49 protein-coding genes and 3 tRNA genes (2 of these 52 running past the window's edge) are annotated in these 56,597 nt (G+C 68.5%); 22 read left to right on the top strand and 30 right to left on the bottom strand.

Going from position 1 to position 56,597, the window contains the following annotated elements; genetic code table 11:
• On the top strand, positions 1-304 hold the final stretch of the coding sequence (locus BKK79_RS19630; RefSeq protein WP_071013292.1) for a sulfatase family protein. 1,040 nt of this gene lie to the left of the window's left edge; only the last 304 of its 1,344 coding nucleotides appear in the window; the start codon falls outside the window, past its left edge; its stop codon occupies positions 302-304.
• A 106-nt stretch (positions 305-410) separates the two neighbouring features.
• Here the strand turns inward: BKK79_RS19630 and BKK79_RS19625 are convergent, their stop codons facing one another.
• Entirely contained in the window at positions 411-1,289 is an 879-nt protein-coding gene (locus tag BKK79_RS19625) for a PhzF family phenazine biosynthesis protein (RefSeq protein ID WP_071013294.1), read from the bottom strand.
• 489 nt (positions 1,290-1,778) lie between these two features.
• On the opposite strand from BKK79_RS19625, the gene katG reads away from it, so the two are divergent.
• The gene (gene katG / locus BKK79_RS19620; protein ID WP_071038290.1) at positions 1,779-3,959 is read left to right on the top strand and encodes a catalase/peroxidase HPI; all 2,181 of its coding nucleotides are present in this window, start codon (positions 1,779-1,781) and stop codon (positions 3,957-3,959) included.
• 247 nt (positions 3,960-4,206) lie between these two features.
• Here katG and BKK79_RS19615 read toward each other — a convergent pair whose 3' ends face one another.
• Together BKK79_RS19615 and BKK79_RS19610 are read right to left on the bottom strand one after the other, a co-directional pair.
• Entirely contained in the window at positions 4,207-5,388 is a 1,182-nt protein-coding gene (locus BKK79_RS19615; RefSeq protein WP_071013299.1) for an FIST signal transduction protein, read from the bottom strand.
• 202 nt (positions 5,389-5,590) lie between these two features.
• The gene (locus BKK79_RS19610; RefSeq protein WP_071013302.1) at positions 5,591-6,334 is read right to left on the bottom strand and encodes a DNA/RNA non-specific endonuclease; all 744 of its coding nucleotides are present in this window, start codon (positions 6,332-6,334) and stop codon (positions 5,591-5,593) included.
• Positions 6,335-6,686: 352 nt separating this feature from the next.
• Between BKK79_RS19610 and BKK79_RS19605 the strand changes: the two genes are divergently transcribed.
• Both BKK79_RS19605 and BKK79_RS19600 read left to right on the top strand, forming a co-directional pair.
• Entirely contained in the window at positions 6,687-6,983 is a 297-nt protein-coding gene (locus tag BKK79_RS19605; RefSeq protein ID WP_071016412.1) for an ArsR/SmtB family transcription factor, read from the top strand.
• A gap of 79 nt (positions 6,984-7,062) precedes the next feature.
• Positions 7,063-8,118 (top strand): alkene reductase, encoded by a 1,056-nt coding sequence (locus tag BKK79_RS19600; protein WP_071013304.1) that lies wholly within the window; start codon positions 7,063-7,065, stop codon positions 8,116-8,118.
• A 145-nt stretch (positions 8,119-8,263) separates the two neighbouring features.
• Here BKK79_RS19600 and BKK79_RS40425 read toward each other — a convergent pair whose 3' ends face one another.
• Positions 8,264-8,404 carry a hypothetical protein gene (locus tag BKK79_RS40425; RefSeq protein ID WP_156811272.1) on the bottom strand — a complete coding sequence of 47 codons (141 nt, stop codon included), beginning with the start codon at positions 8,402-8,404 and terminating at the stop codon, positions 8,264-8,266.
• Positions 8,405-8,565: 161 nt separating this feature from the next.
• Positions 8,566-9,492: a DMT family transporter gene (locus BKK79_RS19595; protein WP_071038289.1), complete on the bottom strand. Its 927-nt coding sequence runs from the start codon at positions 9,490-9,492 to the stop codon at positions 8,566-8,568.
• A 170-nt stretch (positions 9,493-9,662) separates the two neighbouring features.
• Here BKK79_RS19595 and BKK79_RS19585 point away from each other — a divergent pair, with 170 nt between their 5' ends.
• Positions 9,663-10,580 carry a helix-turn-helix domain-containing protein gene (locus BKK79_RS19585; RefSeq protein WP_071038287.1) on the top strand — a complete coding sequence of 306 codons (918 nt, stop codon included), beginning with the start codon at positions 9,663-9,665 and terminating at the stop codon, positions 10,578-10,580.
• A 27-nt stretch (positions 10,581-10,607) separates the two neighbouring features.
• On the opposite strand, the gene BKK79_RS19580 is transcribed toward BKK79_RS19585, so the two are convergent.
• Positions 10,608-11,189: a hypothetical protein gene (locus BKK79_RS19580; RefSeq protein ID WP_071038286.1), complete on the bottom strand. Its 582-nt coding sequence runs from the start codon at positions 11,187-11,189 to the stop codon at positions 10,608-10,610.
• Positions 11,190-11,314: 125 nt separating this feature from the next.
• The gene (locus BKK79_RS19575) at positions 11,315-12,175 is read right to left on the bottom strand and encodes a DMT family transporter (RefSeq protein ID WP_071013316.1); all 861 of its coding nucleotides are present in this window, start codon (positions 12,173-12,175) and stop codon (positions 11,315-11,317) included.
• A gap of 186 nt (positions 12,176-12,361) precedes the next feature.
• Here BKK79_RS19575 and BKK79_RS19570 point away from each other — a divergent pair, with 186 nt between their 5' ends.
• The gene (locus BKK79_RS19570; RefSeq protein WP_071038285.1) at positions 12,362-13,798 is read left to right on the top strand and encodes an aminotransferase-like domain-containing protein; all 1,437 of its coding nucleotides are present in this window, start codon (positions 12,362-12,364) and stop codon (positions 13,796-13,798) included.
• Between the two features lie 15 nt (positions 13,799-13,813).
• Here BKK79_RS19570 and BKK79_RS19565 read toward each other — a convergent pair whose 3' ends face one another.
• Together BKK79_RS19565 and BKK79_RS19560 are read right to left on the bottom strand one after the other, a co-directional pair.
• Positions 13,814-14,191: a RidA family protein gene (locus BKK79_RS19565; RefSeq protein WP_071013322.1), complete on the bottom strand. Its 378-nt coding sequence runs from the start codon at positions 14,189-14,191 to the stop codon at positions 13,814-13,816.
• Positions 14,192-14,393: 202 nt separating this feature from the next.
• Entirely contained in the window at positions 14,394-15,323 is a 930-nt protein-coding gene (locus tag BKK79_RS19560; RefSeq protein WP_071038284.1) for a sterol desaturase family protein, read from the bottom strand.
• Positions 15,324-15,777: 454 nt separating this feature from the next.
• Here BKK79_RS19560 and BKK79_RS19555 point away from each other — a divergent pair, with 454 nt between their 5' ends.
• The 3 genes from BKK79_RS19555 to BKK79_RS19545 are packed head-to-tail and all read left to right on the top strand — an operon-like array spanning position 15,778 to position 18,183.
• Positions 15,778-16,071, top strand: a complete 294-nt coding sequence (locus BKK79_RS19555) for a hypothetical protein (RefSeq protein ID WP_071038283.1) — start codon at positions 15,778-15,780, stop codon at positions 16,069-16,071.
• A 49-nt stretch (positions 16,072-16,120) separates the two neighbouring features.
• Positions 16,121-16,834 carry a response regulator gene (locus BKK79_RS19550; RefSeq protein ID WP_071038282.1) on the top strand — a complete coding sequence of 238 codons (714 nt, stop codon included), beginning with the start codon at positions 16,121-16,123 and terminating at the stop codon, positions 16,832-16,834.
• 11 nt (positions 16,835-16,845) lie between these two features.
• Positions 16,846-18,183, top strand: coding sequence for an ATP-binding protein (locus BKK79_RS19545; RefSeq protein ID WP_084084798.1), 1,338 nt, complete (start codon positions 16,846-16,848; stop codon positions 18,181-18,183).
• A 100-nt stretch (positions 18,184-18,283) separates the two neighbouring features.
• Here BKK79_RS19545 and ilvD read toward each other — a convergent pair whose 3' ends face one another.
• Positions 18,284-20,146 carry a dihydroxy-acid dehydratase gene (ilvD, locus tag BKK79_RS19540; protein ID WP_071038281.1) on the bottom strand — a complete coding sequence of 621 codons (1,863 nt, stop codon included), beginning with the start codon at positions 20,144-20,146 and terminating at the stop codon, positions 18,284-18,286.
• A 162-nt stretch (positions 20,147-20,308) separates the two neighbouring features.
• Here ilvD and BKK79_RS19535 point away from each other — a divergent pair.
• From BKK79_RS19535 to BKK79_RS19525, 3 genes are all read left to right on the top strand, one after another.
• Positions 20,309-20,395 (top strand) — tRNA-Leu (locus BKK79_RS19535).
• Between the two features lie 634 nt (positions 20,396-21,029).
• Positions 21,030-21,116 (top strand) — tRNA-Leu (locus tag BKK79_RS19530).
• A gap of 478 nt (positions 21,117-21,594) precedes the next feature.
• Positions 21,595-21,681, top strand: a tRNA-Leu gene (locus tag BKK79_RS19525).
• 160 nt (positions 21,682-21,841) lie between these two features.
• Here the strand turns inward: BKK79_RS19525 and BKK79_RS19520 are convergent.
• On the bottom strand, positions 21,842-22,861 hold the full coding sequence (locus tag BKK79_RS19520) for a sensor domain-containing diguanylate cyclase (protein ID WP_157903217.1): 1,020 nt from the start codon (positions 22,859-22,861) through the stop codon (positions 21,842-21,844).
• A 226-nt stretch (positions 22,862-23,087) separates the two neighbouring features.
• Here BKK79_RS19520 and BKK79_RS19515 point away from each other — a divergent pair, with 226 nt between their 5' ends.
• The gene (locus BKK79_RS19515) at positions 23,088-23,345 is read left to right on the top strand and encodes a hypothetical protein (protein WP_442873257.1); all 258 of its coding nucleotides are present in this window, start codon (positions 23,088-23,090) and stop codon (positions 23,343-23,345) included.
• 338 nt (positions 23,346-23,683) lie between these two features.
• Here BKK79_RS19515 and BKK79_RS19510 read toward each other — a convergent pair whose 3' ends face one another.
• Positions 23,684-25,276: a histidine kinase N-terminal 7TM domain-containing protein gene (locus tag BKK79_RS19510; protein WP_071013327.1), complete on the bottom strand. Its 1,593-nt coding sequence runs from the start codon at positions 25,274-25,276 to the stop codon at positions 23,684-23,686.
• A gap of 199 nt (positions 25,277-25,475) precedes the next feature.
• On the opposite strand from BKK79_RS19510, the gene serB reads away from it, so the two are divergent.
• The 4 genes from serB to BKK79_RS19490 all read left to right on the top strand — a co-directional run bounded on the left by serB (position 25,476) and on the right by BKK79_RS19490 (position 28,835).
• Positions 25,476-26,330, top strand: a complete 855-nt coding sequence (gene serB / locus BKK79_RS19505; protein WP_071013330.1) for a phosphoserine phosphatase SerB — start codon at positions 25,476-25,478, stop codon at positions 26,328-26,330.
• Positions 26,331-26,551: 221 nt separating this feature from the next.
• The gene (locus tag BKK79_RS19500; protein ID WP_071038280.1) at positions 26,552-26,875 is read left to right on the top strand and encodes a hypothetical protein; all 324 of its coding nucleotides are present in this window, start codon (positions 26,552-26,554) and stop codon (positions 26,873-26,875) included.
• A complete protein-coding gene (locus BKK79_RS19495) occupies positions 26,872-27,159 on the top strand; it encodes a hypothetical protein (RefSeq protein ID WP_071038279.1) in 288 nt (95 codons plus the stop codon). The genes BKK79_RS19500 and BKK79_RS19495 overlap by 4 nt, the downstream gene beginning before the upstream one ends.
• Entirely contained in the window at positions 27,156-28,835 is a 1,680-nt protein-coding gene (locus BKK79_RS19490; protein ID WP_071038278.1) for a PepSY-associated TM helix domain-containing protein, read from the top strand. The genes BKK79_RS19495 and BKK79_RS19490 overlap by 4 nt, the downstream gene beginning before the upstream one ends.
• 60 nt (positions 28,836-28,895) lie before the next feature.
• Here BKK79_RS19490 and BKK79_RS19485 read toward each other — a convergent pair whose 3' ends face one another.
• The 5 genes from BKK79_RS19485 to BKK79_RS19465 all read right to left on the bottom strand — a co-directional run bounded on the left by BKK79_RS19485 (position 28,896) and on the right by BKK79_RS19465 (position 34,825).
• Complete coding sequence (locus tag BKK79_RS19485) at positions 28,896-30,101, bottom strand: cystathionine beta-lyase (protein WP_071016423.1); 1,206 nt, start codon at positions 30,099-30,101, stop codon at positions 28,896-28,898.
• A gap of 294 nt (positions 30,102-30,395) precedes the next feature.
• Complete coding sequence (locus BKK79_RS19480) at positions 30,396-31,094, bottom strand: hypothetical protein (RefSeq protein WP_231907919.1); 699 nt, start codon at positions 31,092-31,094, stop codon at positions 30,396-30,398.
• A gap of 2 nt (positions 31,095-31,096) precedes the next feature.
• Entirely contained in the window at positions 31,097-32,281 is a 1,185-nt protein-coding gene (gene bktB, locus BKK79_RS19475; protein ID WP_071038277.1) for a beta-ketothiolase BktB, read from the bottom strand.
• A 140-nt stretch (positions 32,282-32,421) separates the two neighbouring features.
• Positions 32,422-33,801 carry a 30S ribosomal protein S12 methylthiotransferase RimO gene (gene rimO / locus BKK79_RS19470; protein ID WP_071016427.1) on the bottom strand — a complete coding sequence of 460 codons (1,380 nt, stop codon included), beginning with the start codon at positions 33,799-33,801 and terminating at the stop codon, positions 32,422-32,424.
• A gap of 130 nt (positions 33,802-33,931) precedes the next feature.
• Entirely contained in the window at positions 33,932-34,825 is an 894-nt protein-coding gene (locus BKK79_RS19465) for a LysR family transcriptional regulator (protein WP_071038276.1), read from the bottom strand.
• Positions 34,826-34,941: 116 nt separating this feature from the next.
• On the opposite strand from BKK79_RS19465, the gene BKK79_RS19460 reads away from it, so the two are divergent.
• Positions 34,942-35,760, top strand: coding sequence for a cysteine hydrolase (locus tag BKK79_RS19460; protein ID WP_198173293.1), 819 nt, complete (start codon positions 34,942-34,944; stop codon positions 35,758-35,760).
• 486 nt (positions 35,761-36,246) lie between these two features.
• On the opposite strand, the gene BKK79_RS39130 is transcribed toward BKK79_RS19460, so the two are convergent.
• Positions 36,247-36,630: an RcnB family protein gene (locus BKK79_RS39130; RefSeq protein WP_084084796.1), complete on the bottom strand. Its 384-nt coding sequence runs from the start codon at positions 36,628-36,630 to the stop codon at positions 36,247-36,249.
• A 341-nt stretch (positions 36,631-36,971) separates the two neighbouring features.
• Here BKK79_RS39130 and BKK79_RS19450 point away from each other — a divergent pair, with 341 nt between their 5' ends.
• A complete protein-coding gene (locus tag BKK79_RS19450) occupies positions 36,972-38,000 on the top strand; it encodes a hypothetical protein (protein WP_157128444.1) in 1,029 nt (342 codons plus the stop codon).
• A 115-nt stretch (positions 38,001-38,115) separates the two neighbouring features.
• On the opposite strand, the gene phaR is transcribed toward BKK79_RS19450, so the two are convergent.
• From phaR to phaC, 4 genes are all read right to left on the bottom strand, one after another.
• Entirely contained in the window at positions 38,116-38,673 is a 558-nt protein-coding gene (phaR, locus tag BKK79_RS19445; protein WP_071013398.1) for a polyhydroxyalkanoate synthesis repressor PhaR, read from the bottom strand.
• Positions 38,674-38,994: 321 nt separating this feature from the next.
• Positions 38,995-39,735, bottom strand: coding sequence for a 3-ketoacyl-ACP reductase (locus BKK79_RS19440; protein ID WP_071013401.1), 741 nt, complete (start codon positions 39,733-39,735; stop codon positions 38,995-38,997).
• 70 nt (positions 39,736-39,805) lie between these two features.
• Entirely contained in the window at positions 39,806-40,987 is a 1,182-nt protein-coding gene (locus tag BKK79_RS19435) for an acetyl-CoA C-acetyltransferase (protein WP_071013403.1), read from the bottom strand.
• 97 nt (positions 40,988-41,084) lie between these two features.
• Positions 41,085-42,863, bottom strand: coding sequence for a class I poly(R)-hydroxyalkanoic acid synthase (gene phaC / locus BKK79_RS19430; RefSeq protein ID WP_071038272.1), 1,779 nt, complete (start codon positions 42,861-42,863; stop codon positions 41,085-41,087).
• A gap of 315 nt (positions 42,864-43,178) precedes the next feature.
• Between phaC and BKK79_RS19425 the strand changes: the two genes are divergently transcribed.
• Positions 43,179-43,397: a hypothetical protein gene (locus BKK79_RS19425; protein WP_071038271.1), complete on the top strand. Its 219-nt coding sequence runs from the start codon at positions 43,179-43,181 to the stop codon at positions 43,395-43,397.
• 48 nt (positions 43,398-43,445) lie between these two features.
• Here BKK79_RS19425 and pgeF read toward each other — a convergent pair whose 3' ends face one another.
• Positions 43,446-44,264: a peptidoglycan editing factor PgeF gene (gene pgeF / locus BKK79_RS19420; RefSeq protein WP_071038270.1), complete on the bottom strand. Its 819-nt coding sequence runs from the start codon at positions 44,262-44,264 to the stop codon at positions 43,446-43,448.
• Positions 44,248-45,468, bottom strand: coding sequence for an RluA family pseudouridine synthase (locus tag BKK79_RS19415; protein WP_071038269.1), 1,221 nt, complete (start codon positions 45,466-45,468; stop codon positions 44,248-44,250). The genes pgeF and BKK79_RS19415 overlap by 17 nt, the downstream gene beginning before the upstream one ends.
• A 16-nt stretch (positions 45,469-45,484) precedes the next feature.
• On the opposite strand from BKK79_RS19415, the gene BKK79_RS19410 reads away from it, so the two are divergent.
• Positions 45,485-46,315, top strand: coding sequence for an outer membrane protein assembly factor BamD (locus BKK79_RS19410; RefSeq protein ID WP_083384100.1), 831 nt, complete (start codon positions 45,485-45,487; stop codon positions 46,313-46,315).
• A gap of 131 nt (positions 46,316-46,446) precedes the next feature.
• Here the strand turns inward: BKK79_RS19410 and BKK79_RS19405 are convergent, their stop codons facing one another.
• From BKK79_RS19405 to BKK79_RS19395, 3 genes are read right to left on the bottom strand one after another with little or no spacing between them, the layout of a single operon-like run.
• The gene (locus tag BKK79_RS19405) at positions 46,447-48,624 is read right to left on the bottom strand and encodes an ATP-dependent DNA helicase (RefSeq protein WP_071038268.1); all 2,178 of its coding nucleotides are present in this window, start codon (positions 48,622-48,624) and stop codon (positions 46,447-46,449) included.
• A gap of 46 nt (positions 48,625-48,670) precedes the next feature.
• Positions 48,671-48,874, bottom strand: coding sequence for a YdcH family protein (locus BKK79_RS19400; RefSeq protein WP_071013421.1), 204 nt, complete (start codon positions 48,872-48,874; stop codon positions 48,671-48,673).
• 47 nt (positions 48,875-48,921) lie between these two features.
• Positions 48,922-49,734, bottom strand: coding sequence for a hypothetical protein (locus tag BKK79_RS19395; RefSeq protein ID WP_071013424.1), 813 nt, complete (start codon positions 49,732-49,734; stop codon positions 48,922-48,924).
• Positions 49,735-49,939: 205 nt separating this feature from the next.
• Between BKK79_RS19395 and BKK79_RS19390 the strand changes: the two genes are divergently transcribed.
• Positions 49,940-52,297 carry a Tex family protein gene (locus BKK79_RS19390; RefSeq protein WP_071038267.1) on the top strand — a complete coding sequence of 786 codons (2,358 nt, stop codon included), beginning with the start codon at positions 49,940-49,942 and terminating at the stop codon, positions 52,295-52,297.
• 157 nt (positions 52,298-52,454) lie between these two features.
• Here the strand turns inward: BKK79_RS19390 and BKK79_RS19385 are convergent, their stop codons facing one another.
• The 3 genes from BKK79_RS19385 to BKK79_RS19375 form a co-directional block, all read right to left on the bottom strand.
• A complete protein-coding gene (locus BKK79_RS19385) occupies positions 52,455-54,353 on the bottom strand; it encodes a potassium transporter Kup (RefSeq protein WP_071013429.1) in 1,899 nt (632 codons plus the stop codon).
• A gap of 304 nt (positions 54,354-54,657) precedes the next feature.
• Positions 54,658-55,728: a tripartite tricarboxylate transporter substrate binding protein gene (locus tag BKK79_RS19380; RefSeq protein WP_083384227.1), complete on the bottom strand. Its 1,071-nt coding sequence runs from the start codon at positions 55,726-55,728 to the stop codon at positions 54,658-54,660.
• A gap of 266 nt (positions 55,729-55,994) precedes the next feature.
• Positions 55,995-56,597, bottom strand: the 3' portion of a protein-coding gene (locus tag BKK79_RS19375; RefSeq protein WP_071016436.1) for an NUDIX hydrolase. 348 nt of this gene lie beyond the right edge of the window; only the last 603 of its 951 coding nucleotides appear in the window; its start codon lies off the right edge, out of view — the gene reads right to left on this strand; the stop codon is at positions 55,995-55,997.

Genomic DNA, 56,597 nt, shown 5'->3' with positions numbered 1-56,597 from the left:
CACGCTCTACTGGCGCTACAAGGCCCAGGCCCAGCGCGCCGTGCGCGACGGCGACTGGAAGTACCTGAAGATCAACGACAACGCCTTCCTGTTCGATGTCGCCGCGGACGAGCGCGAGCGCGCCAACCTGCGCGACAAGCATCCTGAAGTGTTCGCGCGGCTGCAACGCCAATGGGAAGACTGGAACGCCGGCTTCCTGCCGATCACCGACGCGGTCTTCACCCACGGGCTCACGCCTGATATCCAGGCTGACCGCTATGTGCCGGAGCGCGCCAGCCGGGTGCACCCAGGCCGATCGAACTAGCCAACAGGTGTTTTCCCTCTTCCCTCACGGAGAGGGGAGCGAACCGGCGCGATGCGAACCCCGTCGAGCCGGCCGTAGCCGCCGCGACGCACCCGGGTCGATCGGACTAGGCTTGGACTTCGATGACCCGGTCCAGCCGCGCCGCGCCGCCTGCCATCAGGCCGGCGATGCGTCCGTCTTGCGTCTCCAGTTCCACCTCGATCACGCTCGGCGACGGCGGCCGCATCAGCCAGCCCTGCTCGATGCGGATCGCCGTCTGCGCCACGCCCAGGCGATCATGCAACAGGCAGGCCAGCGGCCCCGCGGCCGTGCCCGTGGCCGACTCCTCGTCGATGCCGTAGCGCGGCGCGAACATGCGCGTGCCCGCGTGGCGCCCCGCCTGGCGCGTCTCGCGCGAGAACAGGTAGTAGCCCACCAGGCCGAGTTCCTCGCTGACGGCGGCAACCAGGGGCAGCACCGGCTGGACCGACGCCACCGTTGCGGCGTCGGGCAGCGCCACCATCAGGAAGGCATTGCCGGTATCGACGACCACCGGCGCCAGCGTGGCGCCGGGCTGGCCGGCGGCCAGCCCCAGCGACGCTGCCACGCGCCGGCCCAGCGCGGATTCCGGCGCCACCTCGGTATAGACCGGAGCACGCTGCTCCATCAACACCCTGCCGGTGTCGACCTGGATGCGGCGCGTGCCGTCGATGGTCTCCTTGGTGGCGGGCCCGCTGCCGATCCGGCCGAGGTCGCGCAGCAGCGAGAACGCGGCGATGGTGGCATGGCCGCAGTGAGCGATCTGGCGCGTCGGCGTAAAGAACTCCAGCTTGACGGTGGCGCACGCCGAGCGCGAAACGAAGGCCGTCTCGGACAGGCCGACGCGTGCGGCGATGGCGAGCTTCTGCGCGGTGCCGAGGGTATCGGCGGCGATCACGACGCCGGCTGGATTGCCGCCGGCGGCGCCGTCGATGAGCGAATGGACGAGATGGACTGGAATGGGCATGGGAGGCTTCCTGCTGGCGCGGCCCCACGCCCCCGTGACGGGCGGCGGCCTTGCGCCTGGGACAAGCAATGTACCAGAGCCGTCGCGGCGCGCCTTGTCCTCGCCGGGGCCTTGCCCAATGCTACGCAGCGCCGCCGCCTTCCCTCTCGTCGCCGCACACGAGCGCGGACCACGGTAGCTGTCACTGCCAAGGAGTTCAAACGGATGTCCGAACCGGAATGCGCTGGCCAACCACCACGCGTTCCTGATCTACCGCAAGTTGCCGTGGTGCAGCGCCAGCGGCTAGTCCGAAGGTATGGGTCGGCCGCTGCAAGGTATGGTTCCCGCACCGCGGCAATTCGATGACTATAGTCAATGCCTTACACGGTCATCAAATAATCCAATTTCCGTGCTGCGATGAGAGGCCCTACCATTTGCGGGCAATGCTCGGCCCCCACACCCCTCACCGAAACCGAGCGGTGAAGTGCTAACGATCCAAGGAACCTGTCCATGACGACTGAAGCAAAATGTCCGTTCCACCATACCGCCGGCGGCGGCACGTCGAACCAGGATTGGTGGCCCGACCAACTGAACCTGAGGATCCTGCACCAGCATCCCGCCATGTCCAGCCCTCAGGGCGAGGCGTTCGACTACGCCGAGGCCTTCAAGAGCCTGGACCTGGCCGCGGTCAAGGAAGACCTGCGCGCGCTGATGACCGATTCGCAGGACTGGTGGCCCGCCGATTTCGGTCACTACGGCGGACTCTTCATCCGCATGGCATGGCATAGCGCCGGCACCTACCGCACCGCCGACGGCCGCGGTGGCGCCGGCTCCGGCCAGCAGCGCTTCGCGCCGCTCAACAGCTGGCCCGACAACGTCAGCCTGGACAAGGCGCGCCGCCTGATCTGGCCGATCAAGCAGAAGTACGGCAACAAGATCTCCTGGGCCGACCTGATCATCCTGACCGGCAACGTCGCGCTCGAATCGATGGGCTTCAAGACCTTCGGTTTCGCCGGCGGCCGCGTCGACGCCTGGGAGGCGGACGAAGACGTCTACTGGGGCGCCGAGACCAAGTGGCTCGACGACAAGCGCTACAGCGGCGATCGCGAGCTGGAAAACCCGCTGGCAGCGGTGCAGATGGGCCTGATCTACGTCAACCCGGAAGGCCCGAACGGCAACCCCGACCCGGTCGCCGCCGCGCGCGACATCCGCGAGACCTTCGCGCGCATGGCAATGGACGATGAAGAAACCGTGGCACTGATCGCCGGCGGCCATACCTTCGGCAAGACCCACGGCGCCGGCCCGGCATCCCACGTGGGCCCCGAGCCGGAAGCGGCCGGCCTCGAAGAACAGGGCCTGGGCTGGAAGAGCAGCTTCGGCACCGGCAAGGGCCGCGACGCCATCACCAGCGGGCTCGAAGTCACCTGGACCACCACGCCGACGCAGTGGAACCACGACTTCTTCAAGCACCTGTTCGAGTACGAGTGGGAACTGACCAAGAGCCCTGCCGGCGCGCACCAGTGGAAACCCAAGGGCGATGCCGGCGCCGGCACCGTGCCCGACCCGCAGGATCCCGCCAAGCGCCGTGGGCCGACCATGCTGACCACCGACCTGTCGCTGCGCTTCGACCCGGCCTACGAGAAGATCTCGCGGCGTTTCTACGAGAACCCCGAGCAGTTCGCCGATGCCTTCGCACGCGCCTGGTTCAAGCTGACCCACCGCGATATGGGCCCGCGTGCACGCTATCTCGGCCCGGAAGTGCCGGCGGAAGAGCTGCTGTGGCAGGATCCGGTGCCGGCCGTCGACCACAAGCTGATCGACGCCCAGGACATCGCCACGCTCAAGGCCAAGGTACTGGCCTCGGGACTGTCGGTGCCGCAGCTGGTATCGACCGCCTGGGCCTCGGCCTCGACCTTCCGCGGCTCGGACAAGCGCGGCGGCGCCAACGGTGCGCGCATCCGCCTGGCGCCGCAGAAGGACTGGGAGGCCAACCAGCCGGAGCAGCTCGCCAACGTGCTGGAGACGCTGGAGGCCATCCGGGCCGAGTTCAACGGCGCGCAGCGCGACGGCAAGAAGGTATCGCTGGCCGACCTGATCGTGCTGGCCGGCGCCGCCGCTGTCGAGCAGGCCGCGAAGAATGCCGGCCACGTGGTGACGGTGCCGTTCGCAGCGGGCCGCACGGACGCTACGCAGGAGCAGACCGACGTCGCCTCGATGGCGGTGCTCGAGCCCATCGCGGACGGCTTCCGTAACTACCTGAAGGGCAGGTACACCATCCCGGCGGAAAAACTGCTGATCGACAAGGCCCAGCTGCTGACGCTGACGGCGCCGGAGATGACGGTCCTGCTGGGCGGCCTGCGCGTGCTCGAAGCCAATGTGGGGCAGACCCGCCACGGTGTCTTCACGCAACGGCCGGGCGCGCTGAGCAACGACTTCTTCGTCAACCTGCTCGACATGCGCACGGAATGGAAGCCGGTGTCCGACGCCAAGGACGTGTTCGAAGGGCGCGACCGCACCTCCGGCCAGATCAGGTGGACCGGCACGCGCGTCGACCTGGTGTTCGGCTCGAACGCGCAGCTGCGCGCGCTGGCCGAGTTCTATGGCAGCGCCGATGCCGAGGAGAAGTTCGTGCATGACTTCGTCGCGGCCTGGAGCAAGGTGATGAACCTCGACCGCTTCGACCTGGCCTGAAGCGCCGGCGCCGCCTGAGCCTGCCGGACCCGGCATGGCCGGCGGCGGCCGTCCGATGCGGCGCGCCGCCCGCTCCCGAACGATGGCCGATCGCGAGATCGGCCATCGTCATTTGCCGCCGGCATATCGACAAGGCGATCATGCGGTGAGGAGGTGAGGAGGTGAGGCAGTGAGGCAGCGGCTCGCTGGGCGAACCGCGATCCCGGCGCAGGCATGGGCACCGCGACAACGCCCGGCCGTCCCTCGCTCAATGTGCAACAAAGACGGTGAGCACGCCCGTATAGCCGTACAAGTGATCCCGGGCAATCTCGCCACCGGCGAAGAATCCGGCCAGCGGCAGTTCACCCAGCACCCCGCGCAAGGCCTGCAACTCGGCATTGGGCGCGCCGAAATGCGGTCCGCCCCGGCCGCAGCAACTGACGTAGACCGCTCCCGCGGCCCGCCCTGCCCCACGGCGCCCGAGCTCGGCCCGCACTTCGCCAGCCATGCGCACCAGGTCTGCCAGCGCCGCGTCGGGATTGCGCCGGCAGAAGGCCAGCGGCACACCTGGCTCGGCCACGTCGGCCAGCGCCAGCACCCGATGCAGCACGTCTACGCCGATCACATGCCGTACCAGCGTGTCGGTGCCGAAGGTACCCGGCTGGTGCGGCGCCTGCTCGACCCCGCCGCCCAGTCCGGCCAGCGTTCCCGACAAGGCCTCGGAGAGCAGCTCCAGTGGCGCGTCGCGCGCCAGTCCGAGATCCTGCAGCACGCAATCGAGGGCGGGCCTGCCGTCCAGCGCGATCAGCAGGTTGCGTTCGGCGCGCGTCACGGTACGGCTCGGGCCGATCGGCTGGCAGCCCTGTGTCACCCGCGCCACCAGTTCCACATCGGCATTGAACAGCACACCGGACAGGCCACCGCCGAGCACGTCGTCGGCCACGTGCAGCGGCCGGCGGCGCGCCGACGCCACGCCGCCGAACAGATAGCCGGTGGCAGTGCGTGCGCTCAGTTCGCGCAGCAGGTCCTGGAGATCGGGCGTGCCGCCGTCGGCATGCACCTGCGCGGTATGGGCAGAGAACCCGGACGTCGGGCCGGGCAGCGGCCGCCGCCCGGAGAAGAGTCGGAACGACTGGCTGGGCAAGGGCGCCAGCATCAGCACCAGGGCCGGTTCGTCGATGTACTCGACCCCGTTCGCGCACACGCCGACACCGTCGGCCCCGACCCAGGCCACACCGGGCCAGTCCTCCTTCAGTTCGGCCAGGATCGCCTCGGCCGCCTCGGCATAGTCCTCGCCCAGGTAGCACCAGCCGAGCGTGAGCGGAGCGGCCGTACCGTCGCGCGCCCGGCGCACGGCAGCCTGCATCTCGAGTTGCCGCTGGCATTCGGCCAGCGCCTCCCGCCAGCGGACGTGAGCCGCATGGGCACAAAGGAAGGATGCCTCGGACATGGCAGGATCTCCGCATGCCGGACGGCCGCGTGGCCCGGTCGTCCGCCGGCACGCCTCGGCGCCGGCATCCCGGGCCGCGCGCGGCGCGCCCTCGTTCCACTGTAGGTCACGGGCGCCCGCTTTGCCCGCTTGCGGCGCGGCGGCACGCGGCCTTGGCCGTGCCCGCACGGGCAGCGGCGCAAACCCGCGTGCCCGCCCCGCCTCACTCCGTCAGCGTGACGCCAGGCAGGAACTCGATGCCGGTGCGCTTGACGAGTTCCTGGTAGCTGATGGGGCGGCCTGCGCGCGCCGAATCGGTGTTCTCGATCCAATGCGCCCAGGCGCGGTGGTTCGACGGATCGTAGACGAGCTTGAAGAGGTATTGCGGCACCCATACCTGGCCCGGGCCGATGGTGCTCGGCGTGCTGCCGTAGACCGGCCCGGTGATCACGTAGATGTCGCCCTTGGCGCGTCGCGCGTACTTGCGCGTCGCCTGCTCGATACCGGCCCAGCTGCGGCGGTTGTTCTGGGGCGCCTGCGGCACCATATTGGCCAGCGAGAAGCTCTGTGCCATCGCAGTGGCGCTGGGCATGTCGCCGGCCGGTGCCATGTGGCCGCGGTCGTAGCCCGACCCCTTGTAGTCGTCCAGCTCCGCGCGTTCAGCGCGAGGCAGGCGCGCATCGGCGAAGAAGCGGTTGGTGCGCTGCTCGTCCTGGGCGTCCTCTACCTGCGCCGCGTTGATCCGCTCCGCCACGTAGACGGGCGTCTTGGTGGTGCCGGAATGCAGGATCGCGAAAGAGTCGAAGCACAGCGCGCGCGGCTTCAGGTTCTGGGCCTTGTGAAGCTGGGGAACCGCGCCTTGGGCGAAGAACTGCTGGCAGCCGGCGAAATCGGCGGCGGCGTGAGCGGCCGTGGTGATGCCGAGAAACAAGGCGGTCGATGCGGCCAGCCTGAAAATACGATGCATGAATTCCTTCCTGAAATGCTGGATTGCCCTTCCCGACTGGTAGAAAGGGGCCGGAAGGATAACATTCGTGCCCGCGGCAGGTGACCTTGTTTCAACTCGTAACGGGAATCAGCAAATTCTGAGTTGGCCGGCTCCGACGCGATGCCGCCCGGCGCGCCGGCGAACCATTCGTTGCTCCGCGGAACCCAGCCCCCACACCATCGACAGGGTCATTCAAACGCATCGAGCAGGCCCGATCGATGCATCGTATATTTCCGATATCAATTTGGAGATTCCCCGATTCATGGTTCGCAAGACAGCGAAGCAGAGAGCGAAGCAAGCGGCGCCGGAGGCAACCGGCGATACGCCAGCGCTGGACGTGGATACGATCCACAAGGCGCTGGCCAATCCGGTGCGGCGCAATATCCTGGCGTGGCTGCGCACGCCGGAAGCGTATTTCTCGGCGCAGGAATATCCGCTCGACCTCGGTGTCTGCGCGGGGCTGATCGATGCGCACGCCGGACTGTCGCAGTCCACCGTATCCGCCCACCTGGCCACCCTGCAGCGCGCCGGCCTGATCCGCGCCAGGCGCATCGGCCAATGGGTCTTCTTCAAACGGGACGAGGCCACCATCCAGGCCTTCCTCGACCAGCTTCACCAGGAGCTTTGAGCCGCACAGGCCGCGCCGACGGCGAGCCGCCGCGAACGCGACCGTGCCTTTCCCCTCCCCAACCGCAAGGCGGACAACCATGCCCACTCTTTTCGATCCCCTCCGACTCGGCGATCTCGAATTGCCCAACCGCGTCATCATGGCGCCGCTCACGCGCTCGCGCGCGGTGGGCGGCCAGCGCGTGCCCAATGCCCTGATGGCGCAGTACTACGTGCAGCGTGCATCGGCCGGCCTGATCCTGTCGGAGGCCACCGCCGTCACGCCGCAGGGCGTCGGCTATGCCGATACCCCCGGCATCTGGAGCGACGAGCAGGTCGCCGGCTGGAAGCAGGTGACCGACGCCGTGCACGCGGCCGGCGGCCGCATCTTCCTGCAACTCTGGCACGTGGGCCGCATCTCCGACCCCGTGTTCCTCGACGGCGACCTGCCGGTGGCGCCGAGCGCCATCGCCGCCCAGGGCAACGTCAGCCTGGTCCGGCCCAAGCGCCCCTACGTCACGCCGCGCGCGCTGGAAACCGAGGAGATCGCTGGGGTGGTGGCGGCCTTCCGGCATGGCGCCGAGAACGCCAGGAAGGCAGGTTTCGACGGCGTGGAAGTGCATGCCGCCAACGGCTACCTGATCGACCAGTTCCTGCAGGACTCCACCAACCATCGCACCGATGCCTACGGCGGCCCGATCGAGAATCGCGCGCGCCTGCTGCTGGAGATCACCGATGCCTGCATCGAGGTGTGGGGCGCGGGCCGCGTCGGCGTCCACCTGGCACCGCGCGGCGACGCGCACGACATGGGCGACTCCGACCCCGCCGCCACCTTCGGCTACGTCGCACGCGAGCTCGGCAAGCGCGGCATCGCCTTTCTGTGCGCGCGCGAAGCGCTCGGCGAGAACCGCCTCGGGCCGGCGCTGAAGGCAGCCTTTGGCGGCGTCTACATCGCCAACGAGAAGATGACCAGGCAGAGCGCCGCACAGGTGCTGGCCGCCGGCGAAGCGGATGCCGTGGCCTTCGGCCAGCTCTTCATCGCCAACCCCGACCTGCCGCGCCGCCTGCATCTGAACGCGGAGTTGAATGTGCCGCGCCCGGAGACCTACTACCATCCGGGTGCCGAAGGCTACGTCGACTACCCGGCCCTGGCCTGAAACGATACCTGGCCCGCGTTCCAGGTCCGCACAGCAGGTCCGCACAGCAGGTCCGCATGGAAGGCCCGCCTCGCATCGGCGAGGCGTCCGGCCGGCTGGCCGCGTCGCGCGAGGCCGGCGACACCCGCCGGGGTGGCGCCGGCCGCTAACGGCCGCTTTCGTCGTCGAGCGGCAGGATGGCATCGTCCTCCCAGCGGCTGACAGCATTGACCAACCGGTACTGGGCGAGAAAAAACAGGATCAGGGCCAGCAGCGCCAGGCCGGCCAGAACGAAGCGATGCCACATGGCTGTTTCCCCATCGGGATCCGTTGTCGGTGCATGCATGAGGGACGGCCGGCAGGCAATGCAAGCGCTCCCTCTTGCCTGGCTCAAGGCTATGCCAGTCTCCATACAGGCCGCGTGAAGATCGCGGCGCTCCCGATCAAAATGCGGTAAAGCCCGCGCCGCTAGCCCGGACGCCGCGCGCCGGCTGCACCGTGCAGACGCGCGCGCCCGGCCAGCAGCCGTCCCGCCAGCCCGAACGCCACCAGGTTGCCGGCCACCACCAGCACCAGGCCCGCCACGGCCAGCGCCGACCAGCGGTAGTCCTCGAACACGGTCGAGGCCGCGAGCGCCACGATCGGGAACAGCACCGTGCAGTAGGCCGCACGCTCCGGCCCGATCCGTCCCACCAGGGTCAGGTAGGCGGTGAAGCCGATCACCGAGCCGGGCACGGCCAGGTAGAGCAGCGCGCCGAGGTAGAGCGGGCCGGTATCCGGCCGGAAGGAAAGCCCGGCCAGCCAGGCGCCGGCGCTCAGCACCGCGGCACCGATCAACATGGCCCAGGCATTGGTCACCAGCGGATGCAGGCCCATCGCCTGCATCCGGCTCGACTGCAGGTTGCCGGTCGAGAAGCACAGGGTCCCGGCGAAGGCCACCGCCAGCCCCTGCCACAGGGCGTGGTCGGCCGCATGCCCCGCCATCTGCTGGTAGAACAGGCAAGCGATGCCGGTCAGCCCCAGCAGCGCGCCGAGGATGGCCTGGCCCTGCAGCGGGCGCCCCATGAACAGGCGGCCGTTGATGGCATTGAGCAGCGGCGCGGTGGAGAACACCACGGCGACCAGGCCGCTCGGCACCACCTGCTCGGCATAGTAGAAGCACAGGAAGTTCAGGCAGAACAAGGTCACCCCCTGTGCGGCGAGAATGCGCCACGCCGCGCGCGGCACACGCACGCTGCGCCGCGTCAGGCGCAGCAGCAGGAACAGCACCGCTGCCGCCAGCCAGAAGCGCCAGGCAATCGACACCGGCGGCGGTACCACGCCGAGTTGCCATTTGATCGCGATCCAGGTGGTGCCCCAGATCAGTACCGTCAGGATGTAGAGGAAGAGATTCATCGCAGGGGGAACAGGAAGGCCGGGGAAGGCCGGGGAAAGCCGCCGGAGCTGCCGCCCCCGGCCTTGTCGATCATGCTGCCGCTTTCCTTGCCGGGGCCATTGTCCAGAATTGCGGTCTTTTCCCGCCGGCAGCCGCGCGGGCAGCGCCTGCGCTTATACTGGCCCGCATCATGCGCCATCGCCCCACCGTTCCCGCCGGCACCGACGCCGGGATCCCCTTCGGCCTGCAGTCGGTCTGCCGCACGCTCAGCGAGGCCAATGCCACGCTCGAGCGCTTCGCCTGGCTCGGCGACGGGCTGGCGATCGCCGAATGGACGCGCATCACCGAAGAGACCGAGACCTCGTACGAGCAGCCGGGCCACCACACGCTGTCCTGCTACCTGGACGGCGGCTACCGCACCGAGCGCCAGAAAGTACCCGGCTTCGGCGCCCCGAGCCGGCTGTGCGCGCTGCCGAGCGACCACGAATCGCGCTGGTGGGTACGAGGCGAGATGCACTTCCTGCACCTGTATTTCCTGCCCGAGCATTTCACCCGGCGCGCGGTGCAGGAACTGGACCGCGAACCACGCGAACTGACGCTGGCCGACCGCACCTACTTCGAGGACGCACGCATCGACGCGCTGTGCCGCGCGCTGCTGCGCGAGCGCTGGGACGATGCCGACGGCAGGCTGCGCGTCAACGAAGCCGCGCATGAGGTACTGAGCCAGCTGCTGCGCGGCCAGAGCGTCAACCGCGCCGGACTGCGGCCGCGCGGCGGCCTGTCGCCGGCGGTACGGCGGCGCCTGCGCGAATACATCGAAGCCCATCTCACCCAGCCGCTCACGGTGGGGGAACTGGCCGACCTGGCCGCGCTGTCCGAATACCATTTCACGCGCATGTTCCGCCTGTCCTTCGGCAGTGCGCCCCATGCCTGGGTGGCCGAGCAGCGGCTGGCCAGGGCGCGCGCGCTGCTCAAGACCACCGCGCTGCCGCTGGCGCAGGTTGCGGCGCAATGCGGCTACGCCAACGCGGCCCACCTGAGCCACCGCTTCCGCGACGCGCACGGCGCGCCGCCGAATGCGTACCGGCTGGCGCTGCAGGCAAGCTGAACGGCCGGGGCCGGGGCCGGCCCCGCTTCAGCGCACCGCCCGCGCCGCCTCCCACAGGTCCCGGCCGCCCAGGCCCGCATGCCAGGCGCGGAACTGTGCACGCCAGCCCTGGAAGGGCTCGCCCAGCACGGGGCGCGGGTCGCCGCTGAGGTCGTAGGCCATGCCTTCGATCAGCCATCCGGGCCCGGTCGCAACGGCCACGTTGCCCAGCGTCTCCGCCTGCCGGTAGTGGATCAGTTCATGCGCGACGTAGTAGGACTGCCAGCCGCGCGGTGCCACCGCCAGGCCGAAGTCGCCCACCGCCGCCGCCGCGCGCCGGCCCAGGCCGAAGGTGTCGGCGCAGGCCTGCGTCGAGCAGAACACGAGGCGGGGCCGGCCGTGGAAAGGGCCCACGGCCGCGGTGGCGGTGGCATAGCCCTGCGCGTAGAGTTGCTGCGCCTCGGCCAGCCGCCCCACGTCGTCCATGCAGAGATCCGCGCGCGGACATTGGACGCCCGGCATCCACCCGGGCACCGCTGCGCGCAGCGGCTTGACGAAGGCCAGCGCGGCCAGCGGCATGGCGATGGCCAGGATCGGCAGGGCGGCGAGCGCAAGCTTGAGTTTTCGCATCGGTCAGGGGTCGGCAGGGAATTGCGGAAAAGTATGGGAAGGCGCAGGAGGGCATTGTAGCGAGCGGCACCGGCCTTGCGCACCGGTCCGTGTGTACCGACCGGCGCGGACGCCGGGCGCAGCCCTCAGGCGAACCGCTTCGCTCCGGCCACGCACAGCACCACCACCGCCGTCGCCGCCACCATGGTCCACGCGACCGGCTCATGCAGCAGCCAGGCGGCCAGCATCAGGCCGAACAGCGGTTGCAGCAGTTGCAGTTGCCCGACGCCGGCGATACCGCCCAGCGCCAGCCCGCGGTACCAGAAGATGAAGCCCACCAGCATGCTGAACACCGAGACATAGGCCAGCCCGGTCCAGGCGCCGCCGCCGATGCCCTGCCAGGTGGCCGGCAGCGTGAACAAGGCCAGTGCCGCCATCAGCGGCAGCGCCAGCAGCAGCGACCAGGAAATGACCTGCCAGCCGCCGAGGCGGCGCGACAGCACGCCGCCTTCGGCATAACCCAGCCCGCACAGCACGATGGCCGCCACCATCAGCAGGTCGCCGGCCGACGAGCCGCCGCTGCCTTGATGCAGCGAAAAGCCAGCCACGGTGGCGGCGCCCAGGCCCGAGAACAGCCAGAACACCGGGCTTGGCCGCTCGCCGCCGCGCAGCACGCCGAACAGCGCGGTGGACAGCGGCAGCAGGCCGATAAAGACAATGGAGCGTGCCGAGGTGATGTGCTGCAGCGCCAGCGCCGTCAGCAGCGGGAAGCCCACCACCACGCCCAGGGCGATCACCGCCAGCGGGACGAGGTCGCGCCGCGCCGGCCGCGCCTGGCGCAGCGCCGCCAGGAACACGGCGCCGAGCAAGGCGGCGATGACGGCCCGCGCCGAGGTCAGGAAGAGCGGCGAGAAGCCGCCCACGGCGACCCGCGTCGCCGGCAGCGAGCCACTGAAGATCAACACGCCCAGCAGTCCGCTGCCCCACCCTTTTGCCATCGTTGCCATCTCTCCGCTCTCTCCGTCCCGGCGTCCGCACTCATCCTTCAAGCACACGATGCTAGGCCCTCCTATCTGGCCTGGGCAGAGACAGTCCAATACAATCCGAAAGAACTGTATGGATATGCGCTGCCACTCACTTTGCAGTGCGGCGGCACAGCGACGCGGCAGCATCGCGCACGGGGCACGACGGCAATGACGGCAATCACCACCACCACGAGCAGGCAAGGCGACACGCAGGACGAGGCTGGCACGCGGACCGGCAAGGTCATGGCGGCCATCCGCGCCAAGGTGGCGAGCCGCGCGCTGGCCGCCGGCGACCGCCTGCCGTCGATCCGGCGCTTCGCCGCGGCCCAGGGCGTTTCACCTTCGACGGTGGTGGAGGCCTATGACCGACTCGCCGCCGAGGGCCTGATCCGGGCCCGGCGCGGCTCCGGCTTCTATGTTGCCGCCACCGTACCGGCGCCGATGGCACTGGCGGCGGAGCCGGCCCGTGAACATGCAGTGGATCCGTTCTGGGTCTCGCGCCAGTCGCTCGATGCCGATCCGGCCGTGCTGAAACCCGGCTGCGGCTGGCTGCCCGAGGACTGGATGCCGCACGCCGCGCTGCGCCGCGCCTTGCGCGCGCTGGCACGCGCAGAGCCCGCGCTGCTCGCCGACTACGGCAGCACGCGTGGATCGCTGGCACTGCGCCGGCTGCTGCTGGGCCGCTTCGCCGAGGAAGGCCTGGAGGCCGCGCCCGCGCAGCTCCTGCTGACCGGCTCGGGCACGCAGGCCATCGACCTGATCTGCCGCTTCCTGCTGCAGCCCGGCGATACGGTCCTGGTCGACGATCCCTGCTATTTCAACTTCCAGGCGCTGCTGCGCGCGCACCAGGCCCGCGTCGTCGGCGTACCTTACACCCCGTCCGGTCCCGATGTGACGGCCTTCGAAACGGTGCTCGCCTCGGAGCAGCCACGCCTCTACCTGACCAACTCCGCGCTGCACAACCCGACCGGCGCCTCGCTCTCGCCGCAGACCGCCCACCGCGTGCTGCGCGCGGCCGCCGCGCATGGCCTGACCATCGTCGAGGACGACATCTTCGCCGACTTCGAGCCCGAGCCTTCGCCGCGCCTGGCGGTGCTGGACGGTCTGGAGCGCGTGATCCGCATCGGCAGTTTCTCCAAGACGCTGTCCGCCTCGGTGCGCTGCGGCTATATCGCCGCCCGTGCCGACTGGATCGAAGGACTGGTCGACCTGCAGGTGGCCACCAGCTTCGGCGGTGCGAGCCCGGTGGCGACCGAACTGGTCGGGCAGGTGCTGGCCGGCGGCGGCTACCGCAAGCATATGGAAGCACTGCGGCGGCGGCTCTCGCAGGCGCGGCGCGACATCGCCGCGCGGCTCGCGCCGCTGGGCATCGATCCCTGGCTGATGCCGCGCGGCGGCTTCTACCTCTGGTGCCGCCTGCCGGACGGCCTGGACTCCACCGTGCTGGCCCGCCTGGCGCTGGCCGATGGCGTGGTGCTGGCGCCGGGCAATGTGTTCAGCGTGTCGCAGTCGGCCGCCTCCTTCCTGCGCATCAACGTGGCGCAGTCGGGCGACCCGCGCGTGCCGGAGACGCTGCGGCGCGTGATGGCGGCGGCGCGAAGCTGAGCCGGATCGGTCCGGCTAATCGAACACGGCCATACACTCGATCTCCACGCGCGCCCCCAGCGCCAGCCCGCTCGCGCCCAGCGCGCTGCGCGCCGGATAGGGCGCCTGGAAGAATTCCTTGTAGACCTCGTTGAAGGCCTGCCACTCGGCGATGTCGGCCAGCATGATGGTGCACTTGGCGACGCGCTGCAAGGACAGGCCGTGGGCTTCCAGCGCGACGCGCACATTCATCAGCGCCTGCCTGGCCTCCTCGCGGATGCCGCCGGGCACCAGGCGCGTGGTGCCCGGCACGATGCCCATCTGGCCGGACAGCAGCAGCCACTGGCCGACCCGCACACCTTCGGAGAACGGCAGCCCCGCCGGGAGGATCTTGCCGGAGTTCAGGAATTCCATGTCGTACCCTCCAATGAGCGGCGGCCGGCGCCCGGGCCGGGCGCCGCCATCCGCACCGAGGTCGAGAACGGCACCAAGGCGAAAGGCGCGGTGCCCTGCGCACCGCGCCTGCTCGGCGCCCGACCTTGAGTGTAGGAAAAGCCGGCACGCTTGGCGTGCCCGTCAGCAAGTCCGTGGAACACCTCCTCTTACCCGGCCCGCCTTACCGAGCCGGGCTGCCGGTGGCTGCCGGCGACTGCGCGATGCGGCTCTGGCGGCGCAGGTTCTCGGTGGTGCCACCACTGCCGTCGGCACGCCAGCCCGGCGGCATCAACACGTAGCGCAGCGCGTCCCACGGATTGCCGGCCGCAGCCATGTCGCGCGCCAGGCTGATCCAGTGCTCGAACTGGTTGCGCAGCGGGTTGCGGGTATGCGACGGCGTCACCAGGCCGTAGCGGCAGGGCTCGTCGGCACGTTCCTCGACATAGGTGCCGAACAGGCGGTCGAACACGATCAGCACGCCGCCGTAGTTGGCATCCAGGTAGTCGACGTTGGAAGCATGGTGCACGCGGTGCGCCGACGGCGTGTTGAAGACGTATTCGAACCAGCCGAGCCTGGGTATCCAGGTGTTGTGCAGCCAGAACTGATACATCAGGTTCAGGCTGACGGTGGCCAGCACGACCTCGGGACGCACACCCAGCAGCACCAGCGGCGTGAAGAAGACAGCGGTGCCGGAGAGCTTGCCGGTCCAGCCGAGCCGGAAGGCCGAGGACAGCGATAACTGGTTGGGCGAGTGGTGGACCGCATGCGTGGCCCAGAAGAAGCGCACGCGGTGCGAGGCGCGGTGGTACCAGTAGTAGCAGAACTCCTGCCCGAGGAAGAGCAGCAGCACCGTCAGCGCGCTGTCGAGCGGAACCGTGTAGAAGCGGTGCTCCCAGGCGAAGTGGAAGACCGGCGTGGCCAGCGACAGCGGTAACAGGGCCAGCAGCTTGCGGCCGGCCAGGTCGGCCAGCGAGAGCCAGGCCTCCGACCAGTCGAACGGCTTGCCGCCGCGACGGCTCCGCCAGGTAAGGACGGCGGCCTCGATCAGCGAGACCGAGACGACGAAGGCCGAGACATAGAGCGCAAGTGTTCCGAGGTTTCCAGTCACCATTCCAGTCACCATTCCAGTAGTCAGCATCATCCGCGCGACAGCCTGGTTCGGGACCCACCGTCAGCCGGATGGCCGCCGTCGCGTCGGGTGAAGGCAATGTAGCGGGCGGCGCGGGCGGGCGCCATGCGGAAACCATGTCGCCATATTTCAGCCCATAGGTCAGCCCATAGGTCGTCGCGTAGGTCAGCGCGCCGCGGCGACCGCAGCAATGCCCCCGCCGGCAGCCCGGCTCCTGGTGGTGCCTCCGGGGGCTCGGCGCGCAGTCATTCCCTGCGCGCATGCCGGTGCGGCGCCGCCTGTTTGCGCCGTGGTCGCCGCATGTAACGCGGCGACATGTTTTCGAGCGCGATTTCCGCGTGCTGCCCGCCTATAGTCCGTCCGACCCGCCGCCGGCCGCTTCTCGCCGGCATCCGGCACGTGCCGGTTCCCGGTCGGCTACCCCACGGAGAAACCCATGCAGCGAATGATCGCCACCCTCATCTTGTGTATTGTTTCGGTAGGCGCCTCGGCGCAGGAATCCGCGCCCGCCGCGGGAGGCAGCACGCGCCTCGGCCAGGCCGTGCGGCAGATCGAGGCACGCTTCGCCAGCGCCAACACCACGCACGACGGCAAGCTGACGCGCGAGCAGGCCGCTGCCGGCATGCCGATGGTGGCCAGGTATTTCGACGCAATCGACACGCAGCAGGCAGGCTATGTCACCCTGCCGCAGATCGCGGCTTTCCTGCGCCAGCATGCCATGTCGCGCTGACGGCCGGATCTGCGCGGCACCCCGTCCCATCTTCACCCGGGAGAACAGCATGGAGCAGGAAACCAGGATCCTCGTGCTCGACGACGAGGCGGAGTTGCGCAATATGCTGCAGCGCTTCCTGAGCGCGCACGGCTTCCGCGTGCGCGTGGTCGCCGACGGCAAGCAACTCGACCGCTACCTGCAGCGCGAGCCGCACGACCTGCTCGTGCTGGACCTGATGATGGCGCCCGAGGACGGCCTCACCATCTGCCGCCGCCTGCGCGGCGAAGGCCACACCCTGCCCATCCTGATGCTGACCGCCAAGGGCGACCCGATGGACCGGGTCACCGGGCTGGAGACCGGCGCCGACGACTACCTGGCCAAGCCATTCGTGCCGGACGAGCTGGTCGCGCGCATCCGTGCGCTGCTGCGCCGCCAGAAGATGGCGGCGGGCGACCCCACCGTGACCACGCAGCGGTTGCGTTTCGGCGACTTCCGGTTCGATCCGGCCGGGCTGGTCCTGCTGCGCGGCGGCGAGCCGGTCGAGATCCACTCGGCCCAGATGCAGCTGCTGCAGGCGCTGGGCGCTTCGCCCAACCGCGCGGTGAGCCGAGAGAACCTGCTGGCGCGGGCACGCGGACGCGACCACGACGCGCTCGACCGCAGCATCGACGTGCAGATCCTGCGCCTGCGCCAGATCGTCGAGGACGACCCCTCCAAGCCGCGCTTCATCAAGACGGTGTGGGGCGTCGGCTACATGCTGGTGGCAGGCGTCGAAACCTGATACGTCCCTTGATGCCCTCCATCCTGCCCCGTTCGCTGCTGGCGCGTAACATCGTCCTGCTGGTGGCCCTGCTGGCCTTCTCGCAGGCCTGTTCGCTGGCGGTACTGCTGCGCTTCGTGCAGCGTCCCCGGCTGGAACGCGCCGCCGATATCTTCGCGGGCTACGTCGAGACCCTCGACGCGATGCTCGCCGCCATGCCCGCCGGCGCTGCCGCCGCCACCGCCGCCGGCCTCGGCGCACAGCCGCAGGCGCCGCCGGCCGCGGCGCCGCAGCCCACGCCCAGCCCGCTGCGCTTGCTCCGCGACTACCAGCGCGACGTCTTTCTCGACGTGCTGCAGCGCCGCCTGTCGCCGGAACTGCTGGTGCGCTGGCAGGACAACGGCGACGAGCGCGTATGGATACGCCTGCGCCACGCCGGCCCCGCCGGCGCTCCCGCCTGGCTGCCCCTGCCCGTGATCGAGGACGCACGCGCCGGCGGCCTGACCGCCACCGTGCTGATGTCGGCTGTGCTGGCCCTGCTGGCCGCATTGACCGGCTATTGGCTGCAGCGGCACATCAACCGCCCGCTGCAGGAACTGGCGCATGCCGCGCGCCTGCTCAGCGCTGGCCAGGCGCCGGTCGCGCTGCCCACCGACGGGCCGACCGAGATCGCCCAGGTCAGCACCGCCTTCAACCAGATGACGCAGGCCCTGCAGCAGGCCGAGGCCACGCGCTCGCTGATGCTGGCCGGCATCTCCCACGATATCCGCACGCCCCTGACCAAGCTGCGCCTGGCCATGGCGATGGCAATCCCGCGCGGTGCCGACGACAGCTTCGTCGCCGCGGTCGAGGGCTACCTGGACCAGATCGACACGATCCTGCAGCAGTTCATGGACTACGCCGGCAGCGGCGAGCGCGAGCCGCCGGAAACAGGCGACCTCAACGCCCTGGTCGGCCGCCTGGCTGCGGATTTCGCCGGCCTCGGCCACGAATTCGAGCTATCGCTTGGCGCCTTGCCGCCGCTGCCGTTCCGCCCCGTCAGCCTGATGCGCCTGCTGATGAACCTGATGCAGAACGCCATCGTCTACGGCAAGCACGGCCTGGCGGTGCGCACCTGGCGCGAAGGCGACAGGGCCTGCATCGCCATCTGCGACCGCGGCAGCGGCCTCAGCGCACCGGAACTGGAAGCCCTCAAGGCCCCCTTCAGCCGCGGCAGGAACGCGCAAGGCCACGCCGGCGGCACCGGGCTCGGCCTGGCCATCGTGGAGCGCATCGCACGTCTGCACGGTGGCACGCTGCACTTCCGCCCGCGCGCCGGCGGAGGGCTGGAGGCGGTGGTGGCGTTGCCGCTGCACGCGAGCGCTGCCTAGAAATACCGGCTGTGCCGAGGGGGGGCACGGTCCAGGACCGTGCCGGCTTTCCTTTTTTCACGCCCGGTCGCACCCGGGCGCACCCGGGCGCAGGCGAGGCTCAGCCGCGCTTGAGCTGCGACAGGTCGCGCACCGCGCCGCGATCGGCCGAGGTGGCCAGCGCCGCGTAGGCCTGCAGCGCGGCCGAGACCACGCGCTCGCGGTGCTCCGGCTGCCAGGCGCGCGCGCCGCGCGCTTGCATGGCGGCGCGGCGGCTGGCCAGCTCCGCCTCGGAGACGTCGAGGTGGATCCGGCGCTTGGGGATGTCGATGTGGATTGTGTCGCCATCGTTGACCAGCGCCACCGTGCCGCCTTCCGCCGCTTCCGGCGAGGCATGGCCGATCACCAGCCCCGAGGAGCCGCCCGAGAAGCGCCCGTCGGTGAACAGCGCGCAGGTCTTGCCCAGGCCCTTGGACTTCAGGTACGAGGTCGGGTACAGCATCTCCTGCATGCCGGGGCCGCCCTTGGGGCCTTCGTAGCGGATGATGACCACGTCGCCGGCCTGCACCTGGTCGCCCAGGATGCCGGCCACGGCGTCGTCCTGGCTCTCGAACACGCGCGCGCGGCCGCTGAACACCCACTGCGACTCATCCACGCCCGCGGTCTTGACGATGCAGCCCTTCTCGGCCAGGTTGCCGTACAGCACGGCCAGGCCGCCATCCTTGGAATACGCGTGCTCCTTGCTGCGGATGCAGCCGCGCTCGCGGTCGAGGTCCAGCGTGTCGAAGGTGGCTTCCTGGCTGAAGGCGACCTGGGTCGGGATGCCGCCCGGCGCGGCGCGGTAGAACTTGTGCGCGGCATCCTCGCCGCTGCCCGCCACGTCCCAGCGCGCGATCGCGGCGCCCAGCGTGCCGCTGTGCACGTTGCCGCAGCTGGGGTCGATCAGGTCGGCGCGCAGCAGCTCGCCGAGGATGCCGAGGATGCCGCCGGCGCGGTGCACGTCCTCGATGTGGTACTTGTCGGTGGCCGGCGCGGCCTTGCACAGGCAGGGCACCTTGCGCGAGATGCGGTCGATGTCGGACATGGTGAAGTCCACGCCCGCCTCCTGCGCCGCGGCCAGCAGGTGCAGCACGGTGTTGGTGGAGCCGCCCATGGCCACGTCCAGCGCCATGGCGTTCTCGAAGGCGCGCTTGGTGGCGATCTGGCGCGGCAGCACCGAGGCGTCTTCTTCCTGGTAGTAGCGGCGGCACAGGTCGACGATCAGGCGGCCGGCCTGCTCGAACAGGCCCTGGCGCCAGGCGTGTGTGGCCACGATGGTGCCGTTGCCCGGCAGCGCCAGGCCGATCGCCTCGGTCAGGCAGTTCATCGAGTTGGCGGTGAACATGCCGGAGCAGGAGCCGCAGGTGGGGCAGGCGCTGCGCTCGACTTCCTCGGCCTCGGCATCGCTGACCTTGGGATCGGCGGCCTTGATCATGGCGTCGATCAGGTCGATCTTGGCGATCACCTGGCCATCGGTGGGCGACTTGATCTTGCCGGCCTCCATCGGGCCGCCGGAGACGAACACGACGGGGATGTTCAGGCGCATGGCGGCCATCAGCATGCCCGGGGTGATCTTGTCGCAGTTGGAGATGCAGACCATGGCATCGGCGCAGTGCGCGTTGACCATGTACTCGACCGAATCGGCGATCAGTTCGCGCGAGGGCAGCGAATAGAGCATGCCGCCGTGGCCCATGGCGATGCCATCGTCGACCGCGATGGTATTGAATTCCTTGGCCACGCCGCCGGCGGCTTCGATCTCGCGCGCCACCAGGGCGCCGAGGTCGCGCAGGTGCACGTGTCCCGGCACGAACTGGGTGAAGGAGTTGACCACGGCGATGATGGGCTTGCCGAAATCGCCGTCCTTCATGCCGGTGGCGCGCCACAGGGCGCGCGCCCCGGCCATGTTGCGGCCATGGGTGGAGGTGCGGGAACGGTATTGCGGCATGATCTGTCTCGAACGTATGTTGTGGGGCGCAAAGCACGCAATTATAAAGCGCGGCATGGCGCCCTGGCCGGACAGCCGCGCCCCGTCCGCCTGCCCGGCACGAAAAAGCCGGCCAAGGGGCTTGCAAAGCCCGTCCGCTTCGCTATAATTCGCGGCTTCCGCGCCCAGATGGCGGAATTGGTAGACGCACTAGGTTCAGGTCCTAGCGGTGGCAACACTGTGGAGGTTCGAGTCCTCTTCTGGGCACCATATTTGAAAGGCAGATGATCGCAAGATCATCTGCCTTTTTCATTTGCCTGCCCAGAAAGTCAGGTGCCTGCGCACCTGACGTGAGGACTCGAAGGGCCTGGCTTGCAAGCCAGGCCGGGGTCGCGCCAGTGTGACCGAGTCCTCTTCTGGGCACCATATTTGAAAGGCAGATGATCGCAAGATCATCTGCCTTTTTCATTTGCCCGCCCAGAAAGTCAGGTGCCTGCGCACCTGACGTGGGGACTCGAAGGGCCTGGCTTGCAAGCCAGGCCGGGGTCGCGCCAGTGTGACCGAGTCCTCTTCTGGGCACCATATTTGAAAGGCAGATGATCGCAAGATCATCTGCCTTTTTCATTTGTCCGCCCAGAAAGTCAGGTGCCTGCGCACCTGACGTGGGGACTCGAAGGGCCTGGCTTGCAAGCCAGGCCGGGGTCGCGCCAGTGTGACCGAGTCCTCTTCTGGGCACCATATTTGAAAGGCAGATGATCGCAAGATCGTCTGCCTTTTTCATTTGTCTGCCCAGACCAACCGCGCATTCCCCCACTCTTTCCTACCCACTGCGGGGCAGCGCCGCGAACCATGCGGCAAGGGGCTTGATCCACGCGGAGGATTCTGTATAATCCGCGGCTTCCGCGCCCAGATGGCGGAATTGGTAGACGCACTAGGTTCAGGTCCTAGCGGTGGCAACACTGTGGAGGTTCGAGTCCTCTTCTGGGCACCATATTTGAAAGGCAGATGATCGCAAGGTCATCTGCCTTTTTCATTTGTCCGCCCAGAAAGTCAGGTGCCTGCGCACCTGACGTGAGGACTCGAAGGGCCTGGCTTGCAAGCCAGGCCGGGGTCGCGCCAGTGTGACCGAGTCCTCTTCTGGGCACCATATTTGAAAGGCAGATGATCGCAAGATCATCTGCCTTTTTCATTTGTCCGCCCAGAAAGTCAGGTGCCTGCGCACCTGACGTGGGGACTCGAAGGGCCTGGCTTGCAAGCCAGGCCGGGGTCGCGCCAGTGTGACCGAGTCCTCTTCTGGGCACCATATTTGAAAGGCAGATGATCGCAAGATCGTCTGCCTTTTTCATTTGTCTGCCCAGACCAACCGCGCATTCCCCCACTCTTTCCTACCCACTGCGGGGCAGCGCCGCGAACCATGCGGCAAGGGGCTTGATCCACGCGGAGGATTCTGTATAATCCGCGGCTTCCGCGCCCAGATGGCGGAATTGGTAGACGCACTAGGTTCAGGTCCTAGCGGTGGCAACACTGTGGAGGTTCGAGTCCTCTTCTGGGCACCATATTTGAAAGGCAGATGATCGCAAGGTCATCTGCCTTTTTCATTTGTCCGCCCAGAAAGTCAGGTGCCTGCGCACCTGACGTGGGGACTCGAAGGGCCTGGCTTACAAGCCAGGCCGGGGTCGCGCCAGTGTGACCGAGTCCTCGTCCGGGCACCGGAGGTTAGTGCGCGACCGCCCGCTTGCGCTGCCGCTTGACCTCATACATACGCATGTCGGCCTGCTTCAGCGCGCTTTCCGTGCTGAGGCCGATCGGATCGAGCGAGACCACGCCAACGCTGGCGCCATCGTATGCGAGCGCCTGGCCGCCCAGCACATAGTGCCCCGCGGTGGCCGCCGTAACGCGTGCCTGCAGCAGCCGCGCGGCACGTTCGGCCTCGCCCGCCTCCGGCGCCAGCTCCGGACCGACAAAGACGAATTCATCTCCGCCGATCCGGCTCAGCATGTCCATCACGCGCAGGCTCGAAGCCAGCCGGCGCGACACCTCCTGCAGGAATATGTCTCCCGCCTGGTGGCCATACCGGTCGTTGATCGCCTTGAAGCCATCGAGATCGATGCAGCCGACCAGCACCTTGGAACGTTCACGCACGGCCCGCGCCAGCAGACGCTGCAGTTCGTCTAGCAAGGCGCGGCGATTGGGCAGGCCGGTGAGGGCATCGGTCAAGGCATAGGCAGCCAGGCGCTCGTTGGCGGCGCTCAGGCGCGCCAGCAGCGCTTCGCGCTCGACGAAGTTGGCGACGATGCTGGAGAACAATTGCAGCACGGACTGCGCCGCCGGCGGCAGCGGCTGGCGGTCGGCAGATGCCGCACACAAGGTACCGAGCAACTCGCCATCCTCGGCCCGCACCGGTGCGCTGACATAGGTCTGGATGCCGAGCTGGCGCGCAGCCCCGGAGTCGCCCCAGCAGCCCGGCACATCGTCGGTGACCATCCTTCCCGCATCGAGCGCCCGCTTGCACAAGGTGTCCGCCCAGGGCACCGACAGTCCCTCGGGTATCGTCATGCTGCCCGTGTTGCGGGCGAACCGTACGTGCTGGACGTTCTCGACCAGATCGACCGACGTCAGGTACGTCGATTCCAGGCCGGTCACCTCGCCCAGCATTTCCAGCAAGGGCCGCGTCAGTTGTTCGATGGTCTTGGCTGCCGGCAGCGTCGCCGACAGCTGGCTGAGAATGGAATCCAAGATGAGAGCCTCTCGGCGTGGGTGGCGGTCAGTACGGGCCGGCAGCGGTGCCACGCCACCGCCGGCTCGCGGGGACACTCCCCGCGCAGCAGCTATGGTGCATGAAACGGCCGTTTGCCCGCCAACTTTAGCCGCAATGCCGGCCACGGAGCTGTCGCCGCCGGGGAGTCTACAATAGCGTTTCCCGGGCCCGCGCGGCCCGCCAGCGAGGAGTCCCCCCGTGAACATGCAGCGACTACCGGCCATCGCGCTGCTGGCCCTCGCCGCCCTGGCGTGCAGCCTGCCGACGCAGGCCGGCGTGCACGAGGCAGCACACGACATCAAGGAAGGGACCAAGGAGGCCGTCCACAAGACCGGCGAAGCGGCGCGCGAGGCCGGCCACGGCATCGCGCACGCGACCAAGGCGGTCGGGCATGGCATCGCCCATGCCACGCGCGAAGGCGTCCACGCCGTCAAGCACGCCTTCCACAAGGATGAGCGATAGCGTGGCCACGGCCGGCATGAGCCGCACCGCCTGCACACCTTCCTGACGACCCGCTTCGGCCTGGTCGCCGATCCTGGAGCGCGCGGCGACAGCAGACCTGTTTTCTCGGCACGGTCGACTGGCGACCCGGCAGCTCGACCCGCATCCTGCGGGCGCAATGGCAGGCGGATCGTGTATTGCGCCTTCGCCTGTGCCCGTCCTCGGCCAACAACAACAGCGTGTTCGTGACGCTGCCGGCCAGAAGAGCTCATTCATGCCATCGGCAGCGCGATTGCGCTCTGGCACGCCGCAGCGGCGGCCAGCCGTGAGCGCCATGCCACCCAGCAAGCGGCGCAGGGCTACGACGTCGCGCCTTCGCCGTTCCTGACATCCATCACGAAGCGGTCGCGCCCTGCCCGCTTGGCGCGGTACATGGCCGCGTCGGCCTTCTGCACCAGGGCATCGAGCCGCGCCACCGCGGGCCGCTCGCAGGCAGCGCCCACGCTGATGGTGACGAAACGCTGGCCGGCGACGCCGCCGTGCGCCAGCCCGAGCGCACGCACCGCCAGCACCAGGCGCTCGCCCACCGCGCGCGTTTCCGCCGCCGTGCCGCCAGGCAGCACTACAGCGAATTCCTCGCCGCCCAGGCGCGCGCAGAAGCCGTCCGGCCGGGCGACGATGCCGGCGATCGCACCGGCCACCTGGCGCAGGCAGGCGTCGCCCGCGACGTGGCCATGCAGGTCGTTGTATGGCTTGAAGTTGTCGACATCGAGCACCAGCAGGCCGATCGAGGTGCCCTGCTCGCAGGCCTCGGCCACCGCGGCCTGCCCTTCACGCTCGAAATAGCGCCGGTTGAACAGGCTGGTCAGCACATCGTGTTCGAGATCCGCCGCCATGCGCGACAGGCGCTCCTCGGTGGCGCCAAGCCGCACGGTCAGGGCCAGTTCACGCGAGCGGTACTGGCTGACGTCGCGCAGGAAGGCGAGCGTGCCGACCACCTTGCCATCGAGGCGGCGCACCGTCTCCAGCGACACCTCGTACTCGGTCCCGGCTTCCGTGCGCGGTACCAGGCCCGGTGGCGTGCCATCGCCCGCCTGTGCCACCAGCACCGCCCATTCGGCCGGCACCGCCTCGCCCGGGCGCAGGGCTGGCAACATGCGCGCCGCGGCGGGGTTGAAATCGACGATGCGCAGGTCGGTGCTGACCACCACGCAGCCTTCGCGCAATGAATCGAACACGCGCAGCCGCGCGTAGTGGGCGATGTCGTCCAGGTGGGGGCGCAGCGCGCACAGCCACAGCAGCGCGCTCATCAGCGAGAAGGTGGCCGGAGTCAGGTCGCCGCCGAGCGGCCCGGTCCAGCGCAGCATGTAGGCCAGGTGGGCCAGCAGCGGCAGCACCAGGCTGCCGGCCAGCACCGCGCGCCCGGCCCGCGTCAGGCTGCCATTCGGCACGCGCGCGGTCAGCAGGAAATAGAGGCTGAAGAAGAGCAGGCCGTAGGTCCACGCGGCCGCCGCGAAGTAGGCGGGGCCATGCGAGAACACCGCCACCGGCAGCACGCCGCCGGGCGTGGTCGTGATAGCGCTCCAGATCAGGTGGTGCCGCTCGTTGGTGAAGACCAGGGCGAGCATCAGCAAGGCCACCAGCACCGGCACCGACAACAGCGACCAGCGGATGACGTGGCGCGGCCGGCTGATCTGCACCATGGCGCAGAGCCAGCCGATGGGCACCGCGGCGATGCCGAGGTACTGGAACTTGGCCCACCAGATGCGATCGGCCAGGTCGAGCGCGTTGACCTCCATCAGCCGGCCCCCGCTCCAGATCGCCGCGCCGGCCGTCAGCACCAGGAAGGACTTGACGGTGGGATCATCCCGGCGCGACCAGGCAGCCACGGCTACGCCAAGGCTGCCGACCACCGCGAAGGCGAGGCACAGGATGAGTATGTACGAGGGCATCCGACGAGACGATTATGCGGGGCAGCGCGCGGCCGAGCCGAGTCGGACGAATTATATGCGCGACCAGCGCCCCGCCGGCCGCCGGGGCGGAATGCCATGAATGCACGGCCAGGCATGGCATCGCCGGCTGCGCCGATTACAATATCGCCTTTGCCGCCGCGCCCCGTGCGACCTGCGCGGCACCCGATCGCCGTCCGCCATGTCCCTGATCCTCCAAAGCCTCGCCCCGCTCGCCCCCGCCGATCTCGACGCCATCCGCTCCCTCGCCCAGGCTCCGGGCCTGTCGCTGCGCAGCGACACCGTGGCCGGCGCCGCAGACAGCGCGCCGCTCACGCCCGCGCTGCGCGAAGCGCTCGATACGTACTGCGGCCCGCGCGCCATCGACTGGGCCATCGTGCCGGACGGCCGCGCCCTGTCCGACTTCCGCCTGGTGGCGATGGACATGGACTCGACCCTGATCACCATCGAGTGCATCGATGAGATCGCCGACTTCTGCGGCCTCAAGGCCGAGGTCTCGGCCATCACCGAGGCGGCCATGCGCGGCGAGATCACCGACTTCAACGAGAGCCTGCGGCGCCGCGTCGCGCTGCTCAAGGGCCTCGACGCCAGCGTGCTCGACCGCGTCTACGACGAGCGCCTGCGCCTGTCGCCGGGCGCCGAACGGATGCTGCAGACGGTGCAGGCGCTCGGCCTGCGCACGCTGCTGGTCTCGGGCGGCTTCGTGCATTTCACCGAGAAGCTCAAGGCGCGGCTGCGGCTGGACTTCACCCGCGCCAATACGCTGGAAATCGTCGACGGCAAGCTGACCGGCCAGGTGGTCGGCGAGATCGTCAATGCGGACGTCAAGGCCCGCACGGTACAGGAAGTGTGCTCGGAGATCGGCGCGCAGCCCGGGCAGGCCATCGTCATGGGCGATGGCTCGAACGACCTGAAGATGATGGCGGTGGCCGGCCTCTCGGTCGCCTTCCGCGCCAAGCCGGTGGTGCGTGCGCAGGCCAGCGTCGCCTTCAACCACGTCGGCCTGGACGGACTGCTGCAGTTGTTCCCGCACTGAGCGGGACGCCGCCGGGGGGGGGGCAACCGACCTCCCCGGCCCGGCCTACCTCCGCCCTGGCTTGCGGTACGCCGCGCTTCGCGGCCGTGCGCCGCCGCCCCTTCGCGCCACCCTTCCCCGCCCCTTCCCCCACCGTCCCTCCTCGTTCCCCTCGCGTTCACCTTGCACCATGAAATGCGAATCACTATCATTCCTATTTTTGGGAATTGGCTGATCCATTCATGCTCGCGCTTGCCGCCCTGTGCTGCCTCGCCGCGGCCTGCTGCCTCTACCTGGCGGCGCCGAACCAATTGCTGCTCCCCCCGTCCGCGAGCCCCGCTGCCGCGCGCAGGCGGCGCCGCGCTGGGCTGGTCCTGGGCACGCTGCTGGCGCTGCTGGGACTGGTGCTGTGGCGGCAGGCCCTGGGCTGGCCCGCGGCGGTTTCGGCGACGCTGGTCGCCGTGCCTTGCAGTCTGAGCCTGTGCCCCTTCTTCGGTGCCTATGCTTTCAGCCGGCGCCAGCACGGCCTGCCGGCGCGCCGGGCGCATGCGGGAGGCCGGGCATGAGCGCCGGCATGGGAACGAAATGGCTGGCCGGCACGCTGCTCGGCCTGCCACTGGCCATCGCCGCCTGCGGCCTGGGCGCCAGGCTCACCCCCGGCGGCTGGGAGCGCGGAGCGGTGATCGCGGTGACGGCCTGCCTGCCCTTGTGGGTGGCCGTGATCTCGGCCAGCGTGCTGTTCCGCAGCAGCCGCGCCGCCTGGCTGTGGCTGCTGGCCGGCAACCTGCTCGCCTTCGGCGCGCTGGCGGTGGCCCGAACCCTCACCGCCATGGGAGGCACGGCATCATGAAGGCCGCCACCCTGCGCCTGTACCAGACCCTGCACACCTGGGTCGGCCTGATGGCCGGCTGGGCCCTGTTCATCGCCTTCTTCGCCGGCGCCCTCACGGTCTTCCACGAGGAACTGCACAGCTGGCAGAGCGTGCACCGTGCCCGGCATGCGGCCGCCGCGCCCGCCGGCGCCCCTGACGGCGCCCCTGACGGCGCCCCTGACGGCGCCAGCGTCGACCGCTTCGTGCAAGCGCTGGTGGCCAGCCATCCCGCGGCCGCCGCCAGCGTCTACGTGAGCCTGCCCACGGCCGGCGAGCCGGAGCTCTCGGCCTACTGGCAGGAAAAGAACGGCGCCTGGCAGTTCACGACCGCCAGCCGCCTGGCTGCCGGCAAGACCTCGCCTGCCGAGACGTCGCTCGAGCGCGTGCGCGGCGAACTGGCCAACTTCCTCAACTCCCTGCACTACTCGCTGGGCCTGTCGGACGCCGGCATGTACCTGATGGGGGCGATCAGCGTGCTGTACGGACTGGCCCTGGTGTCGGGCGTGCTGCTGCACCTGCCGCGCCTGAAGAAGGACCTGCTGGCGGTGCGTCCCGGGCGCAACCTGAAGCGCTTCTGGATGGACGCGCACAATGTGCTGGGCCTGTTCAGCCTGCCCTTCCACCTGGTCTTCGCCGTGACCGGCGCCATGTTCTGCCTGTCGATGGTGCTGGTGATGGCATTCGACACGCTGGCCTTCGACGGCAAGCTGATGCCGGCGGTGCCCCGCCTGACGGCGGCCGCCCCCGAGGTGGACAGCGCCGGCCGGCCGGCGCCGCTGCTGCCGGCCGCCACCCTGCTGGCCGCCGCGCGCGCAGGTGGCGGCACGGCCTTCACACCGACCTCGATCCGCTACCAGCGCATCGGCGACGCCAACGCGGTGGCCGAGGTGCGCGGCAACGCGGACGGCGCGCTGGGCAGCTATGGCTCGATCGCGCTGCACGCGGCGGCCGGACAGCCGCGCAGCGGCCAGGTCATGGGCGACCAGACCCCGGCCGGCCGCGATACCAACCATGCGGTCTACAGCGCCATGTACGGCCTGCACTTCGGTACCTTCGGCGACGTCGCGCTGCGCTTCGTCTACCTGGTGGCCGGGCTGGCCGGGGCCTTCCTGTTCTATTCGGGCAACCTGCTGTGGATCGAGTCGCGCCGCAAGCAGCGCCAGGCCGTGCAGCCGCGTGTGCACAAGCTGCTGGCACAGGCCACCGTGGGCGTCTGCCTGGGCTGCTGCCTCGGCGTAGCGGCCGCCTTCAGCGGCGCCCTGCTATGGCCTGAGCGGCCGGCCGCTCAGGTCTACTTCCCGGTCTTCCTGGCCGCACTGGCCTGGTCGCTGCTGCGCCAGCCGGCGCGTGCGGCACTCGACCTGCTCTACGCGACCGTCGCCGCGACGGCGCTGATCCCGGTCTGCAGTGCGCTGGTGGCGGGCGATCCGTTCTGGCGCGCCGCCCAGCGCGGCGACTGGGCCGTGGCCGGCTTCGACATCGGCGCCCTGGCCATGGCCTGCGGCTTTGCCGCACTGGCCCATGCCACCCGCAAGCGTGCCCGCAGCGGCCCCTTGGACTCCGTCTGGGCCCTGCCCCCGGCCCGGCCGGACGGCGCGACAGGCGTGGCCGCCACGGCGCCGCCAGTCCTGCCCGGGCCGCCGCCACGCCACTGACGGCGCAAGGCGGCGCGGGGCCATACAGGCCCCGCCGCCCCCGCTCATGCGCTCATGCGCTCATGCGCCCAGCTTGGTTTCCAGCGCGCGGCGCAGGTCGGCGATCAGGTCGCGCGTGTCCTCCAGCCCGATGTAGAGCCGCACCAGTTCGCCGGCATGCTGCCAGCCCTCCGGCGGCCAGCTGCCCGCCGGGCGCATCGACGGCACGTGGTAAGGCACGGCCAGGCTGTGCGCCCCACCCCACGACCAACCGATGGCAAAGCGCTCCAGCGCCTCTACGAAGGCGTCCACCTGCGCGCGCGTGTAGCGCTCGTGCAGCACGATGGCGAAGAGGCCGGTGGCGCCGCTGAAGTCGCGCCGCCAGAAGGCATGGCCCGGGCAGTCCTGCAATGCCGGATGGAGGACCTTGACCACCTCCGGCCGCTGGCTCAGCCATTCGGCCACCTCGCGTGCCGCGCGGTCATGCGCGGCCAGCCGCACCGGCAGGCTGGGCAAGGCGCGCAGCACCAGGAAGCAATCGTCGGCGGAAACACCCCAGCCCATCAGCATGCGGGTGCGCTTCAGGCGCGCGTGCAGCGCCTCGTCGCGGCTCAGCACCGCGCCCATCAGCACGTCGCTGCCGCCCGACTGGTACTTGGTCAGCGCCTGCACCGAGATATCGATCCCCTTGTCGAAAGGGCGGAAGTACAGGCCCGCCGACCAGGTGTTGTCGATGGCCGTCAGCACGCCGCGCTCGCGCGCCGCCGCCACGATGGCCTCGCTGTCCGGCACCTCCATGGTCACCGAACCGGGCGACTCCATCCAGATCAGGCGCGTATTGGGCCGGATCAGGGCGGCGATGCCGGCACCGATCATCGGATCGTAGTAGCGCACCGTCACGCCGAAGTCGCGCGCCAGCCATTCGCCGTGCTCGCGGTTGGGTCCGTAGACGTTGTCGGGCACCAGCACGTCGTCGCCGCTGCGCAGCAGCGCGAAGTAGACCAGCGAGATGGCAGCCAGGCCCGACGGCAGCAGCAGCGTATCGCGTGCGCCCTCCAGCTTGGCGAGGTGCTGGCACAGTGCCTCGCTGGTCGGCGTGGCATGGAGGCCGTAGCGCCAGTAGGTGGTGCCGGCATCGCCGTGCGCACGCAGTTCGGCGAGATTGCGGAAGACCACGGTGGAACCGCGCCAGGTGGGCGGCGAAAAGGAATCGAATCCCGGCGGGATCTGCAGGCCGGGCTGGACGGCGAGCGTCTGCGGATAGGCGCCGTCGTCATCGGACGGCACGGCGCTGGTGGACGGGTCGGTCGGGGTCTGGTCGGACACGGCGGCTTCCTTGTCTGGCGCACGCCCGCTTCGCCGCCCCGGCACGCATCGCGCCGCGCGGCGCCAGCGGGGGAACGGCGCCGCGGCGCGCCCGTTGCTCGATGCGCCTGCGCGGCGGACGCGCAGGCAATCCAAGAGTCCGGAGATCCGGGCGGATCCCCGGTCAGGTGATCGAAAAGGCTTCGAGCTTACCAGCAATCGCCGCGCCCTCCCACCCGTGGTGGTGGCGCGGCGCAGGATGACGAATCCGCGCGGCTAGCGCGGCGTGATCGACGACTTGGGCGGCGGCGGCGCGTAGGTGATGCCGCTGGACGGTCGCATGTCGAACGGCGGGATCACCAGCAGGCCCAGCGGCCGGATCATGAAGGGCAGCACGATGGCGGGATTGAGGGCGTCGGTCCAGGTGCCGCGCACTACGCCGGCCGCATCGATCTGCCCTTCCCAGTTGCCGGTGACGTGGGTGCCGTCATCCGACTCCTCCATCAGGAAGCCGCCGTTCTCGTATTCGCCCGCCAGCAGGCGCACGCCCGGCCGGTTGCCGAAAGCGTACTCGCCGTGCACGCTGTCGCGCTCGTCCGGCTTGGGACCGAGGCGCAGCCGTACCGGCTGGTCGCCGAGCGTGCCGGCGTAGACCGGCAGCCTGGCGTATTCGGGGCGCGGCGCCAGCGGCGCCGCCTGCCCGGTGGACAAGGTGGTGCCACGGCGCGACTCGCCGTCGCGGATGGCCTGGTTCAGGCCCAGCGCGCCGTCGACGGGTGCCGGCACCACCGGCATCGCGGTGCCGCCCGTCGACAATTCGGTGCCACCGGCGGCCAGGGCCGGCACGGCCGCCGCAAGTCCGGCACAGCACAGCAGCAGGGCCGGCAGCAGGCGGCCGGCGCGTCCGCGGCCCGCCGGCGCGGCCGGCTCGGCCCGGCCGGGGAACGTGCGCTGGCAGCCCATGCCGTGCCGCATGCTTACAGGCGCTCGAAGATGGCGGCGATGCCCTGGCCGCCGCCGATGCACATGGTCACCAGGGCGTAGCGGCCTTGCACGCGTTGCAGCTCGTACAGGGCTTTCACCGTGATCAGCGCACCGGTGGCGCCGATCGGGTGGCCCAGCGAAATGCCCGAACCGTTCGGGTTGACCTTGGCGGGATCCAGGCCCAGCGTCTTGGTGACCGCGCACGCCTGCGCGGCGAAGGCTTCGTTGGCCTCGATCACGTCCAGGTCGGCCACCGACAGGCCCGCGCGCTCCAGCGCCTTGCGCGTGGCCGGCACCGGACCGATACCCATGGTCTTCGGGTCGACCCCGGCGTGGCCGTACGAGACCAGGCGAGCCAGCGGCTTGAGGCCGCGCCGCTCGGCTTCGGCGCGCTCCATCAGCACGACCGCGGCAGCAGCGTCGTTCAGGCCCGAGGCATTGCCAGCCGTGACCGTGCCGTTCTCCTTGGCGAAGACCGGCTTGAGCTTGGTCATGTCGTCCAGGGTGGCGTCATGGCGCACGTGCTCGTCGGTGTCGAACTGGATATCGCCCTTGCGCGACTTGAGGGTGACGGGGACGATCTGGTCCTTGAAGTAGCCCGCCTTGATCGCCGCCGAAGCGCGGCGGTGCGATTCCAGCGCGGCCTCATCCTGCTGCGCGCGCGAGATGTCGTACTCCTTGGCGACGTTCTCGGCGGTCACGCCCATGTGGATGGTGTGGAACGGGTCGTGCAGCGCGCCCAGCATCATGTCGATCAGCTTGGCATCGCCCATGCGCGAGCCCCAGCGCGCGGCCGGCGCCAGGTAGGGAGCGCGGCTCATGCTCTCGGCACCGCCGCCGATGGCCACGTCGGTATCGCCCAGCAGGATGGTCTGCGCCGCGCTGACGATGGCCTGCAGGCCCGAGCCGCACAGGCGGTTGACGGTCAGGGCCGGCGCGTCGATGGTGACGCCGCCGTTGACGGCCGCCACGCGGGACAGGTACATGTCCTTGGGCTCGGTCTGGATGACGTTGCCGAACACCACATGGCCGACGTCGCCGCCGTCCACTTTGGCACGGGCCAGCGCTTCACGCACCACCAGGGCGCCCAGCTCGGTCGGGGCCAGGTCCTTCAGGCTGCCGCCGAAGGTTCCGATCGCGGTACGAACGCCGCTGACTACCACCACTTCACGCGTCATGTCTCGTCTCCAAGAGGTTATGTTGCGGTGCACAGTATAGCGCCGCCCGGCCGGAATCGAACGGTCGTACTTTTACCTAATGCGGCATTGCGGTAGCGCAAAAAAGTGGCGCATAGAGCGCGCAAATCCCTTCGAAAACCTCAGATCTCGCCCCACAGATCGTGGCCATCGGCGCCCGTGATGCGCACGTCGACGAACTCGCCAACGCGGTAGCGCTGGGAATGACGCGTGACAGGGGCGATGTAGACCAGGCCATCGATCTCCGGCGCATCGGCCGCCGAGCGCCCGATACCGCCGTCCTGGTTGATCTCGTCGACCAGCACGCGCAGCGTCTGGCCGACCTTGCGCTGCAGGCGCCGTGCCGACACCGCCTCGGCCACCTCCATGAAGCGCGCGCGGCGTTCCTCGCGCACCTCGTCGGGCAGCGCGCCAGGCAGCTCATTGGCCGTGGCGCCTTCCACCGGCGAATAGGCGAAGCAGCCAACGCGATCCAGTTCGGCCTCGGCAATGAAGTCCAGGAGGGTCTGGAACTCTTCCTCGGTCTCGCCCGGGAAGCCGGCGATGAACGTGCTGCGGATGGTCAGCTCCGGGCACACCGCGCGCCAGGCGCGGATGCGGTCCAGCGTCTTCTCGGCGTTGGCCGGGCGCTTCATGCGCTTGAGCACATCGGGATGGGCATGCTGCAGCGGCACGTCCAGGTAGGGCAGCACGCCCTCCTGCGACATCAGCGGGATGATCTCGTCCACATGCGGGTACGGATAGACGTAGTGCAAGCGCACCCAGGCACCGTACCGGCGTGCCAGCTCGCCCAGCGCCGCGACCAGCTCGGTCATGCGGGTCTTGAGCGGGCGGCCGTCCCAGAAGCCGGTGCGGTACTTGACGTCGACGCCGTAGGCGCTGGTGTCCTGCGAGATCACCAGCAGCTCCTTGACGCCCGACTTGAACAGGTTCTCGGCCTCCAGCATGACCTCCGCCACCGGACGCGAGACCAGGTCACCGCGCATCGACGGGATGATGCAGAAGGAACAACGATGGTTGCAGCCCTCGGAAATCTTCAGGTAGGCGTAATGCTTGGGCGTGAGCTTGATGCCAGCCGCCGGCACCAGGTCCGTGAACGGGTCATGCGGCTTGGGCAGATGCGTGTGCACCGCCTGCATCACCTCGTCCAGCGCATGCGGACCGGTCACGGCCAGCACCTTCGGGTGCACGCTGGTGATGATGTCGTTGCCGCTCGCGTCCTTCTTCGCTCCCAGGCAGCCCGTGACGATGACCTTGCCGTTCTCGGTCAGCGCCTCGCCGATGGCATCCAGGCTCTCCTGCACCGCCTCGTCGATAAAACCGCAAGTATTCACCACCACCAGGTCGGCACCGTCGTAGGTGCCGCTGATGGCATAGCCCTCGGCGCGGAGCTGGGTGATGATCTGCTCGGAGTCGACCAAGGCCTTCGGGCATCCAAGGCTCACGAAGCCCACATTAGGGATATGGTCTTTCTTGGTCGTTGATTCTGCGGGGTTTTTCACGGTCACATCCAGATGTGGGGCGGGCGAGGCGGGGCATGGCCGCCTGGCGGTACAAGGCCAACCGCGCATTTTAACCGTTTGCGAAAATTTCTCGGCGCCTGATCCCCGACATGGGCTGGCGGACCTGCGGCTAGAGTTGATTGCCGAGGGCGAGCAGGAACTCCACCGCCAGTCGATTGCGGGCTGAAGCATGGCGTGCCTTTTCGTACACCACGGACAACGGTGCGCCGATACTGTCGAGCCCGGCCAGCACGGCAACCAGCCGGCCTGTGGCCAGCGCCGGGGCCACGACGTAATGCGGTGCCTGGAGAATCCCGCGTCCGCCTTCAGCCAGTGCAAGAAGCACGGCGACGTGGTCACTGGCCAACGGCCCGATGGGGAAGTGACTGTACTCCTCCTTACCACGGGAGAATGTCCAGGTACGAAACTGTCCACTGTCGGCCATCACATAGCGCAGGCAGACATGCCTGCCAAGATCGCCTGGGCTGCTGGGTGAACCATGCTGTTCCAGGTAGGTCGGCGCGGCGACGGTCAAGAACCGGTGTGGCGGTAGCGGGCGAGCTACCAGGCGGGAATCCGGCACTTCGCCCAGCATGACGGCAAGGTCGAATCGTTCGGCGGTCATGTCGACATGCCTGTCCGTCAGCGTCAATTCGATATCCAGTCCCGGATGGGCGGCCAGCCACTCACTGAGGGCTGGCGCCACCACATATTGGCCGAAGCTCACCGGCACGCAAAGCCGCAGCTTCCCACGCCACGGTTGGGCCTCCCCGGCCAATCTGCTGCGGGCGTCCTCGATGGCCGTCATGCCTTGGCGGCAGACGTCGAAGAATGCTTCGCCGTCGCCGGTCAGGGTGATCTGCCGCGGCGAGCGGTGGAACAACTGGATCCCAAGCTCTGCCTCCAATCGCGCCACCGACTTGCTCACGGCGGACGGCGTGACGCGGAGCACACGTGCGGCTCGCGTGAAATTCCCGGCTTCGGCTGCCCGGACGAAGGTGTTGATGTCCGTGAACGGGTCCACTTCTATTGTTCCTAGAATTCACAATTAGTGTGATTTTATATGGCTTATCATTCCTTTGAATCATTCATATAGTGGATCCCACATCAATTCAAGAGGGATTTGACATGCCGGATTTCATGAGCAACCTGCTCTCGCGACTGTTCCTGCTGCCTGCCATGGCCGTCACCAAAAGTCAGGCTGCATCGCCGTCATCCCAACCCAAGGCAGCCCCCACCGCAGCGGGACAGTTGCCGCCGCCGGCCCATGAGGACGGGCATGCAGCGCTGGTCATGATCGAGTTCGTCAACGAGTGGCTGGCCCCGGAAGGAAAGCTGCGTGGATTGATCCAAGACGAGCAAGCGTTCGCTGACTCCCAAGAGGCAGGCAAGCGAGCCCTGGAGGCCGCACGCAAGGCCGGCATGCCGGTGATCCATGCCACGCTGCGGATGTCGTCCGACTACCGCGAACTGGGCCGCGCAAGGTTCGGCCTGCGCGGTGCGATACCCAGAGCCGGTACCTGGCAGGAACAGGACAGCGGTTGGCAGTTCTACGGGCCTTTCGCACCGCGGCCAGATGAATTCGTCATCAGCGGCCGTGCCGGAGCCAGTGCATTCGCCGCCTCCGACCTGGACAATTTCCTGCGCGGTCAGGGCATTAGCCGCCTCTACCTTGCCGGCTACGCAACCCACGTATGCATCGAATCGACAATGCGTGCCGCACATGACCTGGGCTATGAACCGGTGGTGCTCAGCGATGCCACGGCGGCCTTCACTACCCAGCAGCAACAGCACGTGTTGAATGAAATCGTGCACCATTTCGGCAGGAGCATGCCGACTGAGGCCTTCGTCGACATGCTGTCGGATGCGGGCCGATCCGGCCCGGCATCGAAAAGCGGCAGAGATCAGATGGAGCCGGCCGCCATGCCGACGGCAATGCGCAGCGTGACGGTGCCTTGACCGGAGACTCCTGGCATCTCGGGCGCCACGTTGGCCCATGGCGATCTGGTATTGCCCGAGGGGTACGCGATCGCGGGCTCAAGGGACATGCGCAGGCCAGTGCGCTGATCGGCGTCGAGTCGCTGTTCCATCCGGATGTCCGGGTCGACATCGTCGCCGTGGCGATGTTGCGCGAAACTTGTCCTCTGGATCGGGCAACCTGAGTCGTGCCTGCCATGACGCTGGGCTGATCGTCGCAGGCGCACCGCCTCCCGATCCGCAGGCTTCCGGCGCCGCCGTCTTCAACTCCTCCCGTCGTGGCAAGACCGTCGACCCGCCCAGCTATTGGGCTTTCGACACCGCAATGCCGCCTCCCGCTCCCCCAATGGGCGGCGCCATTGCTAGCGACCTTGCCTGACGAGACGTTCCCAGTGGAAATAGGTGCCTGAGCGGCAACGCGCAGTTGCGGCAAGGCCCGCACGAAACGGGCCGTCACCCGTCCGCAGGCTAGTGACCGATAACGACCTGAAAGACCAGGCCGGTCGGAATCGCTACCAGGAAATAGTCTCCGCCCACCCCGACCCATTGATAGCCGCGAGGCGGCGGCGTCAACCGGTGTTCGCGCCAGTTGTCGATGACGTACTGCCGCTCGCGATATTCAGGGGGGAGCCTGTCGCCCTTGTGCCAGCCGCCCCGGGGCGGCATGCGTCCCTCGGGCCCTCGATCCCGGTCAGGCCCTCGATCGCGCTCGGGTCCGCGGCCTCGATTCTCCTGGCCAGGTGGTGGTCCGCCGCGATGATCGCGGTCATCGCGGTCCTGCGCAAAGCCCGTAGCGGACGACATGGCGATAGCCGCCAGCAGCAGACTGGAGAGCAACTTGGACTTCGTCATTCAGGATCTCCTGCGCCTCATTCATGGCAAGGCGCATGAACGAGTGTAGGCCGGCCCCTTGTTCACAATTGTTAGCGATTATTTCGGCCTTTTGCACTGGGCACCCCTCTTCCGGCTATTTCAGACGTGTCGGACAAGATGCAAAATGCGCTGCACGCAGGTAATCGGTCGCTTCCGATCCCATCTGCCAACGCAGCATCCACAAAGTACCACCTACATCCTGGAACGCCACGCCATGGCATGGTGGGGCGATGAACCGGGGCGGCGAACGGGCCACGGTGATCAATGATCCGGCCCGGCCCGCCGATAACAAACACGAGACCCTCCCGACCCGACTGTCCATGAAAGCGCTGAAGTACATCATCGTCACCTCGCTCCTGATCGTCGCGTTCAAATTCCTGCTGGCACTGAACGCAACCATGAACGGGTCATACCACGCGAGCGAGGTCAGCCGCACGGTGCCATTCCTGTTCATCCTGGCACTTGCGGCCGCGCTCTACCTGGTCGTATTCGCGATCAGGAAGGTCTTCCCGACTCGAGCAACAAGCGCTATGAGCACGACTGACACGAATAGCACGACAAGCCGGGGCAGCGAAGTCGCCGAAGCCGCCGAGTTCGACGCAAGCGCGCTGCCGCCGGATGCGGCCCAAGTCGCCCTGGGTCGGGCTAATGTGAAAACTCCGGACGTTACGGCCCCCGCAGCGCAAACGGATGTGCAAAACGGAGTGCACGGCGGAGTGCAAGGCGGAGAAGCGGCCGAGGGCCGGCCGGACAGCGCCATGCTTCGCTTCTTCCCGAACCACGCCGGGAAAGCAGCCTCGATACCGGCCGTCCAACCCATAGGGGCAGGTGCTGCAGGAACTCCGGCAGCCCCGGCCAATACGATGCACCGCTTTTTTCCACAGCACGTGGACCGCGCAGTGGCTGTGCCTGCGATTGGCGGCGTCCTGGGCGATACCCAGCGAGCCCTGAACCCCGCCCCTCTTGCATCGCCGGCAGCGGGCCCCGAGACCCAGGCCCCGCATGCAGCGGCACCAGACGAGATGGGAGCGGAGCCCGGCAGCCAGGACCATGCCGCGCGCGCAGATCTCGCCGAGCCCGCAAGGGGTGCCACATCGGATGTCGATGCGCGCGAGCAGAGCGAGCAGGCGCCGCAGTTTCGCCAGGAGATCCGGCGTCTCGAGATGACGGATGACACGGCCCAGCGCGCGGCAGGTCTCGGACGACTGCGCTGGCTGGTAGCGGCCCCGCTGGGATTATTGGGAACGCTGTTCCTGATCGCCGGGAGCGATGGAGGCAGCCTGCTGCTCGGCGGATTCGGTGGCTTGATGCTCGTGCCCGCCGTTCTGAAGGGCTGCGGCGTCAAATAAGAACGAGGCGGGAAGACCGGGCTCGGCCCGAGGAGCGCTGCCCCGGGACTCGCGACCGTGCCGCCGCGAGGAACCGTTCTGCGGCACCCGCCGGAGGGGCGCGTGCCGCCAGGGCTTACTTCTTGTCCTGCGGCGGCTGGTTGAAGGGGAAGGCGCCGAACATGCTCTTGGCCTGGTTCTGCATCTGCTCCTGCATCTGCACGAACAGGTTCTTGCTCTGCTCGATGTAGTTGCTCATCATGCCCTGCATCATGGGCGCCTGCATGTTCATGAACTGGGACCACATATCGGGGCTGAACGCCTCGCCCGAGTACAGGCCCTTGGAGTTTTCGGCGAGCTTGTTCTGGATATCGATGAAGGCCTGGATGTTCTTTTCCAGGTAGGTGCCCATCATGCCCTGCATCGCGTGGCCATAGAAGCGGATGATCTGCGACAGCATGGCGCTGGAGAACATCGGCACGCCGCCGGTTTCTTCTTCCAGGATGATCTGCAGCAGGATGCTGCGGGTCAGTTCCTCGCCCGACTTGGCATCGACGACCTTGAATTCTTCCGAATCCATCACGAGCTGCTTGACGTCAGCCAGCGTGATATAGGTACTGGTCTGCGTATCGTAGAGCCTGCGATTTGGATATTTCTTGATCAGTCGCTCTGCGCCCTTTTTTGTCGTGGCCATCGGTGCTCTATCCTTGTATCGTCGCTGATGCACGCTGCTGCACCGCATCCTGTGCGATGCGCAATGTCGTTATCGTCCGCGCCCCCGCGGGAATCCACATCCACAGCGCGTGCGCCTGATTGGTGCCGGCTGTGCCGCTGTCCTGATTCTATGCCCAACAAAGCACTAAGGAAAGCGGCCCGGCTTAAGGAAAACCCGCAAGAATAAACGGTTTGCGGGCCGTCAGGCCCGCAAACCGTTATCGTGATGGCACTGCATGGACCTTGTGCAGCGCGCCGATTGCGCCGCAGCAAGACCCCTGCCGGGTTGGCCCGGCGGGCCTCAGCCCATGTGCAGTCCGCCGTTCAGCGAGAAGTCGGCGCCGGTCGAGAAACCGGACTCATCCGAGGCCAGCCACGCGCAGATCGAGGCGATTTCCTCGGGCGCGCCCAGGCGCTTGACCGGGATGGTGCCGACGATCTTGTCGAGCACGTCCTGGCGGATGGCCTTGACCATGTCGGTGGCGATATAGCCCGGCGACACGGTGTTGACCGTCACGCCCTTGGTCGCCACTTCCTGCGCCAGGGCCATGGTGAAGCCGTGCAGGCCTGCCTTGGCGGTCGAATAGTTGGTCTGGCCGAACTGGCCCTTCTGCCCGTTGACCGACGAGATATTGACGATGCGGCCCCAGCCACGGTCAACCATGCCGTCGATGACCTGCTTGGTCACGTTGAACAGCGAGGTCAGGTTGGTGTCGATCACGGCGTCCCAGTCGGCGCGGGTCATCTTGCGGAAGACCACGTCACGGGTGATGCCCGCGTTATTGATCAGCACATCGACCTCGCCGACTTCGGCCTTGACCTTGTCGAAGGCAGCCTTGGTCGAATCCCAGTCCGCCACGTTACCTTCGGAGGCGGTGAAATCGAAACCCAGGGCCTTCTGCTGCTCGATCCATTTCTCGCGACGGGGCGAGTTCGGACCGCAGCCCGCGACGACACGGTAGCCATCCTTGGCCAGACGCTGGCAGATCGCGGTTCCGATTCCGCCCATGCCGCCGGTCACATATGCAATGCGCTGAGACATATCCACTCCTTGTTGGCTCTTTCTTATTGACGCCGGCACACGGGAGAGCACCCGCGCACCGGCACACCCCTCACTGACGCTCGACTGCCAGCGCCACGCCCATGCCGCCACCGATACACAGCGAGGCCAGGCCCTTCTTCGCACCACTGCGCTTCATCTCGTGCAGCAGCGTCACCAGGATACGGCAGCCCGATGCGCCGATCGGGTGGCCGATGGCGATCGCACCGCCGTTGACGTTGACCTTGGAGGTGTCCCAGCCCATCTGCTGGTGCACGGCCAGCGCCTGTGCGGCGAAGGCTTCGTTGATCTCCATCAGGTCGAGGTCATTGACACCCCAGCCGGCGCGCGACAGGCAGCGCTTGGAAGCCGGCACCGGCCCCATCCCCATCACCTTCGGGTCCACGCCCGCGTTGGCGTAGGACTTGATCGTCGCCAGCGGGGTCAGGCCCAGCTCCTTGGCCTTGGCAGCCGACATCACCACTACGGCCGCGGCGCCGTCGTTGAGCCCCGACGCGTTACCGGCGGTCACGGTGCCGCTCTTGTCGAAGGCGGGCTTCAGGCCAGCCATCGAGTCCACCGTGGCGCCATGGCGGACATACTCGTCCTGGTCGAAGGCGAGCGGTTCGCCCTTGCGCTGGGGGATCAGCACGGGAACGATCTCCTCGGCGAACTTGCCGGCCTTCTGCGCCGCTTCAGCCTTGTTCTGCGAGGCCACGGCGAAGGCGTCCTGGGCTTCGCGCGTGATGCCGTATTCCTTGGCCACGTTTTCCGCCGTGACGCCCATGTGGTACTGGTTGTAGACGTCCCAGAGGCCGTCGACGATCATCGAGTCGACCAGCTTGGTGTCACCCATGCGGAAGCCGTCGCGCGAGCCCGGCAGTACGTGCGGTGCCGCGCTCATGTTCTCCTGGCCGCCGGCGACCACGATCTCGGCTTCGCCGGCGATGATGGCGTTGGCTGCCAGCATCACGGCCTTCAGGCCCGAGCCGCACACCTTGTTGATGGTCATGGCCGGCACCGAGCTCGGCAGGCCGGCCTTGAGCGAGGCCTGGCGGGCCGGGTTCTGGCCGGACGCCGCGGTCAGCACCTGGCCCATGATCACTTCGCTGACCTGCTCGGGCTTGAGCCCGGCACGCTCCAGCGCAGCCTTGATGACGATGGCGCCCAGTTCGGGGGCGGGAATCTTGGCGAGCGATCCGCCGAACTTGCCGACCGCGGTACGCGCGGCGGATACGATGACAACGTCGGTCATTTGGAGTCCTCTTGAAAAATGTCCGGATACCTGGCGTGGTAGGCGGAATGCACAACGGCCGGGCAGACAGGGTGGCGCGGCATGGCCGCGCCGCCCGTCATGCCTTGGCCTTGACGTAGCGGCCCGGCGCCGGCTCGATGGCCGGATAGTGCTGGTTGCCGTAGCCCGGGGGCGCGGCCTTCCTGGTACCGGCATGCTTGCCCAGCCATGCCATCCAGTCGGGCCACCAGCTGCCGGGATGTTCCTGCGCCCCGCCCAGCCATTGCTGCGAGGTCGCGGGCAGCTTGTCGTTGGTCCAGTAGCTGCGCTTCTTCTTCGCCGGGGGATTGATCACGCCGGCGATGTGGCCGGAGGCTCCCAGCACGAAGCGCAGCTGGTTCTTCAGCAGCGCCGTGGACGCGAAGGCGGAGGTCCAGGGCACGATATGGTCCTCGCGCGAACCGTAGATGTAGGTCGGCACGTCGATGGCACCGAGATCCACCGGCGCATTGCACACACTCAGCTTGCCCGGCACCTTGAGCTCGTCCTGCAGATAGGTATGGCGCAGGTACCAGCAGTACCACGGGCCCGGCAGGTTGGTCGCGTCGCCGTTCCAGAACAGCAGGTCGAAAGGAACCGGGGTGTTGCCCTTCAGGTAGTTGTCGACCACATAGTTCCAGACCAGGTCGTTGGGCCGCAGGAAGGAGAAGGTGTTGGCCAGCTCCACGCCGCGCAGCAAGCCGCAAGGCGCACCGGCGCCACCGCCGATGGTGGCCTCGCGCAGCTTGACGTGGGCTTCGTCGACGAAGACGTCGAGGATGCCGGTGTCGGAGAAGTCGAGCAGCGTGGTCAACAGCGTCAGGCTGGCGGCCGGGCGCACGCCGCGCGCAGCCAGCACGGCCAGCGCCGTGGCGATGATGGTGCCGCCGACGCAGAAGCCCAGCACGTTGATGCGGTCCTGCGCGCTGATCTCGCGCGTCACCTCGATGGCACGGATGGCGCCGTGCTCGATGTAGTCGTCCCAGGTGCGCTCGGCCATGCTGGCATCGGGGTTGCGCCACGACACCAGGAAGACCGTGTGGCCCTGCTCCACCGCGTGGCGCACCAGCGAGCCTTCGGGTTGCAGGTCGAGGATGTAGTACTTGTTGATGCAGGGCGGCACCAGCAGCAGCGGGCGCGCATGCACCTTGTCGGTGAGCGGCTTGTACTGCAGCAGCTGGAAGTACTCGTTCTCGTAGACCACCGCGCCTTCGCTGACGGCGACGTTGCGGCCGACCTCGAAGGCGGTCTCGTCGGTCTGGGAAATCTTGCCGCGCCCCATGTCCTCGAGCATGTTGCGCACGCCCGCGCGCAGCGATTCGCCGCCGGACTCGATCAGCTTCTGCTGCGCCTCGGGATTGGTGGCGAGGAAGTTGGCCGGCGACATCGCATCGACCCACTGCGATACGGCGAAACGGATGCGCTGGCGCGTCTTGGCATCGGCTTCGACCGCGTCGGCCAGCTCGTTCATGGCGCGCGCATTGAGCAGGTAGAAAGCCGCGGCGAAGCGGTAGGGCACATTGCGGTGCCAGGCATCGCCGGCGAAGCGGCGGTCCTTGAGCGGGATGCCCGACTCGCCCTGCCCCTCCGACATCGCCCGCCACAGCAGGCCGAAGTCATGCAGGTAGCGCTGCTGGATCTCGGCCAACTGCCCTGGCGCCACCTTCAGGCCGGAAAATGCGGGCCCGGACGCCAGGCCGTCGAAGCCAGGGAATCCCTGGGCCGCTGCCGCGCCGTTGGCTTGCGCCTGGCGGGACCATGCCAGCCATGCGGCTGGATCGAATGGCCCCGGCGGAATTGAAAATGGTCGGAACTGGTCTTCCTGGGAGGAAGCTGCCGCACCCTTGCCGGTCGCCATGATGTCGTCGTCTCTCTGCCGTTTTGTTCACGAAGACAGACCGGATCGGTGATCCGGCCGGCCCCTGGACTGGCCCGCCTCGCGCCTCGGCTGTCAGCGTGATGCGGTATGCTTGCCGGCGGCGCCCGGGGCACAAAGCGGCCGCTCTGGAGGCCAGTCCGACCCATTGTTGCCTTGCAATGTCTGCGCTGTCAATGCGGATTATTTCGTGCCGCCGGCCTGGCGCGCAGACGCTCCCCGGCCCGCTCCGGGAGCGGCCGTCGAGGCCTGGCCGGCGCCCTGCCGCGGAGTTTGCACGAGAAGGATGAAAACCTGATGTATATCGTTGCCATCGGCTGGCTGTACGTGGCGCTGATGATGGCCATCACCGAACACAATGTGGTCGCCGGCGTGGCGACCTTCGTGCTGTACGGGCTCGGTCCCGTGGCCCTGCTGCTGTACATCCTCGGCACACCGGCGCGCCGCCGCCGGCGCCGGTCGCGCGAGCAGGCCGGCATGGCGGCGAAGGCGCCGCCGGAAGACGGCCCGCAGTGACCCCCCTTCAGCGGGGCAACATCGTGCGGCGGCTGGTTTGCTGCGCGCTCAGGATGCGAGCCAGACCAGGGTGGCCATGCGCCCGGTGACGCCATCGCGCCGGTAGGAGTAGAAGCGCTCGGCATCGGCCACCGTGCAGGCGTCGCCGCCGTAGACCGCGTGGCAGCCGGCGCGCGCCAGGCGCACCCGGGCCAGCGCATGGATGTCGGCGTAGTACTTGCCCGGGGCGCCAGCCCGGAAGGCCGCGGCGACCGCGGCCTGCTCGCCGCGACCGGCCGCGTCGGCCTCGGCCAGGAAGGCTTCGCGTACCTCGGCGCCCACCTCGAAAGCTGCCGGCCCGATCGCCGGCCCCAGCCAGGCCAGCCACCCGGGCGCGCCACCGGCACCGCTCCTGGCACCGGCCATGCGTGCCAGCGTGGCCTCGATCACCCCGGCGCACAGCCCGCGCCAGCCGGCATGCGCGGCGCCGACCACGGTACCGGCGCGATCACACAGCAGCACCGGCAGGCAGTCCGCCGTCATCACCGCGCAGACCTGGCCCGCCTCCACACTGATACAAGCGTCGGCACGCGGCGGCGCCGGCTCGGCGACGCCGGCCTGCCCGGCCGTAGCCACGCCGCAGCCGTGCACCTGGTCGAGCCAGCGCGGCGCGCGCGGCAAGACCGCCTCCAGGCGCGCGCGGTTGGCCTGCACGGCCGCCGCATCGTCGCCCACATGCAGGCCCAGGTTCAGCCCACCTGCCGCACCGCCGGCCAGGCCATAGGGCCCGGCACTGACGCCGCCCTGGCGCGTGGTGGACAAGGCGCGCACCTGCGCGGGCGCCGGCCAGTCCGGGACCAGCCAGCCGGCATCAGGCTTCGTCGTCATCCCAGTCCTCATCGTCGCCATACTCGCCACCGTCTTCGTAGCCGTACTCGCCCTCGCCGCCCTCATCGCCCTCCTCTTCCTCGTCGCCCGGCGCGGTGAACTCCAGCGCATCGATCAGGGCCTGCAGGTCGGCCGGCGGCGGCGCCTGCCAGGACACCGCCTTGCCGCTGACCGGATGGATCAGCCCGAGCTTGTAGGCGTGCAGGGCCTGCCGCTCCAGCGGCACCGGCAGCGGCGCCTTGACGGCCTGGCGCATGCCGCGCTGCGTGGCGCGGTGGTAGACCGGGTCGGCCAGCAGCGGGTGGCCGATCGATTCGAAGTGCACGCGGATCTGGTGGGTACGCCCGGTTTCGAGCTGGCACAGCACCATCGATACGGTGGCACGCCCCAGCCTGGCCACGCCCACGGTGCGGAAATGGGTGCGCGAGGGCTTGCCGCTGCTGGTACGCACGATGGCCATGCGGATGCGCTCGCGCGGATCGCGGCCGATCGGCGCGTCGATGGTGCCCTCGTCAGGCGTCTCCCCCCACACCAGCGCGATATAGGTGCGCTTGACGGTGCGCGCCTGCAACTGGCGCACCAGTTCGGTCTGCGCGGTCAGCGTGCGGGCCACCACCATCAGGCCGGTGGTTTCCTTGTCAAGGCGGTGCACGATGCCGGCGCGCGGCAGGGCAGCCGCGGCGGGATAGCGGTACAGCAGGCCGTTGAGCACGGTACCGCTCCAGTTGCCGGCGGCCGGGTGCACCACCAGTCCGGCCGGCTTGTCGATGACCAGCAGCGCGTCGTCTTCATGTACCACAGAGAGGGGGACGTCCTCCGCGGTGAAGGCCTGCGTCTCGGGCGCGGCCTGCGGGCGCACCTCGATGCGCTGGCCCAGTTGCACAGCGGTGCGCACGCGTGCCGGCGCGCCATCGACCGTGACCGCGCCATCCTCGATCCACTGCTGGATGCGGCTGCGGGAAAACTCGTGGAAATGCCGCGCCAGCAGCTTGTCCAGCCGCTCTCCGTGGCCGGCCCCGTTCACTTCCAGTTCCAACGGCAGGAAGTCGCCGGCGACCGGCCCGACGGTGTCCGCGCCGCCCTCCTCGTCCCGCGTTTCGAGACCTTCCGCCGCCGGCTGGGCGGCGTCCTGCTGCGTGATGTCCGCGCCACCGGCTGGTGACTTGGGGCTTCGGCTATAATGCTTGACGCTATTTTTTTTCATCCGGGATTCGTTGCCCATGCAAACGATGAGCATGAAACGCGCCAGTTGGCGCGCGAGAATTGGAGCGATTCTGCTCGCAGGCGGCGCCGTCATGCTGTCGGCATGCGGCCTGCTGGCCGACCAGCCCGACGAGACCGCTGGTTGGTCGGCGAATAAATTATATTCGGAAGCGAAGGACGCACTGGATGGCGCCGACTACACGCGCGCGGTCAAGCTGTACGAAAAGCTGGAGAGCCGCTACCCGTTCGGGCGCTATGCGCAGCAAGCCCAGATCGACACGGCCTACGCCAACTACAAGGATGGCGAGACGGCGGCCGCGCTGGCGGCCGTGGACCGCTTCATCCAGCTGCACCCGAACCACGCCAACATCGATTACGCCTACTACCTGAAGGGCCTGATCAACTTCAACGACAACCTGGGCTGGCTGGGCCGCTTCTCGGGCCAGGACCTGAGCGAACGCGATCCGAAGGCAGCACGCGCGGCCTTCGACGCCTTCAATACCCTGGTCACGCAGTACCCGGACAGCAAGTACACGCCTGACGCGCGCGCGCGCATGCAGTACATCGTCAACTCGCTGGCCGAGCACGAGGTTCACGCCGCTCGCTACTATTTCCGCCGCGGCGCCTACCTGGCAGCAGCCAACCGCGCCCAGCAGTCGCTCAAGGACTACGACGGCGCGCCGGCCAACGAGGAAGCGCTGTACATCATGGTGCGCTCGTACGACCTGCTGGGCCTGAACGACCTGCGCGACGACGCCGCCCGTGTGCTGGAGAAGAACTACCCGAACAGCGACTTCATCAAGTATGGCGAGCGCCGCAAGGACAAGTCCTGGTGGCAGCTGTTCTGAGGCCGCCCCTGCCGCTGTGCGCGGCAGGGGACCGATAGAAGAAAAGAAAGCCCGACGATGTCGGGCTTTCTTTTTGTCAGATTTCCGCGGGGACGCACCGGCGACGCACCGGGGACGGCCGCCGTGCGGCATCACACCGCGTCGCCGTCACCCTCGCCGCCATCGCCGCCATCGTCGCCCGTCGCCACAGGCTGGCCGCGCAGGTCCGACAGGAAGCGCAGCACCGTCTGCTCCTCGCGCGTGCGCGCGAACGGCGGCAGGCTCTGCCAGATCTGCCGGCCATAGGGCTTCTCCACCAGGCGCGTATCGCAGATCACCAGCACGCCGCGGTCGGTCTCCGAGCGGATCAGGCGGCCCGCTCCCTGCTTCAGGGTGATGACGGCGTGCGGCAGCTGGTGCACGGCAAAGGGGCTGAGGCCCTTCTTCTGCAGCACCTCCATGCGCGCGGCCAGCACCGGGTCGTCGGGGGGCGCGAACGGCAGCTTGTCGATGATGACGAGCGAAAGGGCTTCGCCACGCACGTCCACGCCCTCCCAGAAACTCTGGCTGCCCACCAGTACGGCATTGCCAAGTTCGCGGAAGCGATCCAGCAGTTCGGTGCGGCTGGCCTGGCCTTGCACCAGCAGCGGCAATTCGAGCCCGCGCTCGGCGAAGGCATCGTAGAGCATGTCCGACGCACGTTGCACGGCACGCAAGGTGGTGCACAGCAGGAAGGCACGCCCGCCGGCGGCCTCGATCAGCGGCAGCGCCGCCTCCACCACCGCCTCGGTGAAATGGGGCGCCTGTGGCGCCGGCAATCCTCGCGGCACGTACAGCAAGCCCTGCGACGCATAGTCGAAGGGACTGGGCAGGGTCAGCGAGCGATCCTTGTCCAGGCCGAGCTGGGCGGCATAGTGTGTGAAGTTACCCTTCACCGACAGCGTCGCCGAGGTGAAGATCCAGGCGCGCGGCGGGCCCTCGCGCTGGCGCGTGAAAATCGGTGCGATCGACAGCGGCGTGCGGTGCAGTTGCACCGTGTGCGAAAAGACCTCGACCCAGCGCACGGTGTCCGGGCCGAACGCATCGGCGGGCGCGGCCGGGACTTCCTCGCCGGTGGCCGCGGCCGGCCGCGGCGGCGCCGGCTGCTCGCGCCAGGCGGCCAGCCGCTGCGCCAGTTCGACCGCGCGGCGGTGACACTGCTGCAGCGATTCGGCACGTTCGGCCTGCGACTCGAGCAGCTCGACGAATTCGGACAGGGCGGCATCGACCGCATCCAGCGTCTCGTTGAAGACCGGCGCGATGCGGGGATCCGCCTCGATCTGGCTGATCGCCATGCGCGTGCTGTCCTTGGAGAAGGCCAGCCGCAGGTCGCGTGCGGCGCGTTCCAGCGGCGCACCGAGGCGCACCCAGTCGACGGCATCGCGCGCGTGCGACAGGCCTTCGGCCACGGTATCGCGCGCCAGCTCCAGCAGCTGGCTGGTCGACAGTGTCTCGCCGAAGAACAGGGTGGCAGTATCGGGCAGCTGGTGGGCTTCGTCGAAGATCACGGTATTGGCGGCCGGCAGCAGCTCGGCCATGCCGGTATCACGCAGCACCACATCGGCGAAGAAGAGGTGGTGGTTCACCACCACCATGTCGGCCTGCTGCGCCTCCTTGCGCGCCCGCATGACGAAGCATTCCTTGTAGTGCGGGCATTCGGTGCCGAGACAGTTGTCGCGGGTGGAGGTGACGAGCTGCCACACCGGGGCATTCTCGGGCACCGCGGCAAGTTCGGCCTTGTCTCCCGTCGAAGTGACCTTGGCGAAACGCCCGATCTCGCGCAACCATGCCGCATCCTGCCGCGACGCCAGCTTGCCCGCCACCTCAGCCCGCTCCAGGTGGTAGTGGCATAAATAGTTGGCGCGCCCCTTGAGCAAGGCTACCGAGATCGGCACGTTGAGCGCGCGACGCACGGTCGGGATGTCACGCTGGAACAGCTGGTCCTGCAGGTTCTTGGTACCGGTCGACAGGATCACCTTGCCGCCCCACAACATGGCGGGCACCAGGTAGGCGAAGGTCTTGCCGGTGCCGGTGCCTGCTTCGACGATCACCGTCTCGCTATCCTCAATGGCACCGGCCACGGCCTGCGCCATGCTCGCCTGGGCATCGCGCGGGCGATAGCCGGGAATCGCCTGGGCGAGCGTGCCATCCGGGGCGAACACGGTGGACAGCGTGGCGACGTGGGCAGCCTTGGCCGCCGCGCGCGCGGCCGCGCCGTCGTCCTGCGCTGTCGCGGTGGCGGTCGGGGGCGCCGGCTCGGCGGCGGAAATCAGGTCTGGGGAATCGGACAAGGCTAGGGAGATAGCGCGCGGCAGTCAGGGCTGCCGCGCAGTGGCATCAGGCAGGCACGTCGGGTTCGAGCTGCAGCTGCAGCAAGGTGATGGCGTCCTTGAGCTTGAGGCGGCGCTTCTTCAGGCGCCGCAGTTGCAGCTCGTCATGGGCCGGGTCCTGCGACATGTGGTCGATCAGATAGTCCAGGTCACGGTGCTCGATCTGCAGCTCGATGATCTGCCGCTGCAGGGTGTTCAGGTTCAGATCCATGGTCGCACCTCCCTCCTCCACGGTCCACGTTGCCGGGCGCTGGCCACTCAGAAGCCGAAAGGACGCGGCGACGAAGCGGAACCCTGCTCCTTGGCCTTGGCGCGGCGCTCGTCCAGCTCGCGCTGCCGCTGTGCGGCATCGCGCTGCTTGGCTTCGTAGTCCTTGACGTTCTCGGCACGCTTGCGCGCGTCTTCGGCGGCATGCTGCTGCGCTTCCTTCAGGCGCGCATCGAAATCCGCCTGCTTCTTGTCGTAGGCCTGGGCATTGGCCGCACGTTGCGGGGCCTGGCCCTGGCGCTCGGCATCGCGCAGCTGCTGCTCCTGCTGCTTCTTGCCGAATGCCTCGCGGCTGGCCTTCTCGTTGGCCTCCCGCTGCGGTCGCTCCGCTTCGTCCTGCGCGCGCTGCAGCGCCTGGCGCTGGTCGCGCTGCACGGCCTTGTAGGCGCGCTCGGCGGCGCTGACCTCGAGCTCGCGCTTGCGCAGCACCTCCAGTTCCTCGCGCTGCACGTCCTTGGCCTTGTCGACGCAGTGGTTGACGAAGAACGTCGCATAGCAATCGTGCTCGGCCTTGGCGTAGCGGTAGTTGGTCCAGGCACGCGAATCATCGATCGCCTTGCGTTCGGCGTCGAAGTCGCGCGGCGCGGCTTCGGCCGCCGGCACCGGGGCCTGGGCATGCGCCCGGCCGCCACCCACCGCTGCGCCAAGCACGGCGGCCAGGCAGGCCGCCATCAGCAGCGCGCCGGGCCGGCGCGGTGCGCGCACGGCAGCGCCGGCGACTGGAGCTGCGGGGGCGCCCGCGCGCGAGCGTGGCACGCCTGGATGCTTGGCCTGCATGGTGGCCTGGTGTGGCTTGTCGATCATGGTGCGATTCTAGCATCCGGGCGGCCCGCGCCGGCGCCCGCCCGCGTGCCTGCGGCGCCGCCGCCGGGCGCTGCCGCCTGGCCGCGCACGGCACACGGCGGGCACGCCGGCCCGGCTGCCGGCGCGCCCGGCGGCCGATGCTGGCGGCGCCGCGGGCTTGTGGCAAAATGCCCCGCTTTCGACTGACTGTTTTCCTGTATTCCGGATGCCCAACCTGCCCGCCCACGTTTCACAAAAGATCGAGTCGCTGATCGCGGCCGAACTCTCGGTGCAACCCCGCCAGGTGGCGGCGGCCGTCGCGCTGCTGGACGAAGGCGCCACCGTGCCCTTCATCGCCCGCTACCGCAAGGAAGTCACGGGCAACCTGGACGACACGCAACTGCGCACGCTGGAAGAACGCCTGCTCTACCTGCGCGAGATGGAAGAGCGCCGCCTGGCCATCCTGGCTTCGATCGAAGAACAAGGCAAGCTGACCGACGTCCTGCGCACCGCCATCGAAGGCGCCCAGACCAAGCAGGCGCTGGAAGACCTCTACCTGCCCTACAAGCCCAAGCGCCGCACGCGCGCCCAGATCGCGCGCGAATGCGGCCTGGAGCCGCTGGCGCAGGCCCTGCTGGCCGATCCCACGCTCGAGCCGCAGGCCGAGGCCGCCAAGTACGTCAACGGCAACCCCACTGCCGACGGCGGCGTGCCCGACGTGAAAGCCGCGCTGGACGGCGCGCGCGACATCCTCTCCGAGCAGTTCGGCGAAACCGCCGAACTGCTCGGCAAGCTGCGCGACCACCTGTGGAACCAGGGCGTGGTCAGCTCGACCGTGATGGAAGGCAAGGAAGGCGCGGAGGAAGAGAAGTTCCGCGACTACTATGCTTACAGCGAGCCTATCCGCAACGTGCCGTCGCACCGCGCCCTGGCCTTGTTCCGGGGCCGCAACGCCGGCGTGCTGATGGTCAAGCTGGGCCTGGGCGAAGAGCAGGACACGCTGGTGCCCCACCCCTGCGAAGGCATGATTGCGCGCCACTTCGGCATCCAGAACCAGAACCGCCCCGCCGACAAATGGCTGGGCGACGTGTGCCGCTGGTGCTGGCGCGTCAAGGTGCAGCCGCACATCGAGACCGAGCTGCTGACCCAGCTGCGCGAGACCGCCGAGGGCGAAGCCATCAAGGTGTTCGGCCGCAACCTGCACGAATTGCTGCTGGCGGCGCCGGCCGGCCACAAGGCCGTGATGGGCGTCGACCCCGGCATCCGCACCGGTTGCAAGGTAGCCGTGGTCGATACCACCGGCAAGCTGCTCGAGACCGCCACCATTTACCCGCACGAGCCGCGCCGAGACTGGAACGGCTCGCTCGCCACCCTGGCGCGGCTGGCCAAGCAGCATGGCGTGGCCCTGGTCTCGATCGGCAACGGCACCGCCAGCCGCGAGACCGACAAGCTGGTGCAGGACCTGATGCGCCAGGCTCCCGAGCTGAAGCTGACCAAGATCGTGGTCAGCGAGGCCGGCGCCTCGGTCTACTCGGCCTCTGAACTGGCGGCCAAGGAATTCCCCGAGCTCGACGTCTCGCTGCGTGGCGCGGTGTCGATCGCGCGCCGCCTGCAGGATCCGCTGGCGGAGCTGGTCAAGATCGATCCCAAGTCGATCGGCGTGGGCCAGTACCAGCACGACGTCAACCAGCGCGAACTGGCGCGCGCACTGGACGCCGTGGTCGAGGACTGCGTGAACGCCGTGGGCGTGGATGTCAACACCGCTTCGGCGCCGCTGCTGGCGCGCGTCTCGGGCCTGAACACGGTGCTGGCGCGCAATATCGTCGACTACCGCGACGCCAACGGCGCCTTCGCCAACCGAGAGGCACTGAAGGCGGTGCCGCGCCTGGGCGACAAGACCTTCGAGCAGGCCGCGGGCTTCCTCCGCATCAACAACGGCGACAACCCGCTCGACCGCTCCTCGGTCCACCCGGAAGCCTATCCGGTGGTCAAGCGCATCCTCGACCATATCAAGAAGGACCTCTCCGCCGTGCTGGGCAACCGTGAAGCCCTGCGCGGCCTGTCGCCGGCCCAGTTCACCGACGACACCTTCGGCCTGCCGACGGTGCGCGACATCCTGGCCGAGATGGAGAAGCCCGGCCGCGATCCCCGCCCCGAGTTCAAGACCGCCACCTTCCAGGAAGGCGTCGAGGAGATCAAGGACCTGCAGCCCGGCATGGTGCTGGAAGGCGTGGTGACCAACGTGGCCGCCTTCGGTGCCTTCGTCGACATCGGCGTGCACCAGGATGGCCTGGTCCACATCTCCGCGCTCTCCTCCAAGTTCGTCAAGGATGCGCACGAGGTCGTCAAGGCCGGGCAGATCGTCAAGGTCAAGGTGATGGAAGTCGACGTCAAGCGCAACCGCATCGGCCTGTCGATGCGGCTGGACGATGAGCCCGGCCAGAGTTCACGTTCGGCCGGCGGCGGCGATCGCGGCAGCGAGCGCGGCGGCCAGCGCAGCGGCGGCAAGGGCTTCGGCGGTGGACGCCGCGAAGCGGAGCCGGCGGGCGCGATGGCAGCGGCTTTCGCCAAGCTCAAGCGCTGAAGACCCGGCACCGGCGCGGCGGCAGGCGGCAGGCGATAGGCGGTAGCCAGCCGCCGGCCGCACGCGCTGCCCGCTGGCGCCCGGCAAGGCAAGAAAAAGCCCCCGCATGCTCGCGCATGCGGGGGCTTTTTCCTGGGTGCAGCGGCCAGCCGGCCGCTCAGATCTCGACCTTGGTGCCCAGTTCCACGACCCGGTTGGCCGGGATCGAGAAGAAGTCCGACGGCTTGGCGCCGTTCTGGTGCATCCAGGCGAACAGGCTCTCGCGCCACATCGACATACCCGGCAGCTTGGACGGGATCACCGATTCGCGCGCGATGAAGAAGGAAGTCTCCATCAGCTCGAAGGCCATGCCCAGCTTGCGCTGCGCCAGGTCCAGCACCTTCTGCACATCGGGCGTCTCCTTGAAGCCGTATTCGGAGCGCAGGATGTAGATGCCACCGCCGAGGTCCTTGCACGCCAGGCGGCGGTCATCATCGACGTAGGGGATGTCACGCGTCACGAAGGTCAGGAAGACCACGCGCTCGTGCAGCACGCGGTTGTGCTTCAGGTTGTGCAGCAGCGAGACCGGCACATAGTCCGAATTGCCGGTCAGGAACACGGCGGTGCCTTCGACGCGGTGCGGCGGGTGCGCCAGCAGGCCGGCGATGAACGGTTCGAGCGGGATGCCGTCCTCGAGGCTGCGCGCGCGCAGCAGCTTGCGGCCGCTGTACCAGGTCATCAGCAGGAAGAAGGCCAGGCCGCCCAGCAGCAGCGGGAACCAGCCGCCCTCGGCCACCTTCAGCAGGTTGGCAGAGAAGAAGGCAAGATCCACCATCAGGAAACCGAGGCCGATCAGCATGACCAGCACCGGGTTCCACTTCCAGACATTGCGCATCACCACCACGGCGAGGAAGGTAGTGATGACCATGGTGGTGGTCACGGCGATGCCGTAGGCCGCGGCCAGGTTGTCCGATTTCTTGAAGGCGACCACCACGGCGATCACCAGCACCAGCAGGATCCAGTTGATCACCGGCAGGTAGATCTGGCCGATCTCCGCGTCCGAGGTATAGCGGATGCGCATGCGCGGCACGAAGCCGAGCTGGATGGCCTGACTGGTCAGCGAGAAGGCGCCGGAGATGACCGCCTGCGAGGCGATCACCGTGGCCAGCGTGGCCAGCAGCACCATAGGCAGCTGCAGCATGTCCGGCACCATCAGGTAGAAGGGGTTCTCGATCGCCTTGGGGTTCTGCAGCAGCATCGCGCCCTGGCCGAAGTAGTTCAGCATCAGGCAGGGCATGACCAGCACGAACCAGCCGTAGCGGATCGGGCGGGCGCCGAAGTGGCCCATGTCGGCGTAGAGCGCCTCGGCCCCGGTCAGCACCAGGAAGACCGAGCCCAGCACCACGAAGGCCTGCAGCGAGTGCTCCATCAGGAAGCTGATCGCGTGGTGCGGACTGAGCGCCATCAGGATGCCCGGCGCGTGCATCAGGTGCAGCAGGCCCAGCGCACCGAGTGCGAGGAACCACACCACCATCACCGGGCCGAACAGTTTGCCGACCGTCGCGGTGCCGCTGCGCTGGATCAGGAACAGCGCACACAGGATCACCAGGGTGATGGGGATGACGAAATGCGACAGCCCCGGCGCCGCGATCTCCAGCCCTTCCACCGCTGACATCACGGAGATGGCCGGCGTGATCACCGCGTCGCCGTAGAACATGCAGGCGCCGAAGATGCCGAACATCATCAGCATCTTGGCCCGGCGCGAGCGTGGCGCGGCCGTGCGCAGCGCGAGCGCCATCAGGGCCAGCACGCCGCCTTCGCCGTCGTTGTCCGCGCGCATCACGAACAGCACGTATTTGAGCGAGACCACGATGATCATCGCCCAGAACAGCATCGAGATGATGCCGAGCACGGCCGCCTCGCTGAAGGGGATGCCGTGCTCCGCGCTGAAGCACTCCTTGAGCGAGTAGAGGGGGCTGGTGCCGATATCGCCGAAGACGACGCCGATTGCGCCGATCACCAGGGCACGCGTGCTCGGGCTTTCGACGTAATAGTGGCTGGTTGCGGATTGGGTCATGGATTGGGGTCAGCTTGGCCGGCTCGACCGCCCCGGACAGGACGGAAGGCCAGAGGCCGGATGCGGCTCGGCTCCGGTTCGCTATTGCATTGCACAAACGCGCGCCATTCTAGTGGAAGAGCCGGACTACGGCCACTGCGGGAGATACTGGCTGCGCCATCCGGTTTGGCAAGCATGCGAGGGAAGCGGCATACGGTCAACCCCCCGGGCGCCGGCGGCCGATCCGTGCGCGCAGCGTGTGGCGTTGCACGTCCGCCACACAAAGTGCACCAAGCCATACTCGACGGGCTCGACGGCCCTGCACTCAGTCGACGTGCAGGTCCATCTGCCTGGCCAGCTCGCCGAAGCGCGCGATATCGCGCTCGATCACGGCCTGGAACTCCTGCGGGGTGCTGGTGGTGACGTCATAGCCCAGGGCCTGCAGTTCGGCAGCCATTTCAGGCCGCCGCATCACTGCGGCGATGGCGCTGTTGAGGCGGCGCACGATGGCCGGCGGCGTCGCCGCCGGAGCCAGCACGCCGTGCCACTGGTTGAGCGCATACCCCGGCAGGCCCTGCTCCGCCACCGTCGGCACCCCGGGCAGCAACGGCGAGCGCTGCGGCGAGGTCACCGCGAGTGCGCGCAGCGTGCCGGCCTGGATGAACGGCAGCGCGCTGGATGCGGTGACGATGCCCAGCGGCACGTTGCCGGCCAGCACCGCCTGCAGGGCGGGACCGCAGCCTCGATACGGCACGTGCAGCCAGTCCGCCCCGGTGCGGCGCATCAGCATCCCGCCGGCCAGCTGCTGCGGCGTGCCGTTGCCGCAGGATGCGTAGGCCGGCGTCGCCGTGGCGCCCGGGCCGGTGGCACCGAGCCCCACCCGCCGCACCGCGCGCGCGTCGAGGGCCTGGCGCAGGCTCAGCCAGGGCGACGACACCGTCGTCACCAGCACCGACGGCACGTAGGCCACATTGATCACGCCGCGCAGGTCAGACTGTGGCGAAAAGCCGAGCTTGCGGTAGACGGCGGGATTGATGGCATAGCTGCTGTTGACCATCAGCAAGGTGTAGCCGTCGGGCCTGGCATGGGCCACCAGTTGTGCGCCGATGTTGCCGCTGGCGCCGGCGCGGTTCTCCACCACCACCGGCTGCCCCAGCTCCCCTTCCAGCCGTGCGGCGAGCTTGCGCGCCAGCAGGTCGGTGCCGCCGCCCGGCGGAAAGGTGACGACCAGCTCGATCGGACGGCCGGGATAGGGCACGGCGCCTGCGCGCGGTGCCGCCACAGACGGTGCCGCCGCCAGCGCCACGACAATGGCGCCCGCTGCCACGAGAACGCCGCGCGCCGGCGAGCGGGCAGGAGTACTGCTGGCCGGGATTCGCAGCTTACTTATACTCATACCGAGCATTATCTGGGTAAACGAACAAGACGAATAACACGCCGCTTTGCCTGAGGCACGTCGCCCTGCCGGCCTAGCACGGCACATTAGCGGCCTCCCGATAGCGGTCTCCGTCGGAGAGCATCACGCTAATTATGCTAGCAATGAGCATAATTGAGGTCAAGCCCGGGTTTTCCCACCGGCGGGCGGCCCGGGCGCGCAGGCCAGGCGGCCATGCCGTGCGGGGACGGTTGCCCCGCGTCACAGGAATCCATCGGCCCGGAACGCTAGCGGGCCAGCGGCAGCTTGCTACCGGCGATGGCCCGTTCCAGCAGCACGTCGCCGCGGAACTGGAACAGCTTGGCCGGCCGGCCGGCCGAACCCTGCGTCAGTTGGCCGGTCTCTTCCACCAGCGCCTGCTGCTCGATGAAGCGGCGGAAATTCTGCTTGTGCAGGCTGCGGCCCGCCACCGCCTCGAAGGCCTGCTGCAACTGCAGCAGCGTGAAGGTCGGCGGCATCAGTTCGAACACCACAGGGCGGTAGCGGATCTTCGCGCGCAGGCGTGCCATGGCGGTGGCCAGGATGCGGCGGTGATCGTGCAGCATCGCATCGCCTGGCAGCAGCTCGCTCCCCTGCCCCGCGCCACGCTGCACGGCCTCGGGCACCAGTCCGGCCTCGAACAGCAGTTCGTAGCGCTGCAGCACCATCTCCTCGTTCCAGGAGGCCTCGTCGGCCCCGAAGGTGAAATCGATGCGCTGCCGGCGGCGGCGCCGGGCAGCCGCGTCGTCCGCCAGCGCCGACCAGCGGTGCAGCGCGGGCAGGATCCGGCCGGCCACCACGGGGGGCGAGCCCTCACGCCAATCCTCCCATGGGAAATACCTGTACCAATC

This window comes from Cupriavidus sp. USMAA2-4 (genome assembly GCF_001854305.1).
Classification (GTDB): domain Bacteria; phylum Pseudomonadota; class Gammaproteobacteria; order Burkholderiales; family Burkholderiaceae; genus Cupriavidus; species Cupriavidus malaysiensis.
Note: the sequence above shows the minus strand (reverse complement) of the source record. Positions and strands in the feature narration are given on the sequence as shown.

Bases quoted from the DNA above. Each gene is read 5' to 3' on its own strand.
- BKK79_RS19580 (WP_071038286.1), bottom strand. From the start codon at position 11,189: ATGCGAAAACTCAAGCTTGCGCTCGCCGCCCTGCCGATCCTGGCCATC.
- BKK79_RS19490 (WP_071038278.1), top strand. From the start codon at position 27,156: ATGAAGGCCGCCACCCTGCGCCTGTACCAGACCCTGCACACCTGGGTC.
- ilvD (WP_071038281.1), bottom strand. From the start codon at position 20,146: ATGCCGCAATACCGTTCCCGCACCTCCACCCATGGCCGCAACATGGCC.
- BKK79_RS19400 (WP_071013421.1), bottom strand. From the start codon at position 48,874: ATGGATCTGAACCTGAACACCCTGCAGCGGCAGATCATCGAGCTGCAG.
- BKK79_RS19480 (WP_231907919.1), bottom strand. From the start codon at position 31,094: ATGCGGCACGGCATGGGCTGCCAGCGCACGTTCCCCGGCCGGGCCGAG.
- BKK79_RS40425 (WP_156811272.1), bottom strand. From the start codon at position 8,404: ATGTGGCATCGCTTCGTTCTGGCCGGCCTGGCGCTGCTGGCCCTGATC.
- BKK79_RS19570 (WP_071038285.1), top strand. From the start codon at position 12,362: ATGACGGCAATCACCACCACCACGAGCAGGCAAGGCGACACGCAGGAC.
- serB (WP_071013330.1), top strand. From the start codon at position 25,476: ATGTCCCTGATCCTCCAAAGCCTCGCCCCGCTCGCCCCCGCCGATCTC.
- katG (WP_071038290.1), top strand. From the start codon at position 1,779: ATGACGACTGAAGCAAAATGTCCGTTCCACCATACCGCCGGCGGCGGC.
- BKK79_RS19560 (WP_071038284.1), bottom strand. From the start codon at position 15,323: ATGGTGACTGGAAACCTCGGAACACTTGCGCTCTATGTCTCGGCCTTC.
- pgeF (WP_071038270.1), bottom strand. From the start codon at position 44,264: ATGACGACGAAGCCTGATGCCGGCTGGCTGGTCCCGGACTGGCCGGCG.
- BKK79_RS19435 (WP_071013403.1), bottom strand. From the start codon at position 40,987: ATGACCGACGTTGTCATCGTATCCGCCGCGCGTACCGCGGTCGGCAAG.
- BKK79_RS19380 (WP_083384227.1), bottom strand. From the start codon at position 55,728: ATGAGTATAAGTAAGCTGCGAATCCCGGCCAGCAGTACTCCTGCCCGC.
- BKK79_RS19555 (WP_071038283.1), top strand. From the start codon at position 15,778: ATGCAGCGAATGATCGCCACCCTCATCTTGTGTATTGTTTCGGTAGGC.
- BKK79_RS19425 (WP_071038271.1), top strand. From the start codon at position 43,179: ATGTATATCGTTGCCATCGGCTGGCTGTACGTGGCGCTGATGATGGCC.
- BKK79_RS19495 (WP_071038279.1), top strand. From the start codon at position 26,872: ATGAGCGCCGGCATGGGAACGAAATGGCTGGCCGGCACGCTGCTCGGC.
- BKK79_RS19600 (WP_071013304.1), top strand. From the start codon at position 7,063: ATGCCCACTCTTTTCGATCCCCTCCGACTCGGCGATCTCGAATTGCCC.
- BKK79_RS19450 (WP_157128444.1), top strand. From the start codon at position 36,972: ATGAAAGCGCTGAAGTACATCATCGTCACCTCGCTCCTGATCGTCGCG.
- BKK79_RS19595 (WP_071038289.1), bottom strand. From the start codon at position 9,492: ATGAATCTCTTCCTCTACATCCTGACGGTACTGATCTGGGGCACCACC.
- BKK79_RS19410 (WP_083384100.1), top strand. From the start codon at position 45,485: ATGCAAACGATGAGCATGAAACGCGCCAGTTGGCGCGCGAGAATTGGA.
- BKK79_RS19615 (WP_071013299.1), bottom strand. From the start codon at position 5,388: ATGTCCGAGGCATCCTTCCTTTGTGCCCATGCGGCTCACGTCCGCTGG.
- BKK79_RS19625 (WP_071013294.1), bottom strand. From the start codon at position 1,289: ATGCCCATTCCAGTCCATCTCGTCCATTCGCTCATCGACGGCGCCGCC.
- BKK79_RS19440 (WP_071013401.1), bottom strand. From the start codon at position 39,735: ATGTCTCAGCGCATTGCATATGTGACCGGCGGCATGGGCGGAATCGGA.
- BKK79_RS19550 (WP_071038282.1), top strand. From the start codon at position 16,121: ATGGAGCAGGAAACCAGGATCCTCGTGCTCGACGACGAGGCGGAGTTG.
- BKK79_RS39130 (WP_084084796.1), bottom strand. From the start codon at position 36,630: ATGACGAAGTCCAAGTTGCTCTCCAGTCTGCTGCTGGCGGCTATCGCC.
- BKK79_RS19575 (WP_071013316.1), bottom strand. From the start codon at position 12,175: ATGGCAACGATGGCAAAAGGGTGGGGCAGCGGACTGCTGGGCGTGTTG.
- BKK79_RS19585 (WP_071038287.1), top strand. From the start codon at position 9,663: ATGCGCCATCGCCCCACCGTTCCCGCCGGCACCGACGCCGGGATCCCC.
- BKK79_RS19460 (WP_198173293.1), top strand. From the start codon at position 34,942: ATGAGCAACCTGCTCTCGCGACTGTTCCTGCTGCCTGCCATGGCCGTC.
- BKK79_RS19565 (WP_071013322.1), bottom strand. From the start codon at position 14,191: ATGGAATTCCTGAACTCCGGCAAGATCCTCCCGGCGGGGCTGCCGTTC.
- phaR (WP_071013398.1), bottom strand. From the start codon at position 38,673: ATGGCCACGACAAAAAAGGGCGCAGAGCGACTGATCAAGAAATATCCA.
- bktB (WP_071038277.1), bottom strand. From the start codon at position 32,281: ATGACGCGTGAAGTGGTGGTAGTCAGCGGCGTTCGTACCGCGATCGGA.
- BKK79_RS19510 (WP_071013327.1), bottom strand. From the start codon at position 25,276: ATGCCCTCGTACATACTCATCCTGTGCCTCGCCTTCGCGGTGGTCGGC.
- BKK79_RS19500 (WP_071038280.1), top strand. From the start codon at position 26,552: ATGCTCGCGCTTGCCGCCCTGTGCTGCCTCGCCGCGGCCTGCTGCCTC.
- BKK79_RS19515 (WP_442873257.1), top strand. From the start codon at position 23,088: ATGCAGCGACTACCGGCCATCGCGCTGCTGGCCCTCGCCGCCCTGGCG.
- phaC (WP_071038272.1), bottom strand. From the start codon at position 42,863: ATGGCGACCGGCAAGGGTGCGGCAGCTTCCTCCCAGGAAGACCAGTTC.
- BKK79_RS19610 (WP_071013302.1), bottom strand. From the start codon at position 6,334: ATGCATCGTATTTTCAGGCTGGCCGCATCGACCGCCTTGTTTCTCGGC.
- BKK79_RS19395 (WP_071013424.1), bottom strand. From the start codon at position 49,734: ATGATCGACAAGCCACACCAGGCCACCATGCAGGCCAAGCATCCAGGC.
- BKK79_RS19385 (WP_071013429.1), bottom strand. From the start codon at position 54,353: ATGACCCAATCCGCAACCAGCCACTATTACGTCGAAAGCCCGAGCACG.
- BKK79_RS19415 (WP_071038269.1), bottom strand. From the start codon at position 45,468: ATGAAAAAAAATAGCGTCAAGCATTATAGCCGAAGCCCCAAGTCACCA.
- BKK79_RS19390 (WP_071038267.1), top strand. From the start codon at position 49,940: ATGCCCAACCTGCCCGCCCACGTTTCACAAAAGATCGAGTCGCTGATC.
- BKK79_RS19545 (WP_084084798.1), top strand. From the start codon at position 16,846: ATGCCCTCCATCCTGCCCCGTTCGCTGCTGGCGCGTAACATCGTCCTG.